This is a genomic window from Bradyrhizobium sp. IC3123 (assembly GCF_020193625.1).
In the GTDB taxonomy this organism is placed as follows: Bacteria; Pseudomonadota; Alphaproteobacteria; order Rhizobiales; family Xanthobacteraceae; genus Bradyrhizobium; species Bradyrhizobium yuanmingense.
In genome coordinates, this window is record NZ_JADYVF010000003.1 from 170,348 (window position 1) to 226,051 (window position 55,704).

60 protein-coding genes (2 of these 60 only partly in view) are annotated in these 55,704 nt (G+C 65.2%); 12 read left to right on the forward strand and 48 right to left on the reverse strand.

The features are described 5' to 3' along the window. A protein-coding gene (locus tag I6F20_RS10835) for a FadR/GntR family transcriptional regulator (protein ID WP_225126145.1) crosses the window boundary here: on the reverse strand, positions 1-739 show its 5' portion. Its footprint begins 86 nt before the window's first position; only the first 739 of its 825 coding nucleotides appear in the window; it begins with the start codon at positions 737-739; its stop codon lies beyond the left edge, outside the window. Positions 740-882: 143 nt separating this feature from the next. On the opposite strand from I6F20_RS10835, the gene I6F20_RS10840 reads away from it, so the two are divergent. After that, positions 883-2,367 carry a mannitol dehydrogenase family protein gene (locus tag I6F20_RS10840; RefSeq protein WP_225126147.1) on the forward strand — a complete coding sequence of 495 codons (1,485 nt, stop codon included), beginning with the start codon at positions 883-885 and terminating at the stop codon, positions 2,365-2,367. 95 nt (positions 2,368-2,462) lie between these two features. Next, positions 2,463-2,870, forward strand: coding sequence for a nuclear transport factor 2 family protein (locus I6F20_RS10845; RefSeq protein WP_036007097.1), 408 nt, complete (start codon positions 2,463-2,465; stop codon positions 2,868-2,870). 24 nt (positions 2,871-2,894) lie between these two features. Here I6F20_RS10845 and I6F20_RS10850 read toward each other — a convergent pair whose 3' ends face one another. After that, positions 2,895-3,650 (reverse strand): HAD family hydrolase, encoded by a 756-nt coding sequence (locus I6F20_RS10850; RefSeq protein ID WP_225126149.1) that lies wholly within the window; start codon positions 3,648-3,650, stop codon positions 2,895-2,897. 155 nt (positions 3,651-3,805) lie between these two features. Here I6F20_RS10850 and I6F20_RS10855 point away from each other — a divergent pair, with 155 nt between their 5' ends. Then, positions 3,806-4,654, forward strand: a complete 849-nt coding sequence (locus tag I6F20_RS10855; RefSeq protein WP_225126151.1) for an SDR family oxidoreductase — start codon at positions 3,806-3,808, stop codon at positions 4,652-4,654. A gap of 122 nt (positions 4,655-4,776) precedes the next feature. Continuing rightward, entirely contained in the window at positions 4,777-6,045 is a 1,269-nt protein-coding gene (locus tag I6F20_RS10860; RefSeq protein WP_225126153.1) for a serine hydrolase domain-containing protein, read from the forward strand. A gap of 55 nt (positions 6,046-6,100) precedes the next feature. On the opposite strand, the gene I6F20_RS10865 is transcribed toward I6F20_RS10860, so the two are convergent. Continuing rightward, positions 6,101-6,988, reverse strand: coding sequence for a dienelactone hydrolase family protein (locus I6F20_RS10865; protein WP_225126155.1), 888 nt, complete (start codon positions 6,986-6,988; stop codon positions 6,101-6,103). Between the two features lie 616 nt (positions 6,989-7,604). Here I6F20_RS10865 and I6F20_RS10870 point away from each other — a divergent pair. Continuing rightward, a complete protein-coding gene (locus tag I6F20_RS10870; protein WP_036007089.1) occupies positions 7,605-8,183 on the forward strand; it encodes a MarR family winged helix-turn-helix transcriptional regulator in 579 nt (192 codons plus the stop codon). A 12-nt stretch (positions 8,184-8,195) separates the two neighbouring features. Here I6F20_RS10870 and I6F20_RS10875 read toward each other — a convergent pair whose 3' ends face one another. Beyond that, positions 8,196-9,152 (reverse strand): hypothetical protein, encoded by a 957-nt coding sequence (locus tag I6F20_RS10875; protein ID WP_036027405.1) that lies wholly within the window; start codon positions 9,150-9,152, stop codon positions 8,196-8,198. A gap of 819 nt (positions 9,153-9,971) precedes the next feature. On the opposite strand from I6F20_RS10875, the gene I6F20_RS10880 reads away from it, so the two are divergent. After that, positions 9,972-10,742 carry a response regulator transcription factor gene (locus tag I6F20_RS10880; protein ID WP_036027407.1) on the forward strand — a complete coding sequence of 257 codons (771 nt, stop codon included), beginning with the start codon at positions 9,972-9,974 and terminating at the stop codon, positions 10,740-10,742. Between the two features lie 233 nt (positions 10,743-10,975). Here I6F20_RS10880 and I6F20_RS10885 read toward each other — a convergent pair whose 3' ends face one another. The 37 genes from I6F20_RS10885 to motA form a co-directional block, all read right to left on the reverse strand. Continuing rightward, a complete protein-coding gene (locus I6F20_RS10885) occupies positions 10,976-11,434 on the reverse strand; it encodes a hypothetical protein (protein WP_036007081.1) in 459 nt (152 codons plus the stop codon). Beyond that, complete coding sequence (locus I6F20_RS10890; RefSeq protein WP_036027408.1) at positions 11,431-11,943, reverse strand: hypothetical protein; 513 nt, start codon at positions 11,941-11,943, stop codon at positions 11,431-11,433. Before I6F20_RS10890 ends, I6F20_RS10885 begins: the two co-directional genes overlap by 4 nt. Positions 11,944-11,982: 39 nt before the next feature. Beyond that, positions 11,983-12,462, reverse strand: coding sequence for a rod-binding protein (locus I6F20_RS10895; protein WP_036027409.1), 480 nt, complete (start codon positions 12,460-12,462; stop codon positions 11,983-11,985). Next, entirely contained in the window at positions 12,459-12,878 is a 420-nt protein-coding gene (locus I6F20_RS10900; protein ID WP_036007058.1) for a hypothetical protein, read from the reverse strand. Before I6F20_RS10900 ends, I6F20_RS10895 begins: the two co-directional genes overlap by 4 nt. Positions 12,879-12,885: 7 nt before the next feature. Next, positions 12,886-13,638, reverse strand: a complete 753-nt coding sequence (fliR, locus tag I6F20_RS10905; protein WP_036007054.1) for a flagellar biosynthesis protein FliR — start codon at positions 13,636-13,638, stop codon at positions 12,886-12,888. After that, on the reverse strand, positions 13,635-15,716 hold the full coding sequence (gene flhA / locus I6F20_RS10910; RefSeq protein WP_225126157.1) for a flagellar biosynthesis protein FlhA: 2,082 nt from the start codon (positions 15,714-15,716) through the stop codon (positions 13,635-13,637). Before flhA ends, fliR begins: the two co-directional genes overlap by 4 nt. A gap of 75 nt (positions 15,717-15,791) precedes the next feature. Beyond that, a complete protein-coding gene (fliQ, locus tag I6F20_RS10915) occupies positions 15,792-16,058 on the reverse strand; it encodes a flagellar biosynthesis protein FliQ (protein WP_025034323.1) in 267 nt (88 codons plus the stop codon). Then, positions 16,055-16,474, reverse strand: coding sequence for a flagellar hook assembly protein FlgD (flgD, locus tag I6F20_RS10920; protein ID WP_036007048.1), 420 nt, complete (start codon positions 16,472-16,474; stop codon positions 16,055-16,057). The genes fliQ and flgD overlap by 4 nt, the downstream gene beginning before the upstream one ends. A gap of 15 nt (positions 16,475-16,489) precedes the next feature. After that, a complete protein-coding gene (flbT, locus tag I6F20_RS10925; protein WP_036027412.1) occupies positions 16,490-16,900 on the reverse strand; it encodes a flagellar biosynthesis repressor FlbT in 411 nt (136 codons plus the stop codon). Then, complete coding sequence (gene flaF / locus I6F20_RS10930) at positions 16,900-17,244, reverse strand: flagellar biosynthesis regulator FlaF (RefSeq protein WP_036007043.1); 345 nt, start codon at positions 17,242-17,244, stop codon at positions 16,900-16,902. Before flaF ends, flbT begins: the two co-directional genes overlap by 1 nt. Positions 17,245-17,312: 68 nt before the next feature. Next, positions 17,313-18,359: a flagellar hook-associated family protein gene (locus tag I6F20_RS10935; protein WP_225126160.1), complete on the reverse strand. Its 1,047-nt coding sequence runs from the start codon at positions 18,357-18,359 to the stop codon at positions 17,313-17,315. 3 nt (positions 18,360-18,362) lie between these two features. Then, complete coding sequence (gene flgK / locus I6F20_RS10940; RefSeq protein WP_225126162.1) at positions 18,363-19,838, reverse strand: flagellar hook-associated protein FlgK; 1,476 nt, start codon at positions 19,836-19,838, stop codon at positions 18,363-18,365. Between the two features lie 34 nt (positions 19,839-19,872). Continuing rightward, on the reverse strand, positions 19,873-21,105 hold the full coding sequence (locus I6F20_RS10945; protein WP_025034317.1) for a flagellar hook protein FlgE: 1,233 nt from the start codon (positions 21,103-21,105) through the stop codon (positions 19,873-19,875). Positions 21,106-21,211: 106 nt separating this feature from the next. Continuing rightward, on the reverse strand, positions 21,212-21,793 hold the full coding sequence (locus tag I6F20_RS10950) for a transglycosylase SLT domain-containing protein (protein ID WP_036027417.1): 582 nt from the start codon (positions 21,791-21,793) through the stop codon (positions 21,212-21,214). After that, positions 21,744-23,087, reverse strand: a complete 1,344-nt coding sequence (gene fliK / locus I6F20_RS10955) for a flagellar hook-length control protein FliK (RefSeq protein WP_225126164.1) — start codon at positions 23,085-23,087, stop codon at positions 21,744-21,746. The genes I6F20_RS10950 and fliK overlap by 50 nt, the downstream gene beginning before the upstream one ends. Next, positions 23,084-24,259 (reverse strand): chemotaxis protein, encoded by a 1,176-nt coding sequence (locus I6F20_RS10960; protein WP_036027420.1) that lies wholly within the window; start codon positions 24,257-24,259, stop codon positions 23,084-23,086. The genes fliK and I6F20_RS10960 overlap by 4 nt, the downstream gene beginning before the upstream one ends. Then, entirely contained in the window at positions 24,256-25,569 is a 1,314-nt protein-coding gene (locus I6F20_RS10965) for a MotB family protein (protein WP_036007025.1), read from the reverse strand. The genes I6F20_RS10960 and I6F20_RS10965 overlap by 4 nt, the downstream gene beginning before the upstream one ends. A 6-nt stretch (positions 25,570-25,575) precedes the next feature. Further along, positions 25,576-26,271: a FliH/SctL family protein gene (locus tag I6F20_RS10970; protein ID WP_225126166.1), complete on the reverse strand. Its 696-nt coding sequence runs from the start codon at positions 26,269-26,271 to the stop codon at positions 25,576-25,578. Beyond that, the gene (gene fliF / locus I6F20_RS10975) at positions 26,268-27,893 is read right to left on the reverse strand and encodes a flagellar basal-body MS-ring/collar protein FliF (RefSeq protein ID WP_036007021.1); all 1,626 of its coding nucleotides are present in this window, start codon (positions 27,891-27,893) and stop codon (positions 26,268-26,270) included. The genes I6F20_RS10970 and fliF overlap by 4 nt, the downstream gene beginning before the upstream one ends. Positions 27,894-28,189: 296 nt before the next feature. Continuing rightward, positions 28,190-29,104: a flagellin N-terminal helical domain-containing protein gene (locus I6F20_RS10980; protein ID WP_057030126.1), complete on the reverse strand. Its 915-nt coding sequence runs from the start codon at positions 29,102-29,104 to the stop codon at positions 28,190-28,192. 269 nt (positions 29,105-29,373) lie between these two features. Continuing rightward, on the reverse strand, positions 29,374-30,282 hold the full coding sequence (locus I6F20_RS10985) for a flagellin N-terminal helical domain-containing protein (RefSeq protein WP_057030125.1): 909 nt from the start codon (positions 30,280-30,282) through the stop codon (positions 29,374-29,376). 264 nt (positions 30,283-30,546) lie between these two features. Then, positions 30,547-31,287 carry a flagellar type III secretion system pore protein FliP gene (gene fliP / locus I6F20_RS10990; RefSeq protein WP_225112060.1) on the reverse strand — a complete coding sequence of 247 codons (741 nt, stop codon included), beginning with the start codon at positions 31,285-31,287 and terminating at the stop codon, positions 30,547-30,549. Beyond that, positions 31,284-31,727, reverse strand: coding sequence for a flagellar basal body-associated FliL family protein (locus I6F20_RS10995; protein WP_346275990.1), 444 nt, complete (start codon positions 31,725-31,727; stop codon positions 31,284-31,286). The genes fliP and I6F20_RS10995 overlap by 4 nt, the downstream gene beginning before the upstream one ends. Before the next feature lie 42 nt (positions 31,728-31,769). After that, on the reverse strand, positions 31,770-32,477 hold the full coding sequence (flgH, locus tag I6F20_RS11000; protein WP_225126168.1) for a flagellar basal body L-ring protein FlgH: 708 nt from the start codon (positions 32,475-32,477) through the stop codon (positions 31,770-31,772). Beyond that, a complete protein-coding gene (locus I6F20_RS11005; protein WP_225126169.1) occupies positions 32,478-33,224 on the reverse strand; it encodes a MotE family protein in 747 nt (248 codons plus the stop codon). It lies immediately after the preceding gene. Between the two features lie 67 nt (positions 33,225-33,291). Beyond that, a complete protein-coding gene (gene flgI, locus I6F20_RS11010) occupies positions 33,292-34,422 on the reverse strand; it encodes a flagellar basal body P-ring protein FlgI (protein ID WP_036007006.1) in 1,131 nt (376 codons plus the stop codon). Then, positions 34,419-34,895, reverse strand: coding sequence for a flagellar basal body P-ring formation chaperone FlgA (gene flgA / locus I6F20_RS11015; RefSeq protein ID WP_225126170.1), 477 nt, complete (start codon positions 34,893-34,895; stop codon positions 34,419-34,421). Before flgA ends, flgI begins: the two co-directional genes overlap by 4 nt. A 13-nt stretch (positions 34,896-34,908) precedes the next feature. Then, complete coding sequence (gene flgG / locus I6F20_RS11020; protein WP_036006992.1) at positions 34,909-35,697, reverse strand: flagellar basal-body rod protein FlgG; 789 nt, start codon at positions 35,695-35,697, stop codon at positions 34,909-34,911. 18 nt (positions 35,698-35,715) lie between these two features. Continuing rightward, on the reverse strand, positions 35,716-36,045 hold the full coding sequence (fliE, locus tag I6F20_RS11025; protein ID WP_036006990.1) for a flagellar hook-basal body complex protein FliE: 330 nt from the start codon (positions 36,043-36,045) through the stop codon (positions 35,716-35,718). 2 nt (positions 36,046-36,047) lie between these two features. Further along, complete coding sequence (gene flgC, locus I6F20_RS11030) at positions 36,048-36,464, reverse strand: flagellar basal body rod protein FlgC (protein WP_036006988.1); 417 nt, start codon at positions 36,462-36,464, stop codon at positions 36,048-36,050. An 11-nt stretch (positions 36,465-36,475) separates the two neighbouring features. Next, positions 36,476-36,877, reverse strand: coding sequence for a flagellar basal body rod protein FlgB (gene flgB, locus I6F20_RS11035; RefSeq protein WP_036027427.1), 402 nt, complete (start codon positions 36,875-36,877; stop codon positions 36,476-36,478). A gap of 64 nt (positions 36,878-36,941) precedes the next feature. Then, positions 36,942-38,027 (reverse strand): flagellar biosynthesis protein FlhB, encoded by a 1,086-nt coding sequence (gene flhB, locus I6F20_RS11040; RefSeq protein WP_225126171.1) that lies wholly within the window; start codon positions 38,025-38,027, stop codon positions 36,942-36,944. A gap of 13 nt (positions 38,028-38,040) precedes the next feature. Continuing rightward, positions 38,041-39,081 carry a flagellar motor switch protein FliG gene (locus I6F20_RS11045; protein ID WP_036027431.1) on the reverse strand — a complete coding sequence of 347 codons (1,041 nt, stop codon included), beginning with the start codon at positions 39,079-39,081 and terminating at the stop codon, positions 38,041-38,043. Between the two features lie 2 nt (positions 39,082-39,083). Next, the gene (gene fliN / locus I6F20_RS11050) at positions 39,084-39,458 is read right to left on the reverse strand and encodes a flagellar motor switch protein FliN (RefSeq protein WP_036006979.1); all 375 of its coding nucleotides are present in this window, start codon (positions 39,456-39,458) and stop codon (positions 39,084-39,086) included. A gap of 76 nt (positions 39,459-39,534) precedes the next feature. Further along, complete coding sequence (locus I6F20_RS11055; protein ID WP_036006976.1) at positions 39,535-39,849, reverse strand: hypothetical protein; 315 nt, start codon at positions 39,847-39,849, stop codon at positions 39,535-39,537. After that, on the reverse strand, positions 39,830-40,771 hold the full coding sequence (locus tag I6F20_RS11060; protein WP_225126172.1) for a flagellar motor switch protein FliM: 942 nt from the start codon (positions 40,769-40,771) through the stop codon (positions 39,830-39,832). Before I6F20_RS11060 ends, I6F20_RS11055 begins: the two co-directional genes overlap by 20 nt. Beyond that, positions 40,768-41,664 carry a flagellar motor stator protein MotA gene (gene motA, locus I6F20_RS11065; RefSeq protein ID WP_225126173.1) on the reverse strand — a complete coding sequence of 299 codons (897 nt, stop codon included), beginning with the start codon at positions 41,662-41,664 and terminating at the stop codon, positions 40,768-40,770. Before motA ends, I6F20_RS11060 begins: the two co-directional genes overlap by 4 nt. Before the next feature lie 143 nt (positions 41,665-41,807). Here motA and I6F20_RS11070 point away from each other — a divergent pair, with 143 nt between their 5' ends. The 5 genes from I6F20_RS11070 to I6F20_RS11090 all read left to right on the forward strand — a co-directional run bounded on the left by I6F20_RS11070 (position 41,808) and on the right by I6F20_RS11090 (position 48,233). Then, positions 41,808-42,596, forward strand: coding sequence for a DUF1217 domain-containing protein (locus I6F20_RS11070; protein WP_036006968.1), 789 nt, complete (start codon positions 41,808-41,810; stop codon positions 42,594-42,596). Between the two features lie 3 nt (positions 42,597-42,599). Next, entirely contained in the window at positions 42,600-43,328 is a 729-nt protein-coding gene (gene flgF / locus I6F20_RS11075; protein WP_036027436.1) for a flagellar basal-body rod protein FlgF, read from the forward strand. A gap of 40 nt (positions 43,329-43,368) precedes the next feature. Beyond that, a complete protein-coding gene (gene fliI / locus I6F20_RS11080; RefSeq protein ID WP_225126175.1) occupies positions 43,369-44,694 on the forward strand; it encodes a flagellar protein export ATPase FliI in 1,326 nt (441 codons plus the stop codon). A gap of 815 nt (positions 44,695-45,509) precedes the next feature. Then, positions 45,510-46,145, forward strand: a complete 636-nt coding sequence (locus tag I6F20_RS11085) for a MarR family winged helix-turn-helix transcriptional regulator (protein WP_036006959.1) — start codon at positions 45,510-45,512, stop codon at positions 46,143-46,145. A gap of 1,023 nt (positions 46,146-47,168) precedes the next feature. After that, positions 47,169-48,233: a ketopantoate reductase family protein gene (locus I6F20_RS11090; RefSeq protein WP_036006955.1), complete on the forward strand. Its 1,065-nt coding sequence runs from the start codon at positions 47,169-47,171 to the stop codon at positions 48,231-48,233. A 22-nt stretch (positions 48,234-48,255) separates the two neighbouring features. Here I6F20_RS11090 and I6F20_RS11095 read toward each other — a convergent pair whose 3' ends face one another. Beyond that, complete coding sequence (locus I6F20_RS11095) at positions 48,256-48,840, reverse strand: LysE family translocator (protein WP_036027459.1); 585 nt, start codon at positions 48,838-48,840, stop codon at positions 48,256-48,258. After that, positions 48,837-48,962: a hypothetical protein gene (locus I6F20_RS37940; protein ID WP_275945379.1), complete on the reverse strand. Its 126-nt coding sequence runs from the start codon at positions 48,960-48,962 to the stop codon at positions 48,837-48,839. Before I6F20_RS37940 ends, I6F20_RS11095 begins: the two co-directional genes overlap by 4 nt. Positions 48,963-49,081: 119 nt before the next feature. On the opposite strand from I6F20_RS37940, the gene I6F20_RS11100 reads away from it, so the two are divergent. Next, positions 49,082-50,596, forward strand: a complete 1,515-nt coding sequence (locus I6F20_RS11100) for a helicase HerA domain-containing protein (RefSeq protein WP_225126177.1) — start codon at positions 49,082-49,084, stop codon at positions 50,594-50,596. 158 nt (positions 50,597-50,754) lie between these two features. Here I6F20_RS11100 and I6F20_RS11105 read toward each other — a convergent pair whose 3' ends face one another. The 5 genes in view from I6F20_RS11105 to I6F20_RS11125 are tightly spaced (at most 58 nt apart) and all read right to left on the reverse strand, a layout consistent with a single transcriptional unit that may run on beyond the window. Then, a complete protein-coding gene (locus tag I6F20_RS11105) occupies positions 50,755-51,492 on the reverse strand; it encodes an ABC transporter ATP-binding protein (RefSeq protein ID WP_036027461.1) in 738 nt (245 codons plus the stop codon). Next, a complete protein-coding gene (locus I6F20_RS11110; protein WP_225126179.1) occupies positions 51,489-52,337 on the reverse strand; it encodes an ABC transporter ATP-binding protein in 849 nt (282 codons plus the stop codon). Before I6F20_RS11110 ends, I6F20_RS11105 begins: the two co-directional genes overlap by 4 nt. After that, positions 52,337-54,160 carry an ABC transporter permease gene (locus tag I6F20_RS11115; protein WP_225126181.1) on the reverse strand — a complete coding sequence of 608 codons (1,824 nt, stop codon included), beginning with the start codon at positions 54,158-54,160 and terminating at the stop codon, positions 52,337-52,339. The genes I6F20_RS11110 and I6F20_RS11115 overlap by 1 nt, the downstream gene beginning before the upstream one ends. A 53-nt stretch (positions 54,161-54,213) precedes the next feature. Beyond that, positions 54,214-55,371, reverse strand: a complete 1,158-nt coding sequence (locus I6F20_RS11120) for an ABC transporter substrate-binding protein (RefSeq protein WP_225126183.1) — start codon at positions 55,369-55,371, stop codon at positions 54,214-54,216. 58 nt (positions 55,372-55,429) lie between these two features. Then, positions 55,430-55,704: the end of an alkylhydroperoxidase domain protein gene (locus I6F20_RS11125; RefSeq protein ID WP_036006929.1), read on the reverse strand. The gene runs 301 nt beyond the window's last position; the window shows 275 of its 576 coding nt (coding positions 302-576); its start codon lies beyond the right edge, outside the window; it ends in the stop codon at positions 55,430-55,432.

Below are 55,704 nucleotides of genomic sequence, written 5' to 3' on the forward strand. Positions count from 1 at the left end.
GTCGCGCGGTCCGGCTTCGCCCCGAGGCCGCTGCTGCGGCGTTCTCGGCGCCAAAGTTCTGTGCAAAGCGCTCCTGGGATCGCGCCAGATGAACGCGCATGGCTTCGCGCGCCGCCTCGGGATCACGCGCCGCGATCGCGTCGCGAACGGCGCGATGCTCGTCGAGTGCCGTGCGCCACGTGCCCGGGTTCTCGAAATAATGCGCGAGCTGCGCGAAATAGGGATTGAGCCGCTGGTCGAACAGCTCGCCGACCACGCGCACCAGCACGGCGTTGCCGAGGCTTCCGGCGATGGCGACGTGGAACGCACGGTCGTGCACCATCGAGGCTTCGCCGGGATGCTCGACATTCTCCATCGCGACCAGGGAGGCGTCGATGCGGGCGACGTCACCCTTCGTCGCCACGCGCGCGGCCTGTTCGGAGATGGCGCTCTCCAGGAATTCGCGGGCGCGCAACAGCTCGAACGGGCCTTCGATGACGGCAGCTTGTGTGGGCGCGGCCACGGCGGCGGGCTCGATCACATAGATGCCGGATCCGACGCGGATGCGCAGGCGCCCTTCGACCTCGAGCGCAATCAAGGCTTCGCGCACCGTGGGCCTCGACACCTTGAGCTGTTCCGCGAGGTCGCGCTCGGTCGGCAAGCGGCTGCCGACCGCGTACTCGCCGCTGTCGATCAGGCTTCGCAATTGATCGGCGACCTGGCGATAGAGCCGTCTCGCCTCCACAGCTTCCAGCGGCACGCTGGTCCTCCCGAAAAGGTCTCGCGCGGCGCCTCCGGCGCCCGCGACCCGCCAATTTTGGAAAATTGGTCTTACCAATTGACCGGAGCATTGACCTGATACGGACGCCATGTCAAGCAGCGGCAAAGCAAGGGGAGACGTCCATGCGCCAGAGCTCGATGCGCCTTGGTCGCGCCAATCTCGACCGCCTGGCACCTGCCATCCGGCGGCCGGCCTATGACCGATCGCGCGTCACGCCCGGCATCGTGCATCTCGGGCTCGGGGCGTTTCATCGTGCCCATCAGGCCGTCGTCATCGACGATTGCCTTGCTAGGGGCAGCATGTCCTGGGGCATCATCGGCGCGAGCCTGCGCAGCCCGGATACGCGCGACGCCCTCGCCCCGCAGGACCATCTCTACACCGTCGCTGTCCGCGCCGCCGAAGGTACCGAGCACCGCGTGATCGGCGCCCTGCTCGACAGCGTCGTCGCGCGCGAGACGCCGGCAACCCTGGTCGAGCGGATGGCCGATCCCGCCATCCGCATCGTCTCGCTCACGGTGACCGAGAAGGGCTATTGCCATACGCCGCAGACCGGCGATCTCGACGAGCGGCATCCTGATGTCGTGCACGACCTCAATAATTTCGACGCGCCGCGCTCGGCGCCGGGCTTCATCGTCGCCGCGCTGGCACGCCGGCGGGCGCAGGGTCTTTCGCCCTTCACCGTGCTGTGCTGCGACAACCTCGCCGCCAACGGCCACACCGTGCAGCGGATCGTCACGCAGTTCGCCGCGCTGCGTTCTAGGGAACTCGGCAAGTGGATCGCCGACACGGTTGCGTTCCCCTCGACTATGGTCGACCGCATCGTGCCGGAGACGACGGATGCCGACCGCGATGCGGTCGCATCCGCGCTGGGCATGCGCGACGCCTGGCCTGTCATGACCGAGCCGTTCACGCAATGGGTGGTCGAGGACCGCTTCACCGCGGGCCGGCCGGACCTTGCCGCAGCGGGTGTCGAGCTCGTCGGCGACGTCAAGCCGTTCGAGCTGATGAAGCTGCGGCTGCTCAACGCCAGCCATTCCGCGCTGGCCTATCTCGGCTATCTCTCCGGCTACGAGACCATCGCCGACACGATGCAGGATCCGCATTTTGCGCGCCTCGCCGCGCAGGTGATGGAAGAGGCCGCGGTGACGCTGACCATGCCATCAGGCACGGATCTCGCCGCCTATCGCGCCTCGCTGCTCAAGCGCTTCGCCAATCCGGCGCTGCACCATCGCACTTGGCAGATTGCCATGGACGGCTCGCAAAAGCTGCCGCAGCGGCTGCTCGGCGCGATGCAGGATCGCCTTGCCAGAGGCCTGCCCATCGCAACGCATGCGCTGGCGGTGGCCGGCTGGATCCGCTACGTCAGCGGCGTCGACGAGCAGGGACGGCCGATCGACGTGCGCGATCCATTCGCCGCCGAGTTCGCCGCGCTGGCGCGCGAGGCAGGACCCGTTGCCGAGCGCCTCGCGCCGGCACTGCTCGGGGTGGCGAAGGTGTTCGGGCCGCTCGGCGCCGAGCCGCGCCTGCGCGAGGCTGTCACCGCGGCGCTCGGCCGCCTCTATGCCGACGGCGCGCGGCGGGCCGTGGCAACGCACGTTTCAGCGTGACCACGACGCGGGCAGCATCCTGAATGCTGCACTGCGGCCAAAGTCGACGGAAAGTCGCGCTTGATTTTTGCCTGTCCTTGCCCCACCCGAGAGCGATGGGAAACGACACCAAGGTCATTGCCGCCAACGCGGCCTTTTACGCGGCATTCTCGACCGGCGACTTCGCCGGCATGGAACGGATGTGGGCGGATGACGACGGCATCTCCTGCATCCATCCCGGCTGGCCGGCCATCATCGGCCGCGCCACCGTGATCGGAAGCTGGCGCGACATCCTGCAAAACCCGCAGCGGCCGCAGATCGTCTGCGCCGAGCCGCAGGCCATCGTCGACGGCGACAGCGCCCGCGTGCTCTGCATCGAGATCGTCGACGGCACCGCGCTGGCTGCGGCGAACCATTTTCGCCGCGTCGGCGACGACTGGCGCCTGGTGCATCATCAGTCCAGTCCGATCGCACAGATTGTCGAGCAGGCCGAGGACGATAGAGCAAGTCACCGCGTCCACTGAGCACGGCGATCACGGCGCCGTGATCTACTGTGCATGGGGTTGTTTTTCAGCTTTTGTTTGGCGGGCCGAAAGTTCCGACAGATCGTCGAGCACGACATGCGCGCCGGTGAAGTCGTCGTCCCCGAAGAACGTGCTGCGGGTGATCAGAACCGGGACGCCGGCGCGCGAGGCCGCGATCAGACCGTTGGCGGAATCCTCAATCGCAACGCAATCGGATGCCTCGAGCTTCAGCCGCGCCAGAATCTCGAGATAGACGTCGGGCGCCGGCTTCTTGTGCCTGACGTCGTCGCCGGCGACGATCGCATCGAAATCCGCGGCCCAGCGTTTGCCCAGCGCCTGCGACAGCAGCGCATCGATATTGCCGTGCGATGTGGTGGTCGCAATCGCAAGCCGCTGGCCGCGCTCCTTCGCGGCCCTGAGCAAATCCGTCACGCCTGGCCGCAAGGGACAGCGGCCGGCCTCGACAAATTCGGCATAATGCGCGGTCTTGATGCGGTGAAGTTCTGCGATGTCCCCGTCCGACAAGGGCGGAGCGGTCACTAGCCTCTCGTGGTAGGCGCGCATGCGCTCCTTGCCGCCCGTCACCCGCAACAGGTCCTTGTAGACGGCGCGGTCCCACTGCCAGTCGAGACCGAGGCGGGCGAAGGCGAGATTGAAGGCCTGCCGATGCAGCTCCTCGGTTTCGGCCAGGGTGCCGTCGACGTCGAAGATCAGCGCGGCCGCGCGCCGGATCAGATCGGCGGCGTCCGCTGGCGACTGAACCAACGCTTCGGCCTGCATGATCGATGCCTCCCTTCCGGCGCTGCGTAAAGCGATCATCGGCCGAGCCGGAGGGCGAGACAAATCGCAATATCTTTTGCCGGACCCAAAAATCTCTTATGAGCGAACGGTGCGCGACGGCGCGAACGGGAACTTTCGATCTGCACAGGAGACGCATGCGGCTCTTCATCCTCGGCCTCGGCTACAGCGCGCGGCATTTCGTTCGCAAGCACGGCGGCAGCTTCTCGCATGTCGCCGGCACCGTGCGCGATCCCGCGCAGCGGAATGACCTCGCCGGGATCGAGGTGCATCCGTTTTCCGGCAGCCTTCCGTCGCCCGAGACGGTTGAACGGGTTCGCGACGCCGACGTCCTCCTGGTGTCGATCCCGCCCGGCAGCACCGGCGATCCCGCGATCGCGGCGTTTGGCGGCGTGCTGCAGGGAAGCCGCCGCAAGGTCGTCTATCTCTCCACCATCGGGGTGTACGGTGATCACGGCGGAGCGTGGGTCGACGAGAGCACGCCGCCGCAGGCCATCCTCGACCGCACGCGGATGCGGATCGCGGCGGAGCAAGCCTGGACGGATGCGGCGGGCGGCGATGCCGCGATCCTGCGGCTTGCGGGCATCTACGGTCCCGGCCGCAACGCGCTGGCGACACTGCGCGCGGGAACGGCGAGGCGCATCATCAAGCCGGGACAGGTGTTCAACCGCATCCACGTCGATGACATCGCGAGCGCGATCATCGCCGCTATTCATCACCAGGGCGGCGGCGTTTGGAACGTCTGCGACGACGAGCCGGCGCCGCCGCAGGACGTGATCGGCTATGCCGCGCAGCTGATGGGCGTGGCGCCGCCGCCGGAAGAAGCGTTCGCCACCGCCGAAATGTCGGCGATGGCGCGCAGCTTCTATGCCAGCAGCGCCCGCGTCTCCAACGAGAAACTGAAGCGCGAGCTCGGCGTCACGCTGGCCTGCCCCACCTATCGGCACGGCCTCGACGCTCTCTGGCGCGCAGGCGAAGGACGTTAGGGTTCCTGCGCTTCGATGCGTCCCAGACATGCCGCGCCCGCGCTTGACTTCCTGCCGGCGCGGTCGTGATCTAACCTTCGAGCGAGCCACCGCACAACGAGCTCGCCTCTTGGGAGAATGCAATGAACAAGACGATCGCCATGATCGCGGCAACGATTGCTGTCGTCACGCTCGGCGCCGCGCGCGCTGCGCCGCTGCCCGAAGCCAATCCCGACGATGTCGGATTTTCGAAGCAAGGCCTTGCACGCCTCGATAATTTCTTCGCGCGCGAGATCGCGGCCAAGCGCGTTCCCGGCGCAGTGGTCGCCATCGCGCGCGACGGCAAGCTCGTCCACTACAAGGCCTATGGCCTGCTCGATCCGGCCAAGGGCACGCCGATGCCGCTCGATGCGATCTTCGCGCTGGCCTCGATGACCAAGCCGATGGCCGCGGTCGCCGGCCTGACGCTGATGGAACAGGGTCGGCTGCCGCTCCAGGCCAAGCTGTCCGAATACTATCCGGGCTTCGCCGACATGAAGGTCGGCGTGCCTCAGGCGGACGGATCACTCAAGCTCGAACCGCAGGCCTCGCCGATCTTCATCCACGATCTCTACCGGCATACGTCGGGGTTGATGTATGGCGGCCGCCCGGACTCATCGAGCCCCGTGGCGCGGCAATATCCTGATGGCATTGCGCCGGCGATCGACGGCGACACCCAGGCTTTTATCGATCGCATCACCAAGCTGCCGCTGGCGCAGCAGCCCTCGACCGCGTTCGAATACGGCTTTTCGATCGACGTGCTCGGCGCTGTCGTCGAGAAGGTGAGCGAGCAGAAGCTTGGCGACTATCTCGCTGCCAATGTCTGGCATCCGCTCGGCATGAAGGATGCGACCTTTCATCCGACCGAGGCGCAGCGCCCGCGCCTCGCCCGCCCCTTCCCGAACGATCCGCTGACGGGCAAGCCGCAGGCCATCAAGCTCCTGGACACCACAACCAAGTTCGATTGCGGCGGCGCCTGCTCGTTCGCGACGGTCGGCGACTACATCCGCTTCGGACAGATGTTGCTCAACGGCGGCGAGCTCGACGGGCAGCGCATTCTCGGTCCGAAGACCGTCCGTCACATGACGGCGAACCATCTCGGCCCCGAGATCAAGAACAACGTCGCCAATGTCGAGCCGCATCGCGGCGGCTTCGGCTTCGGCCTTTCGGTGGCGGTCCGGACCAGCGAAGGATTGTCGTCGGTCCCCGGCAATCCGGGCGAGTTCACCTGGAACGGAGCCTACGGGACGCAGTTCTTCTGCGATCCCAAGGACCGTCTCGTCGTCGTGGTGGGAACGGCGGCACCGGGTGAGCTCAGGAAGTATTATCGCGAGCAGGTCCAGGACATCGTCTACGGCGCGATGACGAAGTGAGACCGTCACATGAAAGAGAAAGGGCGGCCACTTGGGCCGCCCTCTTGATTGACCGTCAGCTCAACACGCCGTATTTCCTGAACCAGGCCTCTGCCTGCTTCCAGGCATCTTCCGCGGCGTCCTTGCGGTAGCTGCCGCGATAGTCGGCATGGAAGCCGTGCGGCGCTTCGGGGTAGATCTTGAAGTCGGCCGTCTTCTTGCTCTGCTCGAGCGCGGCCTTCATCTGCTCGACCTGCGCGGCGGGAATGCCGGTATCGGCGCCACCATAGAGGCCGAGCACCGGCGCCTTCATCTCGGGCGCGAGCTGCAGCGGGCTCTTCGGCCATAACGGGTTGGCTGGATCGACCAAGGTCCCGTAGAAGGCAACGCCCGCCTTGAGCGCACCGCTGTGGGCGGCATACTCCCAGACCGTGCGGCCACCCCGGCAGAAGCCGATGATGCCGAGCTTCGTCGTGTCGCCGCCTTTCGATCCTGCCCAGGCGACCGTCGCGTCCAGATCCGACAACAGCTCTGCGTCCGGCTTCGCATTCACCACCGGCAGCAGCTCCTTGATATCCGTGACCTTGGTCAGGTCGATGCCCTTGCGGAAATAATAGTCGGGCGCCACTGCGAACGCGCCGAGCTTGGCAAGGCGGCGCGTCACGTCCCGGATGTATTCGTGCAGCCCAAAGATTTCCATCGCCACGATGACCACCGGCGCCTTGGCGTTGCCGGCCGGGCGGGCGAAATAGGCGGGCATTTCCTCAGAGCCGACCTTGATCTTGGCATCGCCGGCCTGGAGGCCGCTGGTATCCGTCGTGATGATGTCGGCCCGGACCGGACCGGCCGCGAGCGTGTAGCCAGCGGCGACGGCAGCGGTGGCGCTCATGAATCCGCGGCGCGAGAGCGGGGCAACTTTCGTCAGTCCAACGACGTCGGATGTCATGGTGGTTTCAAAGCTCATCGATCTTCCCATTCCTGATTCCCATGCTGATGCCCCTCGGGCGCCGCATTCGCCAGTAATTGCCGGATAAACGCAAGTCACCAGCCTGCGAGCACGCGGCTCACCACTTCATCCCTTCGTTAGCGAGCGCCGGTGTCCGCTGCCCGCCGGAGCGTGGGCCGTGTACCGGACTTAACCGCCTGGCTGCACTGCACCGCAACATCCATTAACCGAAAGGAATGGTTCTTTGCCTGCCGGCCAGGCCGCTTGGCGCTGCGCAGAATGCGCCTGAGCGCAGACCCGACAGGCTCTGCCGCAACAAATAGCAATCGCAGCGACGATGGTGACACATCATGTTGCTTACGCATCGCTCATCATCACCAAATCACGTGCGAACCGCCGTCATTTGATTGAAATTTTCGGAGGATCTTGGCCGCGCGATTTACCCGGTCTTTCTTTGTGACACCCTAGTTCCACGGCCGGAAGTTCCATCTTCGGAAACGTAGAGGCTTCTTCCCGCGACGCGCGATGCTCGCCCGCAACGGACGGCGGAGCGCGAGCGGGTCTCATTCTCGTCCGCCCCGATTGCGCTACCCGAGGCCCAATTGAATAAACGTTTATGCGACCTGGAACTGAAATGAATTTGGCTCGTGAATCGATTGAACTGTTGGAGCAGGCCGCACGCATCCTGTGGTTCGAAGGCACCAAGCACGGTTTGCGCGACCGCGAATGGATGGCGCTGCGCTTCCTCTCCCGCGCCAACCGATTTTCCCGAACCCCCTCGGCGCTGGCGAGCTACGTCGGCACCACGCGCGGCACCGCCTCGTTCATCATCGGCGAGCTCGAGCGGCTCGGTTATCTCGAGCGGAAGCGCTCGGCCACGGACAAGCGTTCGGTGACGTTGAGCGTGACCCAGCAGGGCAAGAAGTTCCTGGTGCGCGATCCCGTCAACGTCCTCATCGAAGCGATTGGCGTTCTGGACGACGAGGTCAAGATCCGCTTCCGCGACACGTTCCGGCACGTGCTGGACCACTCCGATGCCGCCGAGCAGCGGCACCACACCGACGTCTGCAAGCGGTGCATCTTCCTGCGGGAGGATCGCGCCAATACCGACAGCAAGACGACGGCCGAGTTCAGCTGCCGCCTGTTTCGCGCACCGATCGCCGAAGCGGAGGTCGATCTGCTGTGCACCAGCTTCGAGCATCACCGCCAATAAAAGGCGGCTCGTTCAGGGCGTTGCCTTGCGCGACGAATAGATGACGCCGCCGCTTGATTCCACCACCAGGCGCCCGTTCTCGTTCCTGATCTCTTCGATGCGGCCAAGACCGGGCACCTGTTGTCCCAGCACGGCTTCGATGACACCGTTCGGGCCCTGCAGGATCGCAATTCCCTCATAGGCCTGACGGACCGACCAGCCCTTGATCGCCTTGCGCGGCGCCAATGCACGCTCGGGTGCAGGCACCGATCCCGTGAATTCGGGCGCGGCGACCGCGGCCATCATCGGCCCTTGCGCTGACACCGGCTGCGTCTGCACCGTCGCCGGCGCGGGAGCTTGGGCTTGGGCTTGCACCTGAGCGAGCTTGTCGAGCTTCACCGTAGAGGACGAGCTCACCCGCTCGATCCGGTCGAGATTCTCGGCAAACCGGCCGAAGCGATCGTTCGTGACCTTGCTGGATTGATCGACCGCGGTCCGCAAGCCATCGAGGTTTTCAGACACGCCCGACACTTGCTTGCGCAGTTGCGCGACGGTCTCGCGCAGAATCCTGATCTCCGCATTGGCCGCAACGTTGTTTGGCGCGGGCTGGGTGGTGAGATAGGCGATCACGCCCGTGCAGGCGCAGACCACCAGCATGGCAGCGACCGCCAGAGTTGCGAGCGGCGCGACCCAGGTCGGACGGGGTGGCGGCGGCTTCGCCACGATCACGGCCGGCTTGATCACGACCGGCGCCGGCTTCGGGATCGCCATCTTGTCGAGGCGGGCCTTGGCACGAATCCGCTTCAAGCCGTCGAGTGCCTCCTTTGCGAGAGCCTCGTCGCTCGCCGTCGCCGATACGCGCTTTGCACTCGCGGCAGGCTTGGTCGTCCGCGCCGCGTTGTCCATTGAATCGCTCGCCTCCGGCGCTGGCTTCGCCGCCGCGGAAGCGTCCGCGGTCGCGTTGGGACGAGCTTGTCCATCGGACAACATATGAAAATGCTCCGTTCGGTTCGGTCTGTCGAGCGACGACGTTATCTGTCGAAGCTTGCCTGAAACGTGCGGGTCGAAAGCCGTTCATCGCGCGTGATGCGACGTCGCATGAGTCGATTGCGCCATACACGTGGCGATAGTGCGACTCGAAAGACACACACTCGCCAAGATTTCATCAAGCTGGAGGCGCGGCGCAGACGTGAGTCGAACTTCCGCATGCGGAAAAGCGAGTTCCAGAGTCAATCCGGGGTTGAAAACCCATCAATGTGCGTGCCTCGGAGCACCACCCGAAATAGCTGTAATTGTACGGGGATGCGGAACTATACAACCATCACAATGCAAAACTAGTTCAGTATCAAAATCAACTGATACGTTTCGATGCATCAAGAAACAACCAGAAACAAATCAACAGCATCAAGTGCGTGTAGCAATCGCTTTCTTTCGCACGCTTGATCGGGAATCGGCAATCGCTACGGTTCTACTCAAGTGATTCTCGCCAGTTGGCGAGGAGATCGACATGGTTCAGCAGTGTTCGGACGCGATGAGCAACTTGGCGCAACTGTTCTAGGTCGTTTCTCAATCTGCTCCGCGAGGTGATCAGTAAGACACCCGCCGAGCCTCACGCAGTAAGCGTTTCAGTATCGAGTTGAAGTAACAGGCCTGCGAGACGCAGGCACTGAACGCGTAGGGCTGCCCGCGAATATCGAAACCACAACAACGGTTCGCGGGATGGAATGTCGTCAAACAGCATCGTTGCCGAGCCGGCGCATCACAACAACCAACCGGCCGCAACAAGTGCGAAACAGGGGCGAAAGACTGATGTATATTATCGTTGATGATCGTGAGAGCGTCGCGAACAGCTATGTCGGAGGGCTCGTTCGCGAAGGCGTATCGTCGATCGGCTTCTCCTCCGGAGAATTCTGGGACTGGCTGCAATCTGCGAGCGAGTCCGATCTGGCGGCGGTGGACGCTTTTCTCCTCGGCGATTGCGATGCCCGCGGAAGCCTGCCGCGGGCGATGCGCAAGCGCTCCTCGGCTCCCATCATTGCCATGAGCGGCCAGAAGATGCTCAAGAACACGCTGGAGCTGTTCGAATCGGGCGTGGACGACGTCGTGCACGTGCCGATCCACCTGCGCGAGATCCTGGCACGAACGGCCGCGATCGCGCGCCGCCGGGTGGGCGAGCTGCCGAGGCCCTGCGAGAGCAGGATCCAGGTCTTCTTCAACGGCCGTGATCCCGAAATCGCGGGCCACGCCCTCACCCTGCCCCGCCGCGAACTGCGCATTCTCGAATATATGGTGGCCAACCACGGCAAGTGGATCACCAAGACGCAGATCTTCAATGCGGTCTACGGCATCTTCGAGTCCACCTTCGACGAGAGCGTGATCGAGAGCCACGTCAGCAAGCTGCGCAAGAAGCTCCGCGACCGCCTCGGCTTCGACGCGATCGTGGCAAGGCGTTACGTCGGCTACCGCCTCAACATCCCGGCGGGCGAAACTCTCGACGAGCCGGTGCAGGAGCTCGAGGACGTCGGCATCCTACTGAACAGGACGCAGGCCGCCCCCGCGGCATACCCGGCCGGCAACTGACACGGCAGGACAGCGCCACGAACCGGCAACGGCCTCTGCGAAGCAGCTTCGCGGAGGCCGTTACACTTTTGGCGGCGAGCTGAGCGCACGCCTCGTCCTTCGAGACGGCGCTGACGCGCCTCCTCAGGATGAGGCTAATCGGCCGCGGTGCGCGCTGAGACTGGCGCCGCGCATTCCGTCCTCATCCTGAGGAGCCGCGTAGCGGCCTCTCGAAGGATGGCCGCAGAAAAGAGCTACGGCTTCTGCTGGAATTCTTCCTTGGAGACGTAGTTGAAGTCCTCGACCAGGACGTCCTGGACAATGTCACCCTGCATCCGTTCGTTGACGCGCTGCTTGATGGCCGTCGTCAGGATGGCGAGGTCGTAACGGGCGAGCTTCCTGAAGTCGAGACGATCGTCGGCATAGATCCTGCGGAAGGCCTCGTCGACGACGAACGGCTCCGGCGGGACGTTCAGCTGGTGCATGGTCCGCGCCTCCATGGTGTAGACGAAGCGCGCGACGATGTAGCCCTGGACATTGCCGTTCTCGACCATCGGCACGCTCAGCGCCCGCGTCTTGTGATATTGCAACCCTTCGAGATATTCGTCCTTCGCCGGCAGCAGGCTGCCCTTCTCCTTCCAATAGGCGACGGCATAGCTCGTGCCCGCCGTGAGGATGCATACCCAGAGCCCGGCCAGCACCAGCCTGATCATTTTCCGTCCTGCGCCGTGCGACCGGTATAGGTGCCGTCGGACTCGGCGTCCTTGACCGCCTTGACGATGATGCTCGCGACTTCGCGGACCGCGTCGTAGTGCATCTCCAGAATGGACCGATTCCGCTCGAGCTTCTCGCGCAGCCGCTGAATCTCCTCGGTGATCTCGACCTCGCCGCCGAGGTGCATCCGCGCCCGCATCAGGCGGACGAACTCGAGCATGCTCCGGCTCTTCCGCGCGCTGAAATCGTCGAAATCGATCTTTTGGCCGGTCGCGAGCGCTGTCGTCTCCTCCTCGACGATACCTGCGAGCCGGCGGATTGCGGCCAGCAGGCCACGCATCTCGTCCGATCTCACCCTGTCCGCGGCGTCGACCCTTGCCTCGTCACCCCCGATCGGCAGCAGCACGGGCAGCAGCGCATCGCTCGCTGCGGCTTCCGTCGTCACCATCTCGGTGTCCGCGACCGCCTGGTCCATCGCCACGGCCACCGCGCCTTCTTGTGCCTGCATTGGAAATTCACCTCTCAACTTCTGTCACCCGTTCGCGGATCATGATTTGGCCTTCGCTGCGTCCGGTCCAGCCGGATGCGCGGCGGCGAGCTGCCGGGCGATGCCGACACCGTTGCCCTTTGCCAGCTGACTGCCGAGCTGCTCTGCAAGCATCGACTTCCAGACGCCGCCAGCCGTGCCCTTGCCAAAGACCTCCTCCGACTCCTTCGGCAACATCGTCTCGACGAAGGTCTGGAGGATGAAGGCCTCGAACTTCCGGTAAATCTCGCCGGATGCCGGCGCCTTGATCACCTGCACCGGCGCGCCATTCACGGCACCCGACTGCGCTTCCGCGTCTTTCGCCGCGGCTTGATCGGCGGTCGCCGCTTTGGCCTTGCCGACTTCCGCCTCCATCGTGGCGGCGAAATCGGCGTCCGACGATTTCAGCGCGTCGAGCTTCGCGGTCGCGGCGCGCTGCGTCGCGGGGTCCGCGGCTTCGAGGACGTCGAGGACGAGGTCGGGCGTCGCTGTCACGATCATGTCTTGTTCCGGTTGGCTGGCTGTGGCGTCCAGGCGTGCACGGTAAGGCTCGTTCCCGTCATGTCCTCGAGCGAGCGCTTCTCGGCATCGCGGAGCTTGTCTGCGAGTGCGGCCTTGGCGACCTCCTCCAGCTGTTTCACGCGGCGGGTCTCCCGGCGAACCTGGTCGAGCTGCTGCGCGGCCTGCGCCTGCACCGCACGGGCGCCGACGCTCGCCCTGTTGAGACGCCGCGCGATCGATTCGTTCGACGATCCCGCCGGCGGCTTTCCATCGTTCAAGGCTCCGACCAGCCATTCCTGCTCGTCCTGCAGGCTGCGCTCCTGCTGCCGCAATTGCGCGAGCTGCCATTCGGAGAGCCGGAGCTGCAGCTTCACCAGCGAGACCATCCGGCCGAGCTTGTCCGCGCGCGATGTCATGACCCGGTCACTCCGCCAGCCACGACGACACGCCCAGCATGAACTGCGTCAGCAGCTCGTCGCTGGTGAGGTAGAGCAGCAGGAAGCCGCCGAACAGCACGAAGGGCACCGAGATGAAATAGACCGGAATGGCCGGCGTCAGCTTGTTGATCAGGCCGACCGCCAGGTTGACGATGACCGAATAGACGATGAAAGGGCTCGAGATCCGCAGCGTCAGCACGAACGCTTCCGAAAGGCGGCCGACGAGCAGCTCGAGCGCGACGCTGCCGCCCAGCCTGCTGCCGGGCTTCCAGACGTCGTAGGAGTTCATCAGCCCGCGCAGCACCTGCCAGTGCTGGTCGGTCATGAAGAACAGCGTGGTGACGGCCGCCATGATCAGCGGCACCAGGGCCGGCGCCGGATCGGTGTCGGCGATCGGTGTGCCCGGGATGTTGCTCAGCCCGATCGCGCTCGCCATCATGGTCGCCATGGTCTGGAGGGCGAGGAAGAACACGCGCCCGCCGAGCCCGATGACGCTGCCGACCACGAGCTCGGAGCAGATCAGGAGCGCGAGCGTCAGGGGAGCCGCGTTGTCCGTGAGCGGCTTCAGGACGGCAATCAGGATCGGCGTCAGTGCAAACGTCGTGACCAGTGCGACGAACAGGCGCACCTGGGGCGGAACGTTGACGCTGGAATAGCCGGGCACCAGCATCAGGCAGGCGCCGATGCGGCAAAACACGATGAACGTCACCAGCACGCTGTCGGCGAGCCCTGAGATCACGATATGGCTCCGAGCGCCCTGATCTCGGCGCTGCGCGCGACTTCGACATGCGACAGGATCGGCAAAGTCGGGAACACCCGCTCCAGGATCATCCGGACATAGGGGCGCGCTTCCGGCGTCACTGCCAGCACCACGCTGGTGCCGCTCTCGGTGAATTTCCGGATCGCGGCGCTGGCTTCGGTCGCGAACTGCTCGATCAGGCGCGGGTCTGCGTCGAACTCGACGACGTCCCCCTTGGCATCGCGCTTCAGGCTCTGGTGGAAAGCGAGGTCCCAGCGGTTACCGAGACGAACCACGTTGAGCACGCCATTGTCGGAGAGATCGCCGCAGATCTGCTGGGCGAGCCGGGTCCGAACGTGCTCCGCCACCTGCTCGGAGCGCCGCACATGGGGCGCGATCTCGGCGATCGCCTCGAGGATCAGGTGAAGATTGCGAATGGAGACTCGCTCGGCAAGCAGGATCTTCAGGATCGCCAGCAGGCCCGAATAGGAGATCTGCGACGGGCAGAGATCCTCGACCAGGCGCTTGTATTCGGGATCGAGCCGGTCGAGCAGGGCACGCATGTCCTTGTAGGACAGCAGCTGGGCAAGGTTCGCCCTGATCACTTCGCTCAAATGCGTGAGCAGCACCGACAGATTGTCGACCGGCTTGCAGCCCTGCCGCTTGACTTCGTCGGTGAAGGCTTCCGTCACCCACAGCGCCTTCATGCCGAACGCAGGCTCGATCACCTCGTCGCCCGGCACGTCGGGCTTGCCGTCCTTATCGACCAGCACCAGCACCTCGCCGAGCCTGAGCTCGCCATGGGCAACGCGCGTGTCGTGAATCCTTATCTGGTAGCTCTTAGGATCGATCGACAGATTGTCCGTGAGCTTGATCTCGGGAATGACGAAGCCGTACTGCTTGGCGAATTTCTTGCGGATCTTGGCCACGCGGTGGGCAAGCTCGGTGCGCGAGCCCAACAGATGGATTGAAAGGTGGCCGCCGAGCGCCAGCTCGATCTCGGCGGTCTTGAGCTGCTCCTTGACGGACTCCTTGGCCTCAGCCTGCGCGCGCTCGTCGGCCTTGCGGGCCTCCTCCTTCTGCTTCAGCGCAGCCTGCCGCTTCGGCAACGAATAGCCGACGAAGGCCATGACACCCCCAAGCAGCACAAACGGCGCCATCGGCAGTCCCGGCATCAAAGCGAGCACGAACATCATCAGCGCGGCGGCCGACACCGCGCGCGGATAGCCGCCGAGCTGCCGCAGCACCGCCTGCTCCGCCGAGCCCGTGGTGCCGCCCTTGGAGACCAGGAGGCCCGCCGACAGCGACACGATCAGCGCCGGCATCTGCGACACCAGACCATCGCCGACGGAGAGCTTGGTGTAGACGTCGGCCGCGCGGGACAGAGTCAATCCGTGATGGGTGACGCCGATGACGATGCCGCCGAAGATGTTGATCGCGGTGATGATGAGACCGGCAATGGCGTCGCCACGGACGAATTTCGAGGCGCCGTCCATGGCGCCGAAGAACGCGCTCTCCTCTTCGAGCTCGCGGCGCCGTCGCTGCGCTTCCTTGTCGTCGATCAAGCCGGCGGACAGGTCCGCATCGATCGCCATCTGCTTGCCCGGGATGGCGTCCAGGGTGAAACGGGCGCTGACTTCGGCGATACGCGTCGCGCCCTTGGTGATCACGACGAAATTCACCGTCACCAGGATCGCGAAGATGATGAGACCGATCACGAAGTCGCCGCCCATGACGAACTTCGAGAAGCCTGCAACGACATGGCCCGCCGCATGTTCACCCTCCCCGCCCCGTGACAGGATCAGGCGCGTCGTCGCGATGTTCAGCGCCAGGCGCAGGATCGTCGCGATCAGCAGAACGGTCGGGAAAGCAGAGAAGTCGAGCGGGCGCTGAATCCACAGCGCCACCATCAGGATCAGGGCCGAAAGCGCGATCGAGAACGCGAGGCCGAGGTCGATCAGGATCGGAGGAATCGGCAGGAACAGGATCGTGAGCATGGTCACGATGCCGGCGGCGAAAAAGGCATCCGTTCCGAGGCGGCGCTGATTGGGCGGGCTAGCAGCTAACGTATCGGCCATTGGGTCACCGGCAGAGGGGTCCGCCCGCAATCTGCCGCGCAAAGCTTACGCGGGGATGGTGCCGGGCCGTCCGGATCAGAAGCCGCGCTCGATCCTGGAATAGACCATCTCAGTGAAGGTCGACAGATGCGCGCCGATGAAGGAGCCGGAGACGGCAACGACCAGGAGAATGACGATGATCTTCGGAACAAAGGTCAGCGTCACCTCCTGGATCTGGGTCAGCGCCTGGATCAGCGCGATGACGGTGCCGACCAGCATGGCTGCGCCGACCGCAGGCCCGGAGGCGACGATGATGGTCCAGATCGCCGCCTGGACGATATCGAGGGCGTCCCGCTCGTTCATGACTGGCTGATCGTGAGGCCCGGTCCGACCGCGACCTTGGTGCCGTCCTGAAGCGTCGCGATGGAGCCGTCGCTGTTGATGGAGACCGAGACGACCTTGCCGCTGAAGGTCGCGCCGGTCGAGTCGGTGAAGCTGACCGTCTTCCCGATCAGCCCGTTGGCCTGCGACAAGGACTGCGAGGACAGCAGCGCGTCCAGCTTCGCATTCGTCTGCATCGCCTGCTCGACCGTCGAGAGCTGGGCGAACTGGCTCATATACTGCGCGGTGTCCATGGGATTGGTCGGATCCTGGTTCTTCATCTGGGCGATGAGGAGCTGGAGAAACGTGTTGTAGTCCACGCTGTTGCTCGACGTCGTCGAGTTGGTGTCGGTCGAACTGGATCTGCTGGTGCTGTCGGTCGCGCTGGTGACGTTCATCTTGTCTCTCCGCTGTCAGGCAGCTTCGACTGGGGAAACGGCGGCGGCGCCGGCCAGGATGGCCTGCTCCACCGGAAACAACGCGCGAATCCGCTTGAGCGCCTCGAAATAGCGGGTCGCCCCAACCAGTTCGTGGATCGCGCCGAGCCCACCGAGCATCTCGCGGTTCTCGCAAACGGCACACAGGGCCGCGTGATGCTGGGCGTAGAGCGCCGCAGCGTCGCGAACGTCCGTCGGGTTCATCAGCATGAGCTGGACGATGAAATAGAGCTGCCGCAGGGCCGTGGTGGCGTCGGACGCCTGCATGACCTGCCCTTCGAGCAGGAACATCACGTCGTTGACGAGCTCGACGGAGACCTTGCGGTCGACGCGGAGCACCGCGCCGTTGATGTAGACCCGTTCGCCCGCGCGCAAGGAAATCTTCATTAAAGCGCGTCTCGGATCAGGCGGTTGATTTCGATGAGCTGCACCACGTCGCTGGACCGCTGCTCGCGGAGACGATCGGCTTCCTTGACCACCCACAGGCCGATCGAGATGATGTCGGCACGCAGCTTGTCCGGCAGGCCGTTGTCCGGGTGCGCGAGATCCTCGATGAAGATCGTCCACAGCCGCCGCACATAGAGCAGGCTCTCGACCTGATCCTCGGGGCTGAAACGTCCCTTCTGGATCCGCTCGAGCCGGTCGATGCCAAGGCTGAGTGCCTGCCGCTCACGGCTGCGCGCCTCATAGCCACTATCGTCAACGACCGCTTCATAGGCTTCAAACGTCATCAGGACCACTCTTCGCAGAAAACCGAACAACTGGACAAAGGTTACGAGCCTGACAGCGCAGCCTTGGCTCAGAGATAATTGATGAGGCTGATCTTCTGGAGCTGCGAGGTGAGCGCCAGCGCGGTCTGGATCTGTGTCTGCAGCGTATTGACGCGGACCGAGGCTTCGGTCGGGTCGACCGCTTCCATTCCGACGATCTGATTGTTCAGAATGTCCTGCTGCGTCTTGAGCTTGGCGGTTGCGGTGGTGACCCGATGCTGAACCGTGCCGACGCTGCCGCCGAGCGCAGCGAGATCGTTGATGGCGTTGCCGACCAGCCCGATGGCCTTGTCCACGACGACCTGGAACGTCTCCTGGCTCAGCTTCACGTTCCCGAGATCGGCCATCATGGTGTAGGCCTCGGCGAGCCTGCGGAAGCCGATCTCGTTGGCGCTCACTGACGTGTCCGCGATCTCGGTGGTGGAGATTCGGCTTTGCATGGTCTGGTCCGTCGCCGAGGACCAGTTGGTGTTCCAGGCCGGGCTCGCGAACCCGGCATCGAAGGTGGTGTCCAGGAAGGTCTGCATCTGGGCCGGCGTAATGGTGGCCACGGCGGGCGAGGATTGCGGGAAGCCGAAGGCCGCGAGAAAATCGGCATCGACCTGGTTCTTGCTGGCCGAGCCCGCGGCGTACGGCGTGATGGGCGCGTTCTGCGTGTTGATGCCCGAGAACAGCGACGAGCCGTTATAGGAGACATTCAACGCGCCGATCAGGTCCTGGAGATTGGAGGATGCAGGCGGCAGGATGACGCGCCCGCCGCCGTCGGTGCTGCGGGCCGCGATCAGATCCTTGAGGAAGTCGGTCGCGGTCTTGTTGAGCTGGGTGATCCTGTTCTGCGTCACGTCCAGGCGTCCCGAGACGAGACCGTTGGTGTCGACGAGCTGGTCGGCAAAGCTCCAGTCCGCCCGCAGCGTGAGGTCGCTTCCCGTCGTCGCACCGAGTTCCAGACCAACGTCGTAGAAGCGGCCGGTGGTCGCTTCGGTCGAGGCCTTGCTCAGCGCCGCCTGGTTGTTCGTGATCGAATACCTCAACGACGAGGACAGCATCAGGGTGGAAACGTAATTCGCGCTCATCATGGCTCAGTTCCCCACGGCGGCCAGCAGGCTCTGCAGCATTTCATCGACGGTCGAGATGATCTTCGACGAGGCCGAATAGGTTCGCTCGACCTGGAGCATCAAGGCCATTTCGTCGTCCATGTTGACGCCGTTGACGTTTGACAACGCCGTGATGCTGCGGTTGAGCAATGTGCTCTGGTACTCGGAGTTGGCGTCGGCGGTCTTGCGCTGGTTTTCGATCCAGCTCGCCGATGATGATGCGAAGTCGATCAGGCTGCCGCTCGGCTTGCCTTGCGTCGTTGCATCGAACGGCTGCGCGGCATCCATGCCGCCGATGAGCTGCTGCAGTCGGGCCGAATAGCCGCCGTTGCCGGCGGTGTTGTATTGGTAGGCGGGGTTGCCGCTGATCGCGCCGTCGCGTAGCAAATTCGGGTTGCCGCCCAGGCTCGGATCGACCGAGGCCGCGACCGAGATCGTGCCGGCGAGGCCCACCGAGACGGTCGCGCTCGCCGGCATCGCCGGCGCGCCCGGATAGGTGAAGAGACCGGGAACGTCGGGCAGCGCCGCGGCGGTCTGATCGCTTTCCCTGAACGTATTGATCAGGCCGCGCGCGATTTCGTCGAGCTGGCCCTGATAGGTGACGGTGTCCTGGTCGCGCAGCTGGGCGAGGCCTGCGAGCTTGCCCGACTTCAGCGGCATCACCGAATTGGCGCCGGTCACCGGGACCCCGTCGATGTAGACGGCGTTGCCCGTGGTGCCGGCGGTGTAGGCATTCGTCGGCGCAAAGCTCACCGTCCGCGCCGTCTTGTCGAACAGCACCACGCCGCTATCGGCGTAGAGCGCCGCGTCGCCGTTGGGGCGGATCGACATGTTGACGCCGACCTCCTGCGACAGCTGCGAGACGATGCTGTCGCGCTGATCGAGATAGTCGGTGATGTCGTCGCCGGAGATCGTGCCTTTCACGATCGCAGTGTTCACGGTCTCGAACCGGGAGAGCAACTGGTTGATATTCTGAACCGACGTCTTCATGTCGGCATCGGCGCTTTCGCGGACCGACTGCACGGTCCGGGTCGCCTGGTTGAGCGCGGTCGCCATGTCCCTGGCGGACGCGACGGCCGCCTGCGCCAGGGTGGCGTTGTCAGGGGCGTTGGCATATTTCTGCAACGCCTGCTTCAGCGCGTTGAGCTGCGCCGTCGGCGACTGGTCGAGCTCCGGATCGTCCACCGTCGCGGTGGCGATCTTCTGCAGGCCGTCATAGATCGCGGTCTGCTTGGCGGACGACGAGGTCGCGATCAGGACGTTGTTGTAGAGGCCCGAGCTGGCGGCGCGCTGGATCGCCGCGACATAGACGCCGGCGCCGGGCAGATTGTCCAGCACGGTGAGCTTGCGCGAATAGCCGGTGGCGCTGGCACCGGCGATGTTGCGCGAGATGACCGACGACTGAACGCTCGACGCCATGAGCGAGGAGCGAGCCGAGTTGAGAGCGGCGGTAAGCGACATGGCGTGCTCTTGCCCGAAACGAGCGCCGAGGAATTCAGCGCTTCAAGTTGACGACGACATCCAGCAGATCCGAGCCGGTCTGGAACGATTTCGAGTTCGCCGTGAAGCCGCGCTGGGCCTCGATCATGCCGGTGAGTTCGTCCGCAAGGTCGACGTTGGAGTCCTCCAGGGCACTGGACTGGATCGTGCCGAGCCCACCCGTGCCGGCATTTCCGACCTGCGCGTTGCCGGAATTCATGTTGGTCGAATAGACGTTGCCGGGCTCGGGCGTCAGATTGTCGGGGCTCGCGACGTCGGCGAGCATGATGGTGTAGAGCGTCAGCTGCTGCCCGTTCTTGAGGATCGCCGTCACATGGCCGGCATCGTCGATATCGACCTTGTCGATCGCCGAGGGAACGCTGCCATTGACAGTGGCCTTGAAGCTGAAGTCGGTGCCGACCTGGGTCAAGTTCGACAGGTCAAAGGTCATCGCCGCACCTCCGGGAACGGTGAAGGCGAGACCGGTCGGGCTCGCCGCGGCGAGCGCGCCCCTGCCGGCCGCCGTGGTGTCGAAGGTGAAAGTGGTGGCGGCGCCGAGCGAGGTGCCCGTCGCGGAGTCGTAGACCCCGATCTGCCAGGTATCCGAGCCGGCAGCCGTCGCCGTGTGGGACATATAGACGTCGAGCGTAACGGCCTGGCCGATATTGTTGTAGGCCACGATCGAACTCTTCGATGAATATGACGCCGGGCCGGGCGGGCCAGCAATGACAGCCGCTTTCGGATCCAAATTGCCGGTCGTGAGCGTTCCCGCCGTTGACGGCACCGGCACCTGCGAGACCTGGGCGATGTTGACGATCTGCATCCCGGACAGGCTGTTCTGCGAGAAGTTGGTCACGTTGCCGGGCTGGCCGAGAAGATAAAAGCCGGCCCCGTTGACCAGATTGCCCTGGCTGTCGGGCACGAACGAGCCGGCCCGCGTCAGATATTGCTGCGTGTTGTTGGCGTTCGACACGACGAAGAAGCCATTGCCCTGGACGCGGAGGTCCGTGGTCGACGTGGTATACTGCGTATTGCCCCCGTCGCTGATGGCATAGCGGACCTTGGTTTCGACAGCGCCGGAATCGTAATTGCCGGAGCCGCTCTTCAGGATCAGCGAGGAGAACTCCGTCGAAGCCCGCTTGTAGCCCGTCGTGTTGACGTTGGCGATGTTGTCCGAGACCGTCGACAGCTTGTTGGACTGCGCGTTCATCCCGGAAACGCCGGTGCGCATAACACCATACAGGCTCATGAATTGGGCTCCTTTGGTAGGTTGCAGCTACAATGGGGGTTCTTGCTTGCGCGGGGCTGATGATTGGGCGCGATGCACAACTTGTCGTGGTCCGGTCAGCTCTGCTTCAGCTCGTCTTGGGCTGGCAGAACGAGCGCGCCTTGTCCGTCCACGCGCCGAAACCGCTCGAGACGAGATGCGCAACAATGTGACAGACATAGCGCTTCTGCGCCGGCTGATTGTTGGGGCCCGCGTTGTAGCGCGCGACCGCCATGGTCCAGCTGCCTTCGCGCTGCTTCAACTCCTTCAGGAACCGCGCGGCGTACTCGACGTTCCCCGCGGGATCGAACATCGCCCGGACCGAAGCGAACTTTTCGGCGTGATAATAATGGTTGATCTGCATGCAGCCGAGATCGATCAGCTTGATGCCTTTGCTGCGCATGGCCTCGAAATTCGCGATTGCATCGTTGATGTCCTTCGCGAACACGGTCTGGCCGTCGGCCCCGAGCGCGTAAGGATGGAGCGCGCCACGCCGGCCGGTCTCGGTGAGGCCGACCGCATAGAGAATGCCGAGCGGAATCCCATGCTGCCGGGCCGCGCGCGTCATCTCGCGCTCGCAGGGGCGCGCAGTCTCGGCGGCGGCTTCCGAAGCGCTCGCGTTACAGATAAACAGGGCCGCGACGGTGATGCGGCGCCACGTCCTGCTCATGACGCGTCTCCTGGTTGAACTGGCGCTCCTGGCGAGCCTGTTTCGCGCCGCCGTCGGATTGCCCCGACGACGTGCCGGCACCGCCGAACGCGCCTTGCGACTGCGGCGAGGATTGTTGCTGGCCCGAGAGCTGGGGCTGGGACTGGCCGGAGCCGCTCTGGAATCCGTCCAGCGAGCCGTGCTGGACCGGCGCGACGTCGGCGACGTAGCCGGCCGACTGCATGAGCTCGCGGATCTGGTCGCGCTGCTGGTCGAGCATCTGGCTCGTGTCCTTGCGCTCGGCCGCGAGCTGGACGGACACTTCGGTGCCGACGAGACGCAGGCGCACCGTGACGTTGCCGAGGGCGGGCGGTTCGAGATTGACCGTCAGGATCCTGAGCGGCTGATCCGGTGCGTTGGTCTGGGATGCGGCGAGATCGGGTGCCGCGGACGCAGCCGGTGCCGAGGACTCCTTCAGCTCGGCGACGACTGCATTGGCAACCTGCTGCGGGGCGTTGAACTGCGCCGGTGGCAGATGGGTTTCCTGCTGGACCACGGTGACCTTGGTCGTCTCGGGTAGCGCGGCGCGCGCCGAAGCCTTGGCAGCGCGCTCGACATCGGCCGTAACCGCCTCGAAGCCGGGTGATGCCGGCCTTGCGCTCGAGGCTTCCGCACCTTGCGTCAGCGCAGATTGCGACGCCGCCATCGCTTGCGAAGCCGCCGCCTGCGAGCGCGCGCCGGCCGGGGCAGGACTGGATGGACCGGCATCGCCGGTCGCCGCCTTCACCGCGCCCGGTGCCTCGTGCTTCGCCGAGGGCGACCGCTCGTCACGCGCGGGCGCGTCCTTGTCTGCGGAGGGCACTTGCATCTGCGGTTTCACGGCAGACACAGCAGCGATCTCCTGCCCGACCATCACAGCGATGCCGGATTGATCCTGGCGATCTGTCCCGGTGAGATGATCGACCGGACGTGGTTGCTCCGCCAGCTTGTCGGACTTGGTGTCGGAGGTCTCGTCCATGGACTTTGGATCAGCAATGGTCGCGACGCGTTCGCGCAGCGCCGCCTCCTTCGGCTGCTCCTGCTCGGCCGGATGGATCGAACGCGTGCGCAGCGTTCCGGTCTTCGCGGCCGCCTCGCTGCCGTCTTCGCTCAGCGCCTGCTTGGCGAGATTCGAGACGGTGTGGAGCAGATCGTTGAAGGACGAGTTCGCCTGTGGTTTGGTCGCGGTACCCTTTGCCGCGCGCGACCCGCGCATGTTGAGACTCTCGGCGAGACCGTTGAAGAGCTGTCCGGAGGTTCCACTGAGCTTGGTCATGGCCGGCGATCCTTGGTCAGGAGTTCGAGCTCCCCGAGCTGCTTCTGCGCGCGTGCGAGCGTCGCGGTCGATGACGCCAAATCGAGTCGCGCCGGCGTTGCCGGAGGCTTGTCCGCTGCCGCGGCGGATCCGCCCGCGAACGGCTTGCGAACGTCGAGCGCGAGCTGCACCGTGGCATTGAGAAGGGGGACGTCGCGTTCGGGCAGCTTCGACCGGTCGAGCGCCTTCAGTTCGGCGAGACCGCCGTCATATTCGTCGGTGAGCACGCGCGAGGCGCCGCGGAGGAAATGGGCGCGCTCGCGTTCCGCCGATGCATCCGCGCTCAGGGTCAATGCCCGCTCGCCCGCAAGTCGGGTCACGGTCAGCCGTCCGCGCACCATCGCGGCGCGCGCCATCATGAGATAGAGCTTGAGGCGGCTGGCGCGATCGATCTGCTCGAGCAAGGCTGAGATCCGTGCAAAGCGGCGCTCGTCGAGTGCCAGGCTCGATTGCGTCAGCCCCGCGGAGAAGCGCTGCCAGAAATCGCCCGCATAGATCGAGTTGCGGTAATGGCGGATATAGGCCAGCGTCAGGAACTCGAACTTCTCGAAATCCTCCGCCTGCCCCACCAGCAGGATCTCGCGCCGCAGGGCCGCCTCCTCGACCAGCGTGCCGGGCAACAGCAGGCGCGCATCGTCCAGGCGCTCGATCGCGAGCGAGGCCTCGGCGCGCGCGAACAGCGCGCCCTGAACCAGCGCGACCTGTCCGCCCAGTCCCGAAGGAATCGTCCGCGGCTTGATCTCCTTGAGCAGCTCCCGTGCTTCCTCCTGGCGACCCTCGACATAGGCGAGCGCACCGTTGAACAGCCGCTCGTCGACGTTCAACTTGTCGCGCGGCAGTTTGCGGACGATTTGCGGCGCACCGCCGCTGAGCAGGTAGATAACGACCGCCTGGCCGTTCCGCGGATTGCTCCACACCGCGGGATCGGCCGCGAGAAACTTCTCGCCGATTTGCCGGATCAGCGCGATATGACTGCCATGTGCGGCGGTGTCGCCATTGGCGATGCCGTCCTGCACCGCTTGCAGCGCGCGGACGAGCTCATAGGGTTCGCTGCCCTGGGGTGCAGGCTGGGCAAGCGCATTTGCCGCGATGAACGGCAGCAGCAAGACGGCGCGGCGCAGCAGCCTGATCAAGGTCGCTTCTCCCGGATCAGGATTTCGATCCGGCGGTTCTGGGCGGCCGCCGGATCGTTCGGGAGCTTCGGCCGCCGATCGGCGTAACCTTCGATATGCTCGATCCGCCGCGCATCGACGCCGGAACGGACCAACATGTAATAGGCCATCTGCGCACGCGCGGTCGACAGCCTCCAATTGTCGTAGGTTTCCGATCGATACGGCCGATTGTCGGTATGCCCGCGGACGATGATCATGCCCTGGCGCTTCATCAGCAGCGGCCCGATCTTGTCGATCACGCGGATCAACTCGGGCCGCGGCTCGGCCGAGCCGACCGCGAACATGCCGAAGCTCGCATCGTCGGTGAGGCTGACCAGGAGCCCTTCCTCGACCTGACGCACCTCGGCCGCCGGCCCCGCCCCTGCTTTGATGTCCGACAGCGCCTCCGCGACCGCGGACTGAAGCTGCTTGAGGGTGGGCTGCTGTGTTTGCGCCGCGTCGCGCGCCTCCGGCTCCTTCGCCGCATCGTTGGGACGAGCCTGCGGGGCGGTGCTCACCTGGACGCCAGCTTGGGCGCTGCCCTCGCGCGGCGACTGCGTCGGTGCGGCGCCCGGCGGCATCAGCGGCGACAGACTTGCGGACGAGCTCTCCGGGCCCGGAGCCACGTTGCCGCCGGCATCATCCGTCCTGCTCCGGCGCGCCTGCACCTCGCCCGGATTTGCCCCGGCTGCGCCGTCTCGCGCGGAGGCATTCGGCTTCGGCTCGCTCTCGATGAAGCGATCGGCGTCCTTGGACGCCTGTGGCGCCAGCTTCCAATAGCCGGGATCGAATGGATCGCGATAGGCATCGCCCCCCTTCAGGCCGTCCTCTTCAGCGGAGGTCAGAGCACCGGCGCGCCGCTGGCCCGTCGACTGGTTCGCGCTGTTGGCGATCTCGGCGAGCGTCGCATAGGGGTCACGGAACAGGACCTTCTCCTCGAAAGAGGCCGGCTTCTCAGCCGTCGGAGAATCGCCGCGCCTTTCCTCGTTCGTGCCGGCCGGCTGACGCTTGCCGTCCTGGCCTTCGAACGACGACGGCTCCTTGTTGGAGAGATCCTTGAGGCCCTTTGGGGCAGGTGAGTTCTCAGCGAGCTTGATCGGGTTGAAATAGCTCGCGACGACCTGCTTCTGGTCCTGGTTGAGCGCGTTGAGCAGCCACATGACCAGGAAGAACGCCATCATCGCGGTCATGAAGTCCGCATAGGCGATCTTCCAGACGCCGCCGTGATGCGCCTCCTCGGCGAAGGCGCTGCGGCGGCGGACGATCACGATCTCATGCTTGACCTCCTCCATGGCGGACTACCGGCGCGCTTCCTTGAGGCGTTCACTCCAGGCGGAGATCTGCGTCTCGATCACGGTCTGATCGGCCACGACGCGCACCTCGAGCGTCTCGGCGGCCTCGTATGCGATGCCGGTTCGCCTGGACGCCTCGAGCTGCGTCTTCACGAGATCCAGCAGCTCGCTCGGGCCGGTGACCTTGAAGGCGGGCGCCGACGAGCTGCCGGTCAGCGCCGCGATCTGCTCGACCAGCGATCCGATCGCCTTGTCGCGCACCGCATCAGCGAGGAACGGCAGCAGGATCCGCGCCACGGAGCTTGCGATGTTGGTCTCGATCTCGCGGCAGGCCGCCTCGAAGCCGCTGACGATCGCGACCGCCTGCTGGTCGGACCATTTGGCTCGCTCTTCGCCGAGCCGGATCGCACTGCGGACGCGCTCCTCGGCCAATTTGGCGTCGCCTTCCGCGACGCCCGCGGCATGGCCGCGCCGATAGGCATCGTCCAGGAGATTGACCGGCGGCGCTTCCGTCGCGGGCGCAGGGGACTGAGCCTGAAGCTGCGTGTGGGCCTGCGGCTGCGATTGAGGCTGCGGATCGCGCCTCGCCTCCTTTGGCCTGGTCAGCACGTCCTGGATTTTCGGAGGCGGGGGCGGCGGCGACGACTTGACCCGGCCGTTCGCATCGAACTGCGTCAGGAGTTTTCCGATTGCCGCGTTCATGCCGCCTCCTCGCGTCGCATCCAGTCTTTAAGGATCGCCGCCGCCTGCGTCTGATCGAGCCGGACGATCTGCTCGAGCCGCTTCTGCGGCGTTCGCTGCATCTTGCCTTCGAGGTCTTCGACGAGGTTGAGCTCGGCCTCCTCGCCGTCGGGCAGCGCAAGGGCCGCCGAGGCCTCGAGCTGGGCGGCCTCGGCCGCCTCGGCCTGCTCCTGCTCCGCGCGATGGGTCAGGATGCCGTTGACCGCCGGCCGCAGCCCGAACCAGACCAGCATCGAAGCCACGGCCAGGATCGTGATCGCGTTGATGACGCTGCCGAGCTGCTTGTTGATCATCTCGACGAAGCTGATCGGCGGCACCGGCGCCAGCTCACGCGAGCCCTCGATGAAATCGACGGCCGTCACCTGGATCTGATCGCCGCGCGCCTTGTCCAATCCGCCCGCGGTCGCCGCGAGCTGGCTGATCTCGGCGAGCTTGCTGTCGATGATGGCCTGGTTGCTCTTGTCGCCGAGATCGGCAACCAGCCGAGCGCGATTCACCAGGACGGCGATGAACAGCTTCTTGACCGAATAGCCGTCGCTGACCGTCGTTGTGGTCTTGGAGGAGACCTCGAAATTGGTGACGTCCTCGCGGCGGGTCTTGTCCTCGCTGGAGTTCTTGCCGCCGCCCGCATTCACCTGCTGGTCGGGGAGATTCTGCTGCACCGTGGTCGGCGACGAGCGGTCGGCGTTCTGCGAGGATTCCTTCTCGCGTACGGCCCGCACCGAGCGCTCGGCGCGGTTCTCGGGATCGTAGACCGTCTCGTTGATCTGCCGCTTGTCGGTGGACAGCTGCGGAGCGACGCTCACCTCGAAATTGTCGAGGCCCAGATACGGCGTCAGCGCCTTGCGGATGCTCTCCTGCACCATGCCGCTGACCGTCTTCTGCAGGCTCGCCATCTTGGTTGGCGCGGCGCTGGCCTCGTCCTCTTCGGCGAGCAGCATCGAGCCGTCGGCATCGAGCACCGTCACCTTGTCGCGGCTCATGCCGGGAATGGCGGCGGCGACGAGATGCCGGATCGACTGTGCCGTGCGCGCCTCGATCGCGCCGTCGGTGCGCAGCACGACCGATGCCGAAGGCGGCTGCTGCGTGGCGCGGAACGAGCCGCGCACCGGCAGCACGATATGCACGCGCGCCGCCTTCACGCCCTTCATCAGCTGGACGGTGCGGGCGATCTCGCCTTCGAGCGCGCGCAGCTTGGTGACCTCCTGCATGAACGAGGTCAGCCCGAGCGAGCCGATCTTGTCGAACAGCTCGTAACCGGAATTGGCGCTGGTCGGCAGCCCCTTCTCGGCGAGCAGCATCCGCGCCTGCATGGTCTGGCTTGGACGCACCGAGACCGCATCGCCGGCGGAATTGACGTCGAAGGTGATGTTCTGCTCGCGCAGTGCCGCGCCGATGCGCGTCACGTCTTCGCGGGTGAGGCCGGTGTAGAGCGTTTCGAACTCGGGGCGGCTGAGATAATAGGCGCCGCCGACGACGGTGACGAGAACCGCAAAACCGATCAGTCCCAAGGCCATCAGGCGTCGCGGCCCAAGCTCCAGCAGATTGTTGAGCAGTTGCTGTACCTGCGCACGACTGAGCATATGACCTCGTACCAATGCGAATGGTGACGACACTCAGCTGCCAACCTTGTCTGAAGGTTGCGCGAGGCGCGAATGTGTGGGTTCGCTGGCGAGGCGTTGCAATTATGCAAGACGGGGCGACGCAATCGGTTTGGCAGGCGCGAGCGAGCGCTCGGGCGCACGGCAGCCCGACCGGCCGCGGCATGTCGCAAGACGTATGACGAAGGTTCGATTGCCGGCATATCGCGTGTCGGCGCCCACCATCACGGCGGGGACCGTGCTCCCTGAGGGAGCACGGTCGTTTTCGAGAGCGCCGCTTAGCCGCGGAACAGCGACAGGATGCTCTGGCTGTTCTGGTTGGCGATCGACAGCGCCTGAACGCCGAGCTGCTGCTGCGTCTGCAGGGCCTGAAGGCGGGTCGATTCCGCGTTCATGTCGGCGTCGACGAGCTGGCCGACGCCGCGATCCACGGAGTCCATCAGGGTCTTGACGAATTCCGTGTTGGTCGAGATGCGGTTCTTGACCGCGCCGAGATCGGCAGCGGCCGAGGCCACCGAGTTGATGGCGGCGGTGACCTGCGCGATGTAGGCATCGAGCGTGGTCTGGTCGGCGGCCGAGTCGGTCAGCGCGGAGATGTTGATCGTGTCGACCGAGGCGCTGCCGGCCACGGTGTCCAGGATACCGGTCTGCGTCGTCGAGTAGAGCGTGTAGTTGGCGGTCGTCACCGTGATCGAGCCGATGGTGGGCGTACCGCCGACGCGGGAGTAGGACGAGACGAGGTTGAAGCTCGTCGGGGTGGTACCCGTCGTCGTGCTCAGCCAGTTGATGCCGTTGAAGGTCGCCGAATTGGCCTTCAGCTTCATGTCCTGCTGGATCTGGGTGATGTCCGCCTGGATCTTGGTGCGGTCGATACCCGCGGTCTTGGCTTCGACCAGCAGCGCCTGGAGCTTGGTCAGGCCGGATTCCTTGTCGCCGATCACCGAGGTCAGAGCGGTGTATTCGGTGTCCACGGTCGCAGCCGACAGGCCGAGCGAGTCGGAGACAGCGGACAGCGCGGCGTTGTCGGAGCGCATCGACGTTGCGATCGACCAATAGGCGGCGTTGTCCGAAGCGGTGGACACGCGCTGACCGGTGGAAATCCGGTTCTGCGTGGTGGCGAGTTGCGTGCTGACAGACCGCAGGGTCTGCAGCGCGGTCATGGCGGAGGAGTTGGTGAGAAGACTAGAACCCATTTTGATGTCCCTTTGAAGATTGACTTGAGTTGGGGACATACCGGGCTTGCACCGGTACGACAGGGCGGCGTCATGCCTTTGGGCGTGCCGCAAACGCGGGTTCAAGGCCCAATCTGTCGTAGCGGCGAGGTTAGCGAGCGAAGCTTGTGCGGGGCTTGTGGCCCTGTGTTCCGGCCGCAACAGTCGGCCGGACTTGGGCGCGCGTGGCCATGCCCAAACGAAAGGGCCGCGCTTCGCGAGAAGCGCGGCCCTCCTCCGATGACTTCCGCTTAGCGGAACAGCGACAGGATGCTCTGGCTGCTGTTGTTGGCGATCGAGAGCGCCTGCACGCCGAGCTGCTGCTGGACCTGAAGGGCGGCCAGGCGGGTGGATTCCGCGTTCATGTCGGCGTCGACGAGCTGACCGACACCGCGGTCAACCGAGTCCATCAGCGACTTCACGAAGTTCGTGTTGGTCGAGATACGGTTCTTGACGGCACCGAGATTGGCGGCGGCCGAGGCCACCGAGTTGATCGCAGTCGTGACCTGCGCGATGTAGCCATCGAGCGTGGTCTGGTCGGCCGCCGAGTCGGTCAGCGCGGCGATGTTGATCGTGTCGACCGACGCACTGCCAGCCACAGTATCCAGAATGCCGGTCTGCGTGGTCGAGTAGAGCGTGTAGTTGGCCGTCGTCACCGTGATCGAGCCGATGGTGGGCGTGCCGCCGACGCGCGAGTAGGATGACACGAGGCTGAAGCTCGTCGGGGTGGTACCCGTCGTGGTGCTCAGCCAGTTGATGCCGTTGAAGGTCGCCGAGTTGGCCTTCAGCTTCATGTCCTGCTGGATCTGGGTGATGTCCGCCTGGATCTTGGTGCGGTCGATACCTGCAGTCTTGGACTGGACCAGCAGCGCCTGGAGCTTGGTCAGACCCGAGTCCTTGTCGCCGATCACCGAGGTCAGAGCGGTGTATTCGGTGTCGACGGTCGCGGCAGACAGGCCGAGCGAGTCGGACACCGCCGAGAGCGCGGCGTTGTCGGAGCGCATCGACGTTGCGATCGACCAATAGGCGGCGTTGTCCGACGCGGTGGCGACGCGCTGGCCGGTCGAGATCCGGTTCTGCGTAGTGGAGAGTTGCGAACCCACAGACCGCAGGGTCTGGAGTGCGGTCATGGCAGTCGAGTTCGTAAGCAGGCTTGACATTGCGAATGTCCCTTTATGTACGCGTTTACATTTTCACGAGGGGACATACCGGGCTTTCACCGGTACGGAAGGGCGGCATCATGCCTTTGGACCGATCTGTGTGGGTCCAACCCGCCGTACCGTGTTGCTAGCACGCCGAATCTTGCTTCCGCATTAAGACGAGCTTGAATTCCGCAGCAAAATCATATGGTTAAAATTACGCGCCGCTAACCATATCCAGCGCGTTTCGTTTAACCATAATCGGCCGGCGGGCGCTCGCGGCGCTCACGAGAACGAGCGGACCAGCCCGGAGGCCAGCAGATTCCAGCCGTCGATCAGCACGAAGAACAGCATCTTGAACGGCAGCGCGAGGATCGTCGGCGGCATCATCATCATGCCCATCGACATGGTCAGCGTCGCCACGATCATGTCGATCACCAGGAACGGCAGGATGATGAGGAATCCGATCTCGAACGAGCGCCGGAGCTCGGAGATCATGAAGGCCGGAATGATGACGCGCAGATCGACCCGCTTGTCGTCGAACTTCCTGCGGAAGCTTTCGGCGGCGAGCGCTTCGAAAGTCTGGAGATCCTTGTCGCGGACATGGGCCAGCATGAACTCGCGGAACGGATCGGTGATCTTCAGATAGGCTTCCTCTTCCGAGATCTCGTTCTTCATCAGCGGCTGGACGCCGGTTTCCCAGGCCCGGTCGAAGGTCGGCGCCATGACATAGAAGGTCATGAACAGCGCGAGACTGATCAGCACCAGGTTGGCAGGCGTGGTCTGGAGGCCGAGACCTGCGCGCAGGAACGACAACGCCACCGCAAATCGCGTGAAGCTCGTCACCATGATCAGCAGCCCCGGCGCCACCGACAGCACCGTGATCAGCGCCATCAGTTGGATGATCCGGCCGCTGGTCGAGCCGTTTCCGGGCGGCAGCAGGGAATTCAGGTCCGGAATCTGGGCCAGCGCCGCTTCGGGCAGCACGACCAGAACCAGCGCGAGCAGCAGGACTTTCACCCTCACTGGATCACCAGCGTCTCGATGATCAATTCGCGGACCTTGCCTGACGAGCGGATATTGGCGCGCTCGGTCAGGTCGTCGCGCAGATGCTGGAGCCCGCGCGATCCTTCGAACTGCGCGACCGTCGCCGACCGCAGATAGGTCACGATGTCCTCGCTGATGTGGGCGGCCAGAATGCCGGCATCCTCGTCGCTCATGCTGTCGGTCACCATAGAGGCTTCGATGCGCGCCCAATTGTTGGCCGGCGCGGCGAGATTGGTCACGATCGGGGACAATTTCCGGAGCCGCGCACTGCCGCTGTAGCTCGACGCGATCGGCGGGGACGTGGCGTTCTTCTTCGCGTCGGCAACCCGCTCGGCGGTCGCGATCAGATGCAGACCGGCAATCGCGCCCGCGCCGATCGCGATCAGGGTCAGCACGACGATGGCGGCGATCAGGCGCATGGCGTCCCCTGGCATCGCAACGCGCCCCGGCCGGCGCCGGTCTCAGAACGGTGCCACGGCGTCATAGATCCGGTGTCCCCATCCAGGCTGCTGCACGTCCGACAGATTTCCGCGCCCGCCATAGGACACGCGCGCCTCGGCGATCTTGTCGTAGGAGATGGTGTTGGCCCGCGAGATGTCGCGCGGACGCACGATGCCGCCGACCTTGAGCACGCGCATCTCCGTGTTGACGCGAAATTCCTGCGAGCCGCTGATCATCATGTTGCCGTTGGGCAGCACGTCGGTGACGACGGCCGCGATCGAGAGCCTGATGTCCTCGGTGCGGTCGATCTGGCCGTTGCCCTTGATCTGGGTATTGGTGCTGAGATTGGCGTTGGCCGAACCCGTGTCGTTCCATCCAGCGATGTCCATCAGCCAGTCGAGCCCGAACTTGACCTGCGAATCGCGCGAGCGGCCGGTCTTGTTGTCGAGCTTGGCCTTGTCCTGCATCGAGATGATCACCGTCACGACGTCGCCGGTGCGGCGGGCGCGCGGATCGCGGTAGAGATCGGTGCCGTCGTCCCAGGTCGAGCGATAGCTGACGGGCGTGCGCATGCGCGGCGTCACCGGGATCGGATCGGCCTGCATCCGCAGGCCGCTGCCGACAGGCGACATCTGTGGACCGGTCAGGACTTCGGCCGGATCATGGTAGCACCCGGCCACGAGCACGGAGGCCGCGAGCAGCGAGAGGATGAGGATCGGCTTGGTCATCTATTTGCTCTTTCCGTCGTCCACGCGACGCATGCCGCCGAGCAGGTCTGCGAGGTGCGCCGCGCGTGCCGTGTCCATCTCGTTGAAGATCGCGCTCGAGCTGCGCGGGCTGAGCTTGGCGAGCACGGCGGCAGCGGTCTCGTCGGCCATGCCGGCGATCTGCGTCGCCGCAGCTTCGGGCTTCATGCGCGAATAGATCTCGACGACGCTCGCTTCGGCCTTCTTCAGGAAGTCGTCGCGCAGCGCCATCCACTTCTCGTATTCGGCGCGCTTGGCCTCGACCTCGGCGATGCGCTCGCGCAGCAGGCTCTCGGCCTTCTCGAGCTCCTTGAGCTGCCAGGCCAGCCTGGCATCGACGGCGGGATCGGCGACGTTGCTGCAGAACAGCGCGATTTCGTTGTCCGGGGGCGGCGCAGCCTGCGGCGGTGCAGGCTTCGGCGGCGCCGTGACGCTGCCAGGCTTGGCCGGACGGGCAGGCGCCGGTGTCTCCGGCACCGCACCGGTGACCGCGGGGCCCGAATCTTCGGCCGCCCATGCCGTAGCCCGGACCGAAGAGTTGTCGACAGGTGTCGCGGTGGCCGACGGCTGCGGCTTCTGCGGTCCGCCCGCGCGGGCGCGGGCGAAGGAGAGCAGGTTGAGCGGTTTCGACGGCTTGGCCTCGTCCAAGGCGAGCGCGGGCGAGGCGCTCGCGAGCATTGCTGCCGCGGCCAGCAGGAGGAGTTTGCCTTTGTGATCCAGCTTCAGCATCGGGCCGCGTGCGATTCTCGCTTCAGACCTGAGCATTGAGCGACCAAGCTTGCACGACGCTTGCGCATCATTGCACGATGACGTCGGCCTGGAGCGCGCCTGCCGTCTTGATCGCCTGCAGGATCGCGATGATCCCCGATGGCTTCAGGCCAATCTGGTTCAGCCCGCGCACCAAGCGCTGGAGATCGACCCCGCTCAGGATCGCCACCTGCGATCCGGCCTCGTTGGCTTCGACCACGGTCTGCGGGACGACCACCGTCTGTCCCCGCGAGAACGGCGCCGGCTGCGACACAACCGGCATCTCCGTGACGCGAACCGTCAGATTGCCGTGGGTCACGGCAACGGTGGATATCCGCACGTCGCGCCCGATCACGACCGTGCCGGTGCGCTCGTTGATCACGACCCGCGCCGGCGTATCCGGCTCGACCACCAATTCGCCGATCTCGGCGAGGAAGCGGACAGGGCCGACATGACGCGGCTTCGACAGCACGATGGTGCGGTAGTCGCGCTCGAAGGCGATCTGCGCGCGGTAGCGACCGCCGGCGTAGCGGTTGACAGCGTCGAGGATGCGCGTTGCGGTGACGAAGTCCGGGTTCTTCAGCTGTAGCACCAGGAACTCCATCTCGTGGAGACTTCCCTGCACCTCGCGTTCGACCAGCGCACCGTTCGGGATGCGCCCGGCCGTCGGCGTGCCCTGGCTGACGTTCTGCGCCTGGCCTCCGACGCTGTAGCCGGCAACCGTGATCGCGCCCTGTGCCACCGCATAGACGGCGCCGTCCGCCGCACGCAGCGACGTCATCACCAATGTGCCGCCGAGCAGCGACGTCGCATCGCCGAGCGAGGACACGGTGACGTCCATGCGCTCGCCGGGCCCGATCGAAGGCGGCAGGTCCGCCGTCACCATCACCGCTGCGACGTTGCGCGTGCGCAGCGTGGTCGGACGCGGGGGATTGTTGGTGCTCGTGGTCTCGTTCCTGACGTTGATGCCCATGTTCTCGAGCATCGACTGCAGGGACTGTTCGGTGAACGGAGCGTTGCGCAGCGTGTCGCCGGTACCGTTGAGGCCGATGACGAGGCCGTAGCCGACGATCTGGTTCTCGCGCAAACCCTTGATGTCCGCGATGTCCTTGATGCGGACGGCGGCCTGGGCGCCGGCGGCCGACACCAGCAGCATGAGCGCAAGCAGGAGCCTGGTCATGACCCGTCCATGACCTTGACGCTGCCGTCCGGCTGGACGACGCCCCTGATGATCACGCCGGTGTCCGTGTTGCGCACGGGGATCAGCGCGCCGGCCGCACCCGACTGCATGGCCGAGCCGTAAGTGACGATGGACAGGCCGCTGTCCTCGACCACGACCTTGACCATGGCGCCGCGCGCGACGGTCCAGGGGTCCTCCACCGCATTGGTTGGAATGGGCTGGCCCGGCAACAGCGCGCGCCGCGCCATGCGACCGACCAGGATCTGGCGTCCCTCGATGAACATTGCGACGCCGAGCAGGCTCGGCGCGAAGGCGCGCTCGGTGATCATCTCCTCGCGGATCATCTCGCCGGCGCGGATCGAGACGGCCGGTACGGGAAGCCGCTTCTCCTCGGCCGCGGCGGCCCGCGCCGCGGCGAGAACCAGCAGCACGGCGGCCAACCCGCGCACGATCAGGCCCACCCTGTTCAACATCGAGACACCGGAACTAGCGCATGCCCTTCGAGACCGTCTGGGCCATTTCATCCGAGGCCTGGATGACCTTGGCATTCATTTCGTAGGCACGCTGTGCCGAGATCAACTCGGTGATTTCCTTGACCGGGTCGACGTTCGAGGCCTCGAGCCATTTCTGGTTGATCTTGCCATAGCCGGCATCGCCCGGCAGACCGACGACCGGCGTGCCGGACGCCGTGGTCTCCTTGTAGAGATTGCTGCCCAGCGGCTCGAGACCCGCTTCATTGGCGAAGTTGGCGAGGTTGAGCTGGCCGATCTGCCGCGGATTCACTTCCGTGTCGAGCTTGGCAAACACCTGGCCGGTCTGGTTGACCGTGACCTCGACCGTCCCCTGCGGGATGGTGATCGCGGGATCCAGCAGGTAACCGTCGATCGTGACCAGCTGAGCGTTGGCGTTGACGTTGAACGAGCCCGCACGGGTGTATTGCACCTCATTGTTGGGGCCGAGCACCTGAAACCAGCCACGTCCGTTGATCGCGAGATCATAGGGATTGCCCGTCTGCGTCAGCGCGCCCTGGATGTGCAGCTTGCGGATCGCCGCGGACTTGACGCCGAGGCCGAGATTGGCACCTTCCGGAATCGGCGACGAGCCGTTGGTGTTCGCGACCCCCTGCATGCGGTCCATCTGGTAGAACAGATCGGTGAACTCCGCGCGCGCCCGCTTGTAGGAGGTCGAGTTGATGTTGGCGATGTTGTTCGCGATGACTTCGATGTTGGTCTGCTGGGCGTTCATGCCCGTGGCCGCAATGGCGAGCGATTTCACTGGTCCCACTCCTTCAGATCAAATCGACATCCGAACGACTTCCTGGTAGGCCTGGACGACCTTGTCGCGAACCGCGACCGCCGTCTGCAGGGCCTGCTCGGCCGACATCAGCGCCTCCACGACGCGGCGCGTCGATTCCTTGCCCTGCATTGCCGAGATCGATGCCGCCTCGCCCGCCTTCAGCGTCCCGATCGCATCCGACGTCACCTGCTTCATCACCGATTCGAAGCCAACGTCGTCACTGGTCTGGATCGCGGTGGTCGCCGCCGGCGAGACGGCCTGCGTCTCGGTCGCACGGCTCGCGGCTTGCCCTGCGGAAATCGCGGTGGATGAAATCGCCTCAAGCATGGTCAGCTCCTCAAGAGATCGATGGTCATGCCGAGCATGGACCTCACCTGCTTCACGACCTGGAGATTGGCCTCATAGGAGCGGTTGACCTCCCGCATGTCGGCCATCTCGATCATCATGTTCACGTTCGGCAGCTTGACGTAGCCCGCCTTGTCGGCGGCGGGATGCCCCGGATCGTATTCCACCCGGTAAGGCGTGGTGTCGACCCCGATCTCCTTGACCTTCGCGAGCTGCGCGCCCGAGGCGCGATCCATCGCCGCATCGAAGGTGATGGTCTTGCGCTGATACGGATCGGCGCCGGCGGCGCGCCCCGTCGAGGTGGCGTTCGCGAGATTCTCCGAGACGATGCGCATGCGCGTCGACTGCGCTTCGAGCCCGGAGCTTGCGACCGTCAGCGAGGCGCTCAATGAGTCCAGCATGTCAATTCACCTCAGGCCTTTGCACTCGACAGCACCATGCGGTGAAACGACCGGACGATCGCCGCGTTCATCGAATAGTCGCGATTGACGTCGCTGCCCTTGATCATTTCCTGCTCGAGGCTGACGGAGTTGCCGGAGTGAACCACTTCCCAGCTGTCCTTCTTCGCGGTCGCCCGCGTGTCGGTCTCGGCTGCGGCCAATTGCATGTGCGAAGGCGACGTCGTCGCAAGCCTCACCGGCATGCCATCGAGCACCTTGTTGAACGGCTCGACGTCGCGCGCCCGAAAGCCCGGCGTGTTGGCGTTGGCGACGTTGGTGGCGATGGTCGACTGACGCAGCTCGAGATAGCGCGCCTGCGACGATGCGAGTTCGAAGAGAAAAAGCGGTCCCACGACGGCCCCATTCTGATCCATTCGGGACGAGCCTAGGGCGTTAAGCTTTCGTCAAGCTGTTGCGCGAAGCACCATCCTCGGAAATCTATCGAACGTTCTCGGGCCGCGCCGCCTGCTTGGATTGGAGGAAGTAGATGATCTCGGCAACGGGCCGGAAGAATTCCGCCGGAATCACCTGATCGACCTGGACTGCCTCGTAGAGCGCGCGCGCCAGCGCCTTATTTTCGATGACGGGGATTCGGTTCTGCTCGGCAATCTCGCGGATCTTCAGCGCGATCACGTCCATGCCCTTGGCCACGACCAGCGGCGCGGCGTTTTCCTCGCGCTTGTAGCGCAGCGCGATCGCGAAGTGCGTCGGATTGGCAATCACCAGCGTCGCGCGCGAGGCCGAGGCGATCATGCGCTGGCGCGAACGGTCGCGCGCCAGCGAGCGCAGGCGCGCCTTGATCAGGGGATCGCCTTCCGCCTGCTTGTGCTCGTCCTTGATCTCCTGCTTGGTCATGCGCAGCTCGCGCCGCCAGTGGAAGCGCGCCCAGGCGAGATCGATCGCCACCAGCACGATGGTGGCGATGCAGATCGCCGAGACGATGCGCATCGCGATGTTGAGGATCATCTCCGGCAGCGCGACCGGGTCGGTGTACATGGCCTCGAACGCCCTCGCTTCGGACGCGCGCAGCACGAAGGCGACCACGGCGGTCACCGCGGCGAGCTTGAACAACGACTTGGCGAACTCGATCAGGCCCTGCGTCCCGAACAACCGCTTCCAGCCGCTGACGGGAGAGATTCGCGACAAGTCAGGCTTGATCCGCTCGAGCACCAGGCGCGGCGCGTTTTGCAGCAGCGAGGCCGCGAGCCCGAACACCACCAGGATGACCACCAAGGGCACCAGGAACCGCAGCGCCTGCAGGCCGACCACGGTGAGCAGGTTCTGCGCGTCCGCACCGGTCGAGAGCGGGAAGCCCTCGGGATCGTCGAGCAGGCTCTTCAGCGTCGGCGTCAATTGCTGCACGCCCTGGCCGATCAGGAATGCCTGGATCACCATCAGCGCGGCCATCGAGGCGAAAATGGAGGCCTCCCGAGAGACCGGAATCTTGCCCTGTTCGAGCGCATCGCGGACTTTCTTCTCGGTCGGCTCTTCTGTCTTGCTCTCCTGATCGGATGTTTCTGCCATGCCCGTTCAGCGGTCAGCGGAAGACCAGCCCATCCTCCTGCTCGGGGTTGAGCTCGATTTCGCCCTTCTCCGCGAGGTCGAGTGCAAGGTCGGTGATCACACGGCGCGCCTCGAGCACGTCGCGCTGGTTCGACGGCTCGCCGATCGCGAGCTCGGCCTCGACGACGCGGCGGACGCGCGAGGCGACCGCGGACAGGATCACCTCGCGGAAATGCTTGTCGGTGCCCTTCAGTGCGACCACGATGCGGTCGGTCGGAACCTGGTCGAAGATCATGGTGCGCGCCTTCGGCGCCAGGTTGATGACGTCGTCGAAGGTGAACAACAGCTCCTTTAGCACCTCGGCCGACTTCGGACGCTTCTCCGACAGGCTCTTCAGGATGTCCTCGATGTGGCCGCGCTCCATCTTGTTGATGATGTCGGCGACGCGGGCGTAGGTGTCGGCGCCGAGGTTGCGGGCGAAATTCAGCGTCAGATCTTCGTGCAACGTCTTCTCGAGGACCTTCATCGCGTCATCAACGATCGGCTTGAGGCTGAGCACGCGCCGCATCAACTCGTTGCGCAGACTCGACGGCAGCTGGCTCATGACCTTGGCGGCGCAGGACGGCTTGACTTTGGACAGGATGAGCGCCGCGGTCTGCGGATGCTCCTTGGACAGGTAGGTGGCCAGCGAATTTTCCGACACCGACGAGACGCGGTCCCACACAGAGCGGCTCGAATTGCCGAGTAGGTCCGTCATGATCGCCGAAACCTGATCGGCCGGAAGCACGTCGCCGAGCACCGCTTCCAGGCCACCGAGGGTGCCGAGAATGTTCGCGCCCATCGAGAACTGCTGGGCGAACTCCTCGACGATCCCCTCGAGCTCCTGCGCGGTGATCGGCCGCAGCTCCGCCGCCGCCTTGGTGACGATGCGGATCTCCTGCGGCTCGAACTGCTGAAGCACGCTCGCCGCCGCCTGCCGGCCCATGGCCAGCAGGAGCGCGGCGACCTTTTCCGTGCCGCCCAGCGTGGTAACGCCTCGCTGCTTGACGGGAGCGATGCCGACCGGTGCCGCCATGGTCAGGTATCACCCTGCCCCAGCGGTCCGACGATCTCCGTGAGTGAGACGCCGAAGCGGGAATTGTCCTCTTCGACGACGACCACCTCGCCGCGGGCGACGATGCGGCCGTTGACGACGACGTCGACGGGCTCCCCGACCCGGTGATCGAGCGGAACCACCGCGCCGCGTCCGAGCTTCATCAGGTTCGCCACCGGAATGGTCGCCGATCCCAGCACCACCTGCATGGTGACGGGAATGCGCAAGATGGCGTCGACATTGGCGAACTTGCCGGTCTCCTCGGCCGTGCGCTGGGCGATCTCGGCCAGGCGTTCCAGCGGTGACGTCTCGGTCTCAGCCGATGCAGGTGCAGACTCGTAGTCGAATGATTGCGCCATATGGTATCGCCTCTTGGTACTTCCGCTGCCGGAGCGCCGTGGCGTTCCGGCCGTATTGCTCTGCCGGTGCCGGCATTCAGTGCTTGTTCAGCTCGGCGGTCGCGGCCGTCGCCGCGGGTGCGAGCCCGCTGCGCGCATCGAGCGCTGCGATCGCCTCGTGAGCCTGATCGATCTTCGTGCTCAGCACGTTGGCGAGGCGTCCGAGATTCGCCGTGGAATCGTGCGCCGCGGTGATGACCGTGTCGAAGGCACCCGCGGTCTCGTGCATGATGGTTGAGAATTCGCCCTGATAGCTGCGCAGCCGCGCCAGCTCGCGATGCATCCTGGTCACCCGCAGGCTGGTGAAGGCGAGCGCAACCAGCAGCACGATATCAACGAGATAGGATATCATCGACGAACTCCCGCTTCTGATCGACGGGATCTGCCACCTGCATGGCGTAATAGCCGTCGAGCTGGCCGATCTGACACCAGAACAACACCTGATTGTTGCTTTCGAGACGGGCCAGCGTGCGCGGCGTGGCCTCGAGCTCGAGCACTTGCCCGACCTCGAACTTCACGACGTCGCCGAGCGTCACCATCTTCTCGTCGAGGACGGCGCTGAGGGTCACCTCGGTCCGCTGCACCTCGCTTTCCATCTGTTCGCGCCAGCGTGGGTCGGCGGCGCGACCGTCGCTGACGACCACGTGAGCGAGCTTCTGACGCAGCGGGTTGAGCGCGGAGTGCGGAATGATCAGGAACATCTGACCGCCGCGGTAGAGTGCCTGCACCATCATGTTCGCGCAGATCGACATGTTGCTGGCGCGTCCGATCGCCAGCGACGCCATCGCGGTCTCGACACGCTCGACGCGGAAGGTGACGTTGGACGTTCCGGCGAAGGCGCCTTGCAGCGCCTTGGCGAACCGCTCGAACAGCGCCTGGACCAGCCGTATCTCAATGTTCGAGAACGTCCGTTCGACGTCAAGCGGCGGTTCCGCTCCGTCAGAGCCGAACATCGCCTCGACCATCGTGAATACGAAGTCGCGGTCGAGCATGATAATGACGCGCGAATCCCACTGCTCGGCATAGAGCACGGCCGCGACCGCGTTGCCCTCGTAGTCCTTGATGATGTCGCCGAGCGGATCGTTGGTGATGCCGTTGACCGAGAAATAGCAGGGCGTTCCGGCCATCGGCTGCAGGCTGTCGGTGCACGATGCCGCCATGCGATCGAAGATCACATTGAGCATCGGCATACGCTCGATCGATATGCCGGCAGCGTCCAGCAGGTAGTTCGGCAGCTGCTTGCGCTGGTCGACTTCTGCGTCTTCTATCATCATGCGCGCGCCGCCTTGGGTTCAGCGTCGGCAGCGACGGGCTTGGGACCTGCGATCGTCTCGTTCTCGACGACGTCGATCGAGGGACGTTCGCTGCTGGAGATCATCTTGCGGCCGTGCTCGACGGCGATCTGCGGCATGGCACCGTTCATGAACGCCAGCAGCGTCTGCTTGACGATGATGTAGGGCCGGCATTTCTTCTCACGCGTCATCTTGATCTTGATCGCGAAGGGCGAAAGCACGCCATAGGACAGGAAGATGCCTGCGAAGGTGCCCACCAGGGCTGCACCGATAAAGCCGCCCAATAGCTTCGGAGACTGGTCGAGCGCGCCCATCGCCTTGATGACGCCAAGCACGGCGGCGACGATGCCGAGCGCCGGCAGCGCCTCGGACACCGTCACCAGCGCATGATAGGGCGCCAGCTTGCCTTTCACGATGGTATGGATCTCCTCGTCCATCAGTGCCTCGATCTCGTGCGTGCGCGCATTGCCCATGATGATGAGACGGACATAGTCGCAGATGAACTGGAGCAGCGAGGGATCTCCGAGCACGCTCGGGAACGCCTTGAAGATCTCGGAATTCGAGGGGTCGTCGATATGCGCCTCGACTTCGTTGCGCCCCTTGCCCCGCAGCTCGCGCATCAGAGCGTGGAGCGCGCCGAGCAAGTCAAGGTAGTAGCGCTGGCCGGGCACCGCGCCGGTGATGGCCTGCATGCAGGCGACGCCCGTGTCCACCACCGTCTTCCATGGATTGGCCACGATGAAGGTGCCGACCGCGGTTCCGATGATGATCACGAACTCCCACGGCTGCATGAGCACGGCCAGGTGCCCGCCCATGGCGGCAAAGCCGCCGAGCAGCGCCGCTACCGTGATGAAAATCCCCACGAAACTGCCCAACGCGCCGCTCCATCGCCGATCCCACCTGGAATACCTAGTCGGCGACGCTTGCGCGAAGCTGGCTTCGAGGTCGCCAGCCCCGCGCAAGCAATTGGCGGCAGCTTGAAGCGGGGTCGCGACCTGCGGCCAGAGGGGCGCGTGTCATGCTATCCACCATCGCGGACTACACCAGGCTGACCAAGGACATGGGCAAGTCGCTGACGCAGGTCGCGAAGCAGCCGGACGTCAGCCGCGACACCGACTATTTCCTCGGCCATATCGGCAAAGTGAAGACCATCGACGATTTCCTGAAGGACTATCGTCTCTATTCCTATGCGATGAAGGCCTATGGCCTCAGCGACATGACCTACGCCAAGGCGTTCATGCGCAAGGTGCTGACCGAGGGGGTCACGAGCAAGGACGCCTTCGCCAACAAGCTGACCGACACCCGCTACCGGCAATTCGCGACCGCCTTCAATTTCGCCGCACTCGGCGACAAGGCGACCCAGACCGCCGCGGCCACGACCGGCACCGCGACCCAGTACGTCACGCAGACGATGGAGGAGAAGGCCGGCGATCAGAACGAAGGCCTGCGTTTGGCGCTGTATTTCACCCGCAAGGCTTCCACGATCACGACCGCCTACCAGATCCTGGCCGACAAGGCGCTGACGCAGGTGGTGCAGACCGCGCTCGGCCTGCCGTCGACGATCAGCGCGGCGAACATCGACGCCCAGGCCAAGATGATCGCGGACAAGATCAAGCTCACCGACTTCCAGGATCCGGCCAAGGTGACCAAGTTCGTGCAGCGCTTTGCGGCGATGTGGGATGCGACCCAGGCCCGGAACGACAGCTCGACCAATCCCGCGCTGGTCCTGATCGCCGGCGCCGCGACGTCGGTCAGCATGGATACCAACGTGCTCACGACGCTTCAGAACATCAAGTTCAACAGGTAAGTCATGCAATCGGCTCTCTATGTGGGATTGTCGGCGCAGGTCGCCCTCGAAAAGCGCCTCCAGACGATCGCCAACAACGTCGCCAACGTCAACACGGCCGCGTTCCGCACCGACGTGGTGAAGTTCGAGACCGTGCTGTCCAAGGCCGGTCCGACGCCGGTGGCGTTCTCCTCGCCCGGCGACAACATCATCTCGCGCGAGATGGGCAACATTACCGAGAGCGGCAACCCGCTGGACGTCGCCGTGGTCGGCCAGGGCTGGATCGCCTTCGCCGGTCCGAACGGCACGGTCTACACGCGCGACGGCCGGCTCCAGATCGCCCCCAACGGCGATCTTCAGACCGTGAGCGGCTTTCCGATCGTCGATTCCGGGGGCGCGCAGATCACGCTCGACCCGAACGGCGGACCGATCTCGATCGCGCGCAGCGGCGCGATCATCCAGGACAACAACGAGATCGGCACCATCGGCCTGTTCAGCATTCCGGCCGACGCCAATCTCGAACGCTACGGCAATTCAGGCGTGACGCCCGACCGGCCTGCGACCGCCATCGCGGACTTCTCCCGGGACGGCTTCAAGCAGGGCTATGTCGAAGGCTCCGGCGCCAATCCGATGCTCGAACTGACGCGGCTGATCTCGGCCTCGCGCGCTTTCGATGGCACCAACTCGATGATCGAGGGCACCGAGAGCTCGCTGCAGAACGCGATCCGGACCCTCGGCGAACCCGGCAAGTAGATTGCGCGCCAAGCGCGCAGGATGAGGTTGGACGGTTTCCTTGAACGCTCTTCGGCAACTCGAGTGGGCGCTGCTGGAGCTTCAGCAGAGCACTCCCCTGGCAAGCGTCAGTGGCGCGATCTCCGAGATCGCGCCGACGCATTTCCGCGTCTCCGGCCTGTCGCGCTTCGTCAGGCTCGGCGAGCTCATCGGCGTCGATTGCGGCGGTAAGCGCCAGATCGGCGAGGTGGTGCGGATCGACAGCGAGGGCATCATCGCCAAGCCGTTCGACCGGCAATTTGGCGGCGGGCTCGGCTCGGCGGCCTACCGGATGCCGCCGCTGTCCTTCGCGCCCGATCCGAGCTGGAAGCGCCGCGTCATCAACGCCCTCGGCGCGCCGCTGGACGGACAGGGGCCGCTCACGCAAGGGTCGCAGGCGGTCTCGACGGAGGCGGAGGCGCCGTCGGCCATGAAGCGTGCGCGCGTGCACAAGCCGCTGCGCACCGGCGTACGCGTCATCGACCTGTTCGCGCCGGTCTGCGCCGGCCAGCGCGTCGGCATCTTTGCCGGATCGGGCGTCGGCAAATCGACGCTGCTCGCGATGCTCGCCCGCAGCCAGGGCTTCGATACGGTCGTGCTGGCCCTGGTCGGCGAGCGCGGCCGCGAGGTGCGCGAGTTCATCGAGGACGTGCTGGGCAACGACCGTCATCGCGCTGTCACAATCGTCTCGACGGGCGACGAAAGCCCGATGATGCGGCGACTGGCGCCGAAGACGGCGATGGCGGTGGCCGAATATTTCCGCGACCGCGGCGAATCGGTCCTGCTGATGGTGGATTCGATCACCCGTTTTGCCCACGCCGCCCGCGAGGTCGCGCTCGCCGCCGGCGAGCCCGCGGTGGCGCGCGGCTACGCGCCGACGGTCTTCACCGATCTGCCGCGCCTGCTCGAGCGCGCCGGTCCGGGCGAGGAGGGATCCGGCACCATCACCGGGATCTTCTCCGTGCTGGTCGACGGCGACGATCACAACGAGCCGATCGCCGACACCATCCGCGGCACGCTCGATGGGCACATCGTGCTCTCAAGGCACATCGCCGACCAGGCGCGCTATCCGGCCGTCGATGTTCTGGCCTCGGTCTCCCGCCTCGCCCACAACGTCTGGGACCCCGAGGAGCGCGAATTGGTGAGCAAGCTGCGCGCCATGATCGCGAAATACGAGGACACGCGCGACCTTCGCCTGATGGGCGGTTATCAGCCGGGACGTGATTCGGGCCTCGACCAGGCGGTCGAGATGGTTCCGCGAATCTACAACGCGATGCGACAGGGCGCGTCGGCGCCGCCGAGCGCCGATCCGTTCCGCGAGCTTCGGGACATGCTCAAGGGCGACTGACGGGTGGAGAGGGTGAGGCGCCTGCCGTCCGCCCTGCCCGTGGTTTTCGACAAGAGATTGCGCATGTCGCTACGCTTCCAGCGCATGCGCGTGCACACCGGCTCACCCATTTTCGTCGTGAGCGAATTCGCCGTTCGCGGTGTGCACGAGCTGGCAAGCGCTGTGCAAGCGATCGAAGAGTCTATTCTGCAAGCACGACGGGAACAACCGCCGCGTGCAATTCCAATGAGTTCCCTCGACGATTCCGCGGCAGAACGCACAAGTTGTGGATGACGTGCCGCCAAACGTCATCGTGATGCACAAGCTTCGATCAGTTTGCATCAACGCAAGACAACAACGCGCGTGCAATCAAACTCTCACAATATCGAGTGCATATTACTCGCCGCGCCATGTATTGCGTTCACCATCATGTGTCCCGAACAACGAGATTGCCCTTGAACGTTACATTCGCCTGCCACGACATCCAGCCTGTGAGAGGGTCTCTACTTGATTTTGTTGAGAAGCTCATCCATCGTTTTGGTTGAGTATAAGAAACGTCTGCTTGTGACTTGAACTTTGGGGGCTTCGGTTGAGCCACTCCGATCCACCGTTTGCCGGCGACGGCAACCCGAGCTCCCGCGCGACGACCACGCCGTTGGCATGCCATCAGCGATACGGCTTCTCGCTGCGGACGATGCGACGCTCCTCGGCCGAGGTCGGGCGCGGTGCGATCCGCGCCATTGTGCGAGAGTTCGACAGGGCATGCTCGTCTGACACTCAGGGCGCAAAGCGGCTTCGGGACGCCGCAGACGAAGTTCCGGGGACGAGGTAGATTCATGCCATTGGCGCGGGAAGCCGTCGAGCTGCTGGTTCAGGCGGCGCGGGCTTGGTATTTCGAAGGCAATCAGCATGGATTGCGCGATCGGGAATGGATGGCGCTGCGCTTTCTCGGGCGCGCCAACAGGTTTTCGCGCACGCCGTCCGCACTGGCCGGCTTCATCGGCGCCACACGCGCGACGGCGTCGCAGATCGTGAAGACTCTGGAGAGCAAGTCGTTCCTGGTGCGAAAGCCGTCGCATGAGGACAAGCGTTCCGTCGTCCTGCACGTCACGCCGCAGGGCGAGAAATGCCTGAGCCAGCACGACCCGATCAATCACGTGGTCAACGCGGTGACGTCGCTCGGGACCGAGGAGTGCATCAGGCTGCGCGACTCTCTCCGCGAGATCCTCAATCACCTCGATGCTGCCCATCAACGGCTCGAAGCGAGCATCTGCCGGGACTGCATGTTTCTCGCAGAGCGCGGGCCGGGCACCGGCAAGGGGCGTGGAAACGCCGAATTCATGTGCCGGCTCTATCGTGCTCCGATCTCGCTCGAGGAGACCGAGCTGCTCTGCACCAGCTTCGAGCGCACGCGTGACCGCCCCAAGATCGAGCAGCATCTCGACCGCGAGCGCATGGCGAGCCAGGGCTGAGGCCGCCAAGAAGCGGCGCTCCATCAACGTCATTGCGAGCGAAGCGAAGCAATGACGGAGTATGAGGCGATAGCTCGCTCTCCGAGTGACGGCTGTCATTCCCCGCGAAGGCGGGGAATCCAGTACGCCGCGGCCTCTGCATTGAACAACTGTCGTCTCGGAGTACTGGATCGCCCGGTCAAGCCGGGCGATGACAGCGAGTGTGTGGTCGCAGACGTGCATATTCATTCTCGCGACTGATTTCGCCCGAGCTTTGCTTCGTCTCGCCGCCCTCATCGGCAAGAGGGCGCAGGGAAGACCGGGTGCTGACATCGCACCCGCGGTCCGCTGCGCAAAACGCACACGCAGAAAACCGCACAGCAGCATACAGGTGGTGCCAATCACTCGGCCTTCCCTGCGCGATGGCCGGACGGCTTATGCCGTGCTCTCCCGGGAGCCGAGTTCCTTCTGGCCTCCCTCACCCTCGCAAAAGTCACCGGCACCGCGCCGGTTGACGCCAATGCCGCATTCGCGAGAGCTTGACCGTAGCAACGACGGCCAGGACCACACGGTTTTGCCGTACGCACGGCCCGCCATTTCGCCCGCAGTATTCCCTGACACCGTCGACAGCGCCGGAAACTTACAGACGAGACGAAACCTAGCAGCGCCGTTCGTCCGCGCGCGGCCGCGAGCTCACCGGGGACTACCCTCCCTGCCCGCACCTTTCGCGCCCGACGCTGCCGCGTCCACCGCAAGCCCGGCTCGCGACAATGACGACCTCATGATCGCCCCTCGAGATTGAGCCGGGATGACCGACACATACGACAAATCCGAATTTCGGTAAAGAAGAATATCTTTGCTTCACTGTGTTGACACGAGACCGAAACAGGCCGCCAGGCTGGCCCTCGAACCCGCGGGGACCAGACGCACCCTTGTATGCATTATCCCAGTTGCCATTCCCCTGCGCTTCGCTTTACATGCCCTCAACTGCCCCGCGGAACGGCCGGGGCCGGAAAAATCACACAGATTTCCAGGGGACGGAGCATGGCGCGCAACATATTGATTCTTGGGGCTTCTTACGGCTCCCTGCTGGGCACGAAGCTGCTGATGGCCGGGCACAACGTGACCCTGGTCTGCCGCGCAAAGACCGCGGAGCTGATCAACCGCGACGGTACCGAGGTGCGCATTAAGCTACGCGACGAGGCGGTGCACCGGGCGATCTTCTCCCGCAACCTCCCTGGCAAGCTCGACGCGGTGACGCCGGCCAATGTCGACCTCTCCCGCTACGATCTGGTCGGCCTCGCGATGCAGGAGCCGCAATACACCAACCACACGGTGCGCGTCCTCATGGTCAAGATTGCCGCGGCGAAGCTGCCGTGCCTGTCGATCATGAACATGCCGCCCCTGCCCTATCTGAAGCGGATTCCGGCACTCGCCGACATGGATCTCGAGGAGGCCTACACCAATGCGCAGGTGTGGGAGCGGTTTGAGCCCGGGCTGGTGACGCTGTGCTCGCCCGACCCGCAGGCCTTCCGGCCGCCGGAAGAGGCCGCCAACGTGCTGCATGTCGGCCTGCCCACCAACTTCAAGGCGTCGGTCTTCGCCGACGAGAAGCACAACAAGCTGCTGCGCGAGCTGGAGGCCGACATCGACGCGGTGACGCTCGACGGCCACGACGTGCCGGTGAAGCTGAAAGTGTTCGATTCCCTGTTCGTGCCGCTGGCGAAATGGTCGATGCTGCTGACCGGCAATTACCGCTGCATCACGCCGAACGAGCCGCAGTCGATCCGCGACGCCGTGCACGGCGATCTCAATCGTTCGCAGACGATCTACGACCATGTCGATGCGATCGCCCGCCGCCTCGGCGCCGATCCGCAGGACCAGGTGCCGTTCGCGAAGTACGCCAAGGCCGCGGAGAGCCTGCTCAAGCCGTCATCGGCGGCGCGCGCGGTCGCGAGCGGTGCGCCCTTCATCGAACGCGTCGACCTGCTGGTGAAGCTGATCTCGCATCAGCTCGGCGTGCCCAACGCCGAGATCGACCGCACCGTCGACACCGTGGACCAGAAGCTGAACGAGAAGATCGTGCAGGGCGGCTCCGGCGCGCAGTAGCGCCGCTCCCACCGAGGTCCGCTCAGGCAACCAGGAAGGATTGCAGCCAGATCAGGCCGGTCACGGCGACCAGCGTAACCGCGCCGGTGCGCGTGACGAGGTCAGGGCGCCCGAGGCGACGGGCGCCGCGGCCGAGCGTTGCGCCGAGAATGATCCACGCGGCGCCGGCGGTGAGAATCTGCAGCACGATCACGCCGAGCCACGGCAGCAGTTCGAGCGGCCCGGCCCCAAGCGGCAGCAGCAGGAACGCGAAGACCAGTGCTTTCGGGTTGAGCAGCGTCGTCAGCAGCACCTGGCCGAACGTCACCGCAGCGCCGTCGCGCAGCTCGCGCGTATTGACGCGCCAGAGCATGACCGCGAGGCACAGGATGTAGATGGTCACGGCGACGCGGAGCAGCAGCGCCGCAATCGGGATGTCGCTGATGACCGGACCGAGCGCCAGCCGCAGCACCGCGATCGCCAGCAGATAGCCGCACAGTTCCGCCGCAAGCAGATGAAGGGAGCGCGAGATGCCCGCTCCGGCCCCCGATGTCGCCAGCAGGGTGTTGGTCGGCCCCGGCACCGCCAGCAGGAAATAGGTCGCCGTGAAGAAGGTCAGAAAGGTCATACGGCCGGATAGCAGGTCTCGGGCCCGTCGATCTTGATCTGCGTCATTTCGGGCCGAGCGATGGCGGTCTGCACCATCTTCCCCGAGCCGGCGCCGTTCGGCACCGGGTTCCTGCCGCGCACGGCGGAGCTTTCCGGTTTTGGCGTGGGCAACACCATCTGATTCGCGCTGGAGCGCTCGACGCGCCGCGGCTGGATTGATAAGCCGCTGTCCGCGAATGACGGGACTTTGAGTCGGGGACATGACGGTTGCGATCGAGATGGGGCAGACCACGGCAGGCGCCGCGGCCGCCATGGACCTCGAGGAACTGCTGGCGACCCGTCTCCTGGTGCAGGGCAATTCGGGCTCCGGCAAGTCGCATCTCTTGCGGCGGCTGCTGGAACAGAGCGCCCCCTGGGTGCAGCAGGCCATCATCGATCCCGAGGGCGACTTCGTCACGCTGGCCGAGCGCTTCGGCCATCTGGTGATCGAGGCCGAGGATCACACCGAGCGCGGCCTCCAGGTCGCGGGCGAGCGCGCACGGCTGCATCGCGTCTCCACCGTGCTCAATCTCGAAGGTCTCGACGCCGAGAACCAGATGCGGCGCGCGGCTGCGTTCCTTGGCGGGATGTTCGACGTCGACCGCGATCATTGGTACCCGATGCTCGTCGTCGTCGACGAAGCGCAGTTGTTTGCGCCGGCGGTGGCGGGCGAAGTCTCGGACGAAGCACGCAAGCTCTCGCTCGCCGCCATGACCAATCTGATGTGCCGCGGCCGCAAGCGCGGGCTTGCCGGCATCATCGCAACCCAGCGCCTGGCCAAGCTCGCCAAGAACGTCGCGGCCGAAGCCTCGAACTTCCTGATGGGGCGGACCTTCCTCGACATCGACATGGCCCGCGCCGCCGACCTGCTCGGCATGGAGCGGCGGCAGGCGGAAGCCTTCCGCGATCTCGAGCGCGGTCAGTTCATGGCGCTGGGACCTGCGTTGTCGCGCCGGCCGCTGCGCCTCAACATCGGCCCGACCGAGACCAGCCCGCGCAATTCGACACCGCGGCTGATGCCGCTGCCGGAAGCCACGCTTGAAGATGCCCGCGCGGTCATCCTCGCCGCACCGCCGCCCGATGCCAGCCGGCCGCAGCGACGGCCGGCTCCGGATCTGCTCGAGCAGCTTCGCGCGGCGAAGGCCGCCGCGGTGCCGGAGATTCGGGTCGAAGTGGTCGAGGCTCCCGTCAGTGCCGAAGAGCTCGCCGAGCGGCGCGATCGCGTGGATCGCACGCTGCGTGCCGTGATGGCCGAGCCCGACGCCGGCTTCCGCGCCATCGGCGTGCTCTATCAGGAGTTCGTGGTTCGCTGCCGCATCGAGGGGTTAGGGGCGGCGGTGCCCGATCTCAACGAATTCCGTCGCATGCTGACGCATGCGCGCGCCGGGCTCGGGACGGATCTCACCGAAGACGACGCCTGGCAGGACGTGGCGCTGCGCGCCTCGATCCTGCCCGACGACATGCAGGGCGTGTTCATGATGATCGCGCGCGCGGCGAAGGAAGGCTGGCCCTGCCCCGGCGATGCCGCGATCGCCCGTGCCTACGGCTCGCACTCGCTGCGCCGCGCGCAGCGCCTGCTCGGCTACATGGAGGAGCAGGGCCTGATCGTCGTCCAGCTCGACGGCGGCGGCCGCCGGATCGTGACGCTGGTGGAGCTCGCCTGGGCGACCGCGCCGGGCGATCCCAACGGCGATGATCAGCCGGCGGAGCAGGTCGCGAGCGCGGCGTCGGCTTGACACGGGATGGAGGTCGTCATGCCCGGGCTTGTCCCGGGCATCCACGTTCTTCGTGCCGGGAGGCAAGACGTGGATGGCCGGGTCATAGGCGAGCGCAAGCGACGCCGTCCTTCGGACGGCTATGCCCGGCCATGACGCGGAGAGGTCAGCGCACTGCGTCAGGCCGCCTCGGAGCCGCCGAGATAGGCGTCGCGGATGCGGGGGTCGTCTTTCAGCGCGCGCGCGGGGCCAGACAGCACGATCTTGCCGGTCTGCAGCACATAGGCCTCGTGCGCGATCTCGAGCGCGAGGCTGGCGTTCTGCTCGACCATGAAAACCGAGACGCCCGCCTGGTTGATGCTGCGGATCAGCTCCAGCACGCGATCAACATAAAGCGGCGACAGGCCCATGGTCGGCTCGTCCATCACGATCATGCGCGGGCGGCTCATCAGCGCGCGCGCCATCGCCACCATCTGCTGCTCGCCGCCGGACAGCGAGCCGGCGCGCTGCGACAGCCGCTGGCCGAGCTTCGGGAACAGCGTCAGCATCCTGTCGAGATCCTGCGCGATGGCGTCGCGGTCATTGCGCACGAAGGCGCCCATCAGGATGTTCTCGCGCACGCTCATGTCAGCGAACAGCCGCCGCGCCTCCGGCACGGAGCCGATGCCGCGGCGGACGATCTGCGGCGTGGAGAGCCCGATCAGCGAAGCGCCGTCGAACGTCACCTCGCCCGAGCGCGGCTTCACCAACCCTAAGATGATCTTCATCGTGGTCGACTTGCCGCTCGCGTTGCCGCCGAGCAGGCAGACAATGTGGCCGCGCGCGACCGTGATCGACAGGTCGAAATGCACCTGGGCCTGACCGTAGAAGGTGTTGACATCAGACAAAGCCAGCAGTGCTTCGGGTGCGCTCGTCATGCCGCGCTCTCCTGCTCCGTCGTCCCTGACAGTCCGTGGCCGAGATAGGCCTCGATCACCTTGGGATCGCTCCGCACCTGCTCGCCCGGCCCTTCCGCGATCTTCTTGCCCTCGTCCATGACGATGACGCGGTCGGACAGGCGCATCACCATCTCCAGCTTGTGCTCGATCAGCAGGATGGTCAGCCCTTCGGCTTTCAATTCGGCGACGAGCCCCTGCATCTCCGCGGTCTCGGTCGGGTTCATGCCGGCGGTGGGCTCGTCGAGCAGCAGCAGCCGCGGCTTCAGCGCGAGCGCACGCGCGATCTCGACGCGGCGGCGGTTGGCGTAAGACAGACTATAGGCGGGCTGGTCGATGCGCGGCAGCAGCCGTTCGCCGAAACGCGCGAGGATGGCCTTCACCTCCTCGCGCAGCCGCTCCTCCTCGGCCCTGACGCGCGAGGGACGCAGCAGGGCCAGACCCAATTCCAGCAGCGGGCCGATCACCGGCACGGTCGGCTTCACGGCGCGCAGCCGCGTGTGCGCGCCGATCAGGACATTGTCCATGACGCTGAGATTGCCGAACACGCGGCCGAGCTGGAAGGTGCGCGCGATGCCTTCGGCCGCGAGCCGCTCCGGCGACAGGCCGGTGACGTCCTGCCCTTCGAAGCTGACTGCGCCGGCATCGGGCCGGTCCAGCCCGGTGACGAGATTGAACAGCGTTGTCTTGCCGGCGCCGTTCGGGCCGATGATGCTGATCAGCTCGCCCCTGGCAAGGTCGAGGTCGATCGTATCGACCGCGGTGAGGCCGCCGAAACGGCGCGTCAGGCCGCGCAGGGACAGCATGGCGTGAAGCTGCTTCTCCATCAGACCGTTCCCAACAGGCCCTGCGGCCTGAACCGCACCAGAAGCAAGAGAACGATGCCGTAGATCAGGATGCGGTACTCGGCCGCGATCCGGAACACCTCGGGCAGGCCGACCAGCGCGACCGACCCGACGATCGCGCCGACGACGTTGCCGAGGCCGCCGAGGATCACGACGGTCAGCGCCAGGATGGATTGCTGCGTGTTGAAGGTCTCGTGGTTGATGTAGGAATAGAGATGCGCGGCGATGCCGCCGCTGACGCCGGCGGCGAAGCCGCCGAAGATGAAGGCGATCGACTTGTAGCGGTTCAGGCTGAGGCCATAGGCGCGCGCGGCGATGTCGTCGTCGCGGATGGCGCGAAAGCTGCGGCCGAGATGCGAGGTAAGCAGCCGTCCCTGCAGCAGCGCCAGCACGACCATCACCGCAAGGCTGAACCAATAGACCGAGGTCGGGCTGATCAGGTCATAGCCGAACAGCGACAGCGGCGGAATGCCGGAGATGCCGATCGGGCCGCGCGTCACGCTCTCCCAGTTCAGGATCACCAGCGCCACGATCTCGCCGATCGCGAGCGTCGCGATCGACACGTAATGCCCGCGCAGGCGGAAGGACGGCGAGATCAGGAGCGTGCCGAGCGCGGCGCTCATCAGGCCACCGCCGATGACCGCAAGTCCGGCCGGAACGGCCAGCACCAGCGACAGCAATGCGGAGGTGTAGGCGCCGATCGCAAGCAGCGCGGCATGACCGAGCGACACCTGCCCCATCGTGCCCGCAACCAGCGTCAGGCTGAGCCCGAGCATGCCGAGCAACCAGGCATTGACCAGGGTCTGGAGCACGTAGAAGGACACCGGGAACAGCGGCAGGATCGCAAAGCCGGCAACAGCGACCAACAGCGCCCAGCGCGGAATATTCACCGGGCGGCTCGGCGCGATGAACGTGCCGGTGAGCGGCTCGGGCGGCGCCTGCCGTGCGCTGACGAACAGGCCGTTCGGCCGCAGCACGAGCACGACGACGAGCAGCAGGAACGCGAACAAATTGCGGTAGCTGGTGCCGAGCACGGCGACGCCGTAGCTCTCGACGAGGCCCAGCAGCAGGCTGCCGATCACCGCGCCCGGCACGTTGCCGGCACCGCCGACGACTTCCGCGACGACGCCCTTGAGCGTCGCCTGAAGGCTCATCGCCGTGTCGATCTGGTTGTAGTACATGCCGACCAGCATGCCGGAGACGCCGCCGAGCGCCGCCGCGATACCGAACACGGCCTGATTGACCCGGTTGACGTCGACGCCCATCTGCATGGCGGCGTCGCGGTCCTGTGCCGTGGCACGCACGGCCCAGCCGAGCTTGGTGTAACGCAGGAACACGAACAGCAGCAGCGCACTGGTGAGGCCGACGCCGGCAATGAGCAGATCAAGCGGCCCGATCGTCCCGCCACCGACCTGGAAGCGGACATCGGGCAACTGGCTCGGCAGCGCGCGCGGATTGGGCGAGAAGATCAGCATCACCAGTTGATCGAGCACGAAGCTGATGCCGATGGTCGCGAGCAGCGGCGCGATGCGCACCGAGTTTTGCAGCGGCCGTAGACCGAATCGCTCGATGATCAGACCGACGATCGCCGCGGCCACGGCGACCACGATGATGGTGAGAGGCAGCGGCGTGTGCAGTTGCACCACCGCGATCCAGCCGATATAGGCGCCGACCAGATAGATCGAGCCTTGCGCGAAGTTGATCAGCCGGCTGACGCCGAAGATCAGCGCGAGCCCGACTGCAACGAGCGCGTAGACATTGCCGACGATCAGCCCGTTGATGGTGTGGTCGAGCCAGGAGGACACGCAGCATTCCTAATCAGGGAGAAGCGGCCGGAGCGATCGCTTCGGCCATCACATCAGGTCGGCTTGCCGTCCCAGAGCGCGAACTGGCCCTTGCGCACGACGAGTTCGGCGTTCATGGCGCCCTTGACGCGGCGGCTCTCGACGTCGAACGTGGCCTGACCGAAGATGACGCTGGAGACGTCCTTCACCTTGGCGAAGGCATCGCGGATGGCGCGGCGGTCGGTGCCGCCGATCTTCACCACGGCAGCGGCCATGTTCATCGCGTCATAGGAGTATGCATTGAAGGCGTCGGGCTCCTGCCCGTTGTACTTGGCCTTGAAGCCGTCGATGAACTTCCTCACCTCGGGCCGCGGATCTTGCGGGAAATAGCGCGTGCCGAGATGGACGTCCTCGACCGCCTCGCCCCCGAGCTCCAGGAATTTCGGCGAGTACACCGAGCTGGCCGCGCAGATCGTCTGCTTCAGGCCGACCTGGCGGGCCTGGCGCGCGATCAGCGCGCCGTCGGAATAATAGGAGATCAGGATCAGCCCGTCCGGGCTGGCGTCGCGCACGCGCACCAAGGTGGAGCGGAAGTCGCGTTCCTCGGCGATGTAGCCCTCGGTGATCGCGACCTCGGCGCCGTATTCCTTGGCCGCCTTGACGAAATGGTCGCGGCTGGTACGGCCCCAATCGGTGTTGAGGTGCAGCACCGCAAGCTTCTTCAGGCCGAGCCGCCTGACGGCGTAGGACGCCAGTAGCGGCTGCTCGTCGGCCTGGCTCACGGACGTGCTCCACATGAAGTCACCGCCCTTGGTGAAGTCGGGGTGCGAATTGGTGAAGCCGAACTGCACCAGGCCGCCGCGCTGATAGATCGGGGAGGCCGCCATCGAGGCGGGACTGGAGAAATCGCCGAGCTCCATGACGATGCGGGGATCGGAGACGAATTTCTGGGCGATCGCGACCGACTGGCGCGGATCGCTCTGGCTGTCCTCGAACTGGTAGGCGAGCTTGCGGCCGTTGATGCCGCCGGCGGCGTGAATCTCGTCGAGCGCGAGATCAAAGCCCTGCTTCCACTGCGCGCCATATTGCGCGTTCGGTCCCGTGAGGGGGCCGCTGACGCCGAGCAGGATCGGCTCGGCGGATTGCGCCAGTGCGGCGCGCGAGAAGGCTGTGCCAGCCATCATGGCGGCGAGCGAGCCTTTGACCAGGGTACGGCGATCGATGTTGCTCATTCACGGCTCCATCCATTCAATGTTGATACAGCAGCAATTCTCGTGCCGGTAAGATTGCCTATTTCGAGGGCTCGCCGAGCGACAGCATCAGCCGATTCGCCCAGTTGAAGAACGAGGCGCCGTTGATGACGTCGACGATCTCGGCGTCGTCGAGACCGGCGCGGCGCAGCTCGGCGATATTGTCAGGCCCGAATGCGATCGGCGTTGCGGCCAACGCCACCGAGGCCTTGACCACCGCATTCCAGCGCTCGCCGAGATCGGCCCCAACGCCCTCGTCGAGCAGGCGCTGGACGTCGTCGCGCCGTTTGGAATAGGTGCTGGCGAAGCGCGCAT

Bases quoted from the DNA above. Each gene is read 5' to 3' on its own strand.
- I6F20_RS11105 (WP_036027461.1), bottom strand. From the start codon at position 51,492: ATGACGAGCGCACCCGAAGCACTGCTGGCTTTGTCTGATGTCAACACC.
- flgF (WP_036027436.1), top strand. From the start codon at position 42,600: ATGCAATCGGCTCTCTATGTGGGATTGTCGGCGCAGGTCGCCCTCGAA.
- flhB (WP_225126171.1), bottom strand. From the start codon at position 38,027: ATGGCAGAAACATCCGATCAGGAGAGCAAGACAGAAGAGCCGACCGAG.
- flgI (WP_036007006.1), bottom strand. From the start codon at position 34,422: ATGACCAGGCTCCTGCTTGCGCTCATGCTGCTGGTGTCGGCCGCCGGC.
- I6F20_RS10890 (WP_036027408.1), bottom strand. From the start codon at position 11,943: ATGCAGGCACAAGAAGGCGCGGTGGCCGTGGCGATGGACCAGGCGGTC.
- I6F20_RS11100 (WP_225126177.1), top strand. From the start codon at position 49,082: ATGACGGTTGCGATCGAGATGGGGCAGACCACGGCAGGCGCCGCGGCC.
- fliE (WP_036006990.1), bottom strand. From the start codon at position 36,045: ATGCTTGAGGCGATTTCATCCACCGCGATTTCCGCAGGGCAAGCCGCG.
- I6F20_RS10885 (WP_036007081.1), bottom strand. From the start codon at position 11,434: ATGATCAGGCTGGTGCTGGCCGGGCTCTGGGTATGCATCCTCACGGCG.
- I6F20_RS11120 (WP_225126183.1), bottom strand. From the start codon at position 55,371: ATGAGCAACATCGATCGCCGTACCCTGGTCAAAGGCTCGCTCGCCGCC.
- I6F20_RS10845 (WP_036007097.1), top strand. From the start codon at position 2,463: ATGGGAAACGACACCAAGGTCATTGCCGCCAACGCGGCCTTTTACGCG.
- flgB (WP_036027427.1), bottom strand. From the start codon at position 36,877: ATGGATCAGAATGGGGCCGTCGTGGGACCGCTTTTTCTCTTCGAACTC.
- I6F20_RS10935 (WP_225126160.1), bottom strand. From the start codon at position 18,359: ATGATGAGCGCGAATTACGTTTCCACCCTGATGCTGTCCTCGTCGTTG.
- I6F20_RS11110 (WP_225126179.1), bottom strand. From the start codon at position 52,337: ATGGAGAAGCAGCTTCACGCCATGCTGTCCCTGCGCGGCCTGACGCGC.
- I6F20_RS11095 (WP_036027459.1), bottom strand. From the start codon at position 48,840: ATGACCTTTCTGACCTTCTTCACGGCGACCTATTTCCTGCTGGCGGTG.
- I6F20_RS10880 (WP_036027407.1), top strand. From the start codon at position 9,972: ATGTATATTATCGTTGATGATCGTGAGAGCGTCGCGAACAGCTATGTC.
- I6F20_RS10850 (WP_225126149.1), bottom strand. From the start codon at position 3,650: ATGCAGGCCGAAGCGTTGGTTCAGTCGCCAGCGGACGCCGCCGATCTG.
- I6F20_RS10995 (WP_346275990.1), bottom strand. From the start codon at position 31,727: ATGCGCCTGATCGCCGCCATCGTCGTGCTGACCCTGATCGCGATCGGC.
- fliQ (WP_025034323.1), bottom strand. From the start codon at position 16,058: ATGAACGAGCGGGACGCCCTCGATATCGTCCAGGCGGCGATCTGGACC.
- I6F20_RS10840 (WP_225126147.1), top strand. From the start codon at position 883: ATGCGCCAGAGCTCGATGCGCCTTGGTCGCGCCAATCTCGACCGCCTG.
- I6F20_RS10965 (WP_036007025.1), bottom strand. From the start codon at position 25,569: ATGGAGGAGGTCAAGCATGAGATCGTGATCGTCCGCCGCCGCAGCGCC.
- I6F20_RS10895 (WP_036027409.1), bottom strand. From the start codon at position 12,462: ATGATCGTGACAGCGACGCCCGACCTCGTCCTCGACGTCCTCGAAGCC.
- I6F20_RS10875 (WP_036027405.1), bottom strand. From the start codon at position 9,152: ATGTTGTCCGATGGACAAGCTCGTCCCAACGCGACCGCGGACGCTTCC.
- fliN (WP_036006979.1), bottom strand. From the start codon at position 39,458: ATGGCGCAATCATTCGACTACGAGTCTGCACCTGCATCGGCTGAGACC.
- I6F20_RS11070 (WP_036006968.1), top strand. From the start codon at position 41,808: ATGCTATCCACCATCGCGGACTACACCAGGCTGACCAAGGACATGGGC.
- I6F20_RS10985 (WP_057030125.1), bottom strand. From the start codon at position 30,282: ATGTCAAGCCTGCTTACGAACTCGACTGCCATGACCGCACTCCAGACC.
- flbT (WP_036027412.1), bottom strand. From the start codon at position 16,900: ATGAAGATTTCCTTGCGCGCGGGCGAACGGGTCTACATCAACGGCGCG.
- flgK (WP_225126162.1), bottom strand. From the start codon at position 19,838: ATGTCGCTTACCGCCGCTCTCAACTCGGCTCGCTCCTCGCTCATGGCG.
- I6F20_RS10900 (WP_036007058.1), bottom strand. From the start codon at position 12,878: ATGACATCGCGCGCGGACAAGCTCGGCCGGATGGTCTCGCTGGTGAAG.
- fliF (WP_036007021.1), bottom strand. From the start codon at position 27,893: ATGCTCAGTCGTGCGCAGGTACAGCAACTGCTCAACAATCTGCTGGAG.
- I6F20_RS11055 (WP_036006976.1), bottom strand. From the start codon at position 39,849: ATGATATCCTATCTCGTTGATATCGTGCTGCTGGTTGCGCTCGCCTTC.
- I6F20_RS11045 (WP_036027431.1), bottom strand. From the start codon at position 39,081: ATGGCGGCACCGGTCGGCATCGCTCCCGTCAAGCAGCGAGGCGTTACC.
- I6F20_RS10950 (WP_036027417.1), bottom strand. From the start codon at position 21,793: ATGAGCAGGACGTGGCGCCGCATCACCGTCGCGGCCCTGTTTATCTGT.
- flgA (WP_225126170.1), bottom strand. From the start codon at position 34,895: ATGTTGAACAGGGTGGGCCTGATCGTGCGCGGGTTGGCCGCCGTGCTG.
- I6F20_RS10855 (WP_225126151.1), top strand. From the start codon at position 3,806: ATGCGGCTCTTCATCCTCGGCCTCGGCTACAGCGCGCGGCATTTCGTT.
- I6F20_RS11060 (WP_225126172.1), bottom strand. From the start codon at position 40,771: ATGATGATAGAAGACGCAGAAGTCGACCAGCGCAAGCAGCTGCCGAAC.
- I6F20_RS11090 (WP_036006955.1), top strand. From the start codon at position 47,169: ATGGCGCGCAACATATTGATTCTTGGGGCTTCTTACGGCTCCCTGCTG.
- flhA (WP_225126157.1), bottom strand. From the start codon at position 15,716: ATGGCCGATACGTTAGCTGCTAGCCCGCCCAATCAGCGCCGCCTCGGA.
- flgD (WP_036007048.1), bottom strand. From the start codon at position 16,474: ATGAACGTCACCAGCGCGACCGACAGCACCAGCAGATCCAGTTCGACC.
- I6F20_RS10980 (WP_057030126.1), bottom strand. From the start codon at position 29,104: ATGGGTTCTAGTCTTCTCACCAACTCCTCCGCCATGACCGCGCTGCAG.
- flaF (WP_036007043.1), bottom strand. From the start codon at position 17,244: ATGACGTTTGAAGCCTATGAAGCGGTCGTTGACGATAGTGGCTATGAG.
- I6F20_RS10970 (WP_225126166.1), bottom strand. From the start codon at position 26,271: ATGAACGCGGCAATCGGAAAACTCCTGACGCAGTTCGATGCGAACGGC.
- I6F20_RS10860 (WP_225126153.1), top strand. From the start codon at position 4,777: ATGAACAAGACGATCGCCATGATCGCGGCAACGATTGCTGTCGTCACG.
- I6F20_RS11085 (WP_036006959.1), top strand. From the start codon at position 45,510: ATGCCATTGGCGCGGGAAGCCGTCGAGCTGCTGGTTCAGGCGGCGCGG.
- flgH (WP_225126168.1), bottom strand. From the start codon at position 32,477: ATGACCAAGCCGATCCTCATCCTCTCGCTGCTCGCGGCCTCCGTGCTC.
- I6F20_RS10865 (WP_225126155.1), bottom strand. From the start codon at position 6,988: ATGAGCTTTGAAACCACCATGACATCCGACGTCGTTGGACTGACGAAA.
- flgC (WP_036006988.1), bottom strand. From the start codon at position 36,464: ATGCTGGACTCATTGAGCGCCTCGCTGACGGTCGCAAGCTCCGGGCTC.
- I6F20_RS10870 (WP_036007089.1), top strand. From the start codon at position 7,605: ATGAATTTGGCTCGTGAATCGATTGAACTGTTGGAGCAGGCCGCACGC.
- I6F20_RS11005 (WP_225126169.1), bottom strand. From the start codon at position 33,224: ATGCTGAAGCTGGATCACAAAGGCAAACTCCTCCTGCTGGCCGCGGCA.
- I6F20_RS10945 (WP_025034317.1), bottom strand. From the start codon at position 21,105: ATGAGCCTGTATGGTGTTATGCGCACCGGCGTTTCCGGGATGAACGCG.
- fliK (WP_225126164.1), bottom strand. From the start codon at position 23,087: ATGACCAAGCTCAGTGGAACCTCCGGACAGCTCTTCAACGGTCTCGCC.